Below are 57,671 nucleotides of genomic sequence, written 5' to 3'. Positions count from 1 at the left end.
CGGCGAGATGAATGAGTTTATGCGCGGTATGGACTTAATTTTAAGGCGCAGCCCAGTCCCCGTTATCCCAATGGCATTGAAAGGCTTATGGGGAAGTTACTTCAGCCGCTACAAAGGCCGCGCTTGTAAAGGGCTACCAACTCGATTTTGGTCAAAGCTTGAAATTGAAGCAGGTACACCGGTTGAGCCAGAGAACGCAACAACACTTGTCATGCACAAGCAGGTCTCTGAGCTTCGTGGTGATTGGCAATAGCAACCTGAGCGTTCAGAATAGCTGAACGCTTGTTCAAAACATTCAACTCTATTTATCGCCTATAATTCGATAAACTAGGCGCCGATTATTATCTCTTTGTTTCTATAATGAATAACCTAACTAAACAGTTTCTTTTCTGGCCTGCTTTAGCTCTTTGCGTGATGCCATTCATTACGTCACCAACTGCATTGGTGATCGGTTTTTTACTCGCTTCTTTTGGCTTCGTACCAAGCCAGTTTAATTTGGCAAAAGTCACCAAAAAGTTGCTTGCTTACTCTATCGTCGGTTTAGGGTTCGGAATTCATTTTGACCAAGCTTTAGCCGTCACTTCAGACGGTATAGGTCTGATCATTGCAACAATTGTAGGAACACTCACCGTGGGTTGGTGGGTTACAAAAGTGATTGATCTAAACAAAGAGACCGGTTACTTAATTTCTGCAGGCACCGCGATATGTGGAGGCAGTGCTATTGCTGCTGTCTCCCCAGCAATTAAAGCGGATGACGAGCAAATTGGGTTAGCTCTCGCAACCATATTCGTACTCAATTCAGTGGCGCTATTTGTCTTTCCGGTTATTGGCCATGCCCTCAACTTAGATCAACAAACCTTCGGCACCTGGGCAGCAATCGCCATTCATGATACTTCATCTGTTGTAGGTGCGGCTTCAGCCTATGGTGAAGATGCCCTCACTACAGCAACGACCCTCAAGCTTGCTCGAGCTCTCTGGATCATTCCTGTCGCCTTATTCAGCGCGTTTTTGTTTCGTAGTGATTCAAAAAAAATCAGCATCCCCTACTTCATTTTCTTCTACTGCGTGGCAATCGCTGTTAGCGATTTAATCCCACAATTTGAACCACTCTATCAGGGGGTGTTTGAAGTTTCTAAACGTGCTTTGGTGGTGTGCTTATTTTTGATTGGATGTGGTATTTCTATGGAAAAACTAAAATCAGCTGGGCCTAAACCACTATTGTTTGGCGTGTCCCTTTGGGTATTGATCTCAACCACTTCTCTGGCATGGTTGACCTTGGCTTAATATTCTTCTGCCTTTATATTCACTTTCGCGTGTTTTTGCTGTTTGTGACTAAGCGCTATCGCAACCACCAGCAAAAACGCGCTCAGCTCGGCTAAAGACCGTATCAACCCTTCACTCTGTATCGCGACAACTATCTGCAACAATACTGCAGACACTAGCACTGCTTTCATAGCCCTTATATCCATATCTTTATTTGACTCAAACTATTATGAGTTAACGTTATAAGATTGATAAATTCACATTTGGACTATGAAATTGCTAAATTAACTAAGTTGAGTATCTAACCATTTAATGAATGTGTGAACTTTCGGCCGCTTCTCGGAACCTAAGGGGCAAAGTACGTCATAACTCATCTCGGTTTCCATACTGGGATAAGGCGTAACAAGCTCTCCGGTATCAATGTATTGCTTAACAAATTGGTAGCGCCCCATTGCAACACCCACATCAAAAAGTGCGCTTTGTACTCCCATATCACGATGGCTCACGCAGTAAAATTGCTTAAACAAGTTCACCTCAATGCCATGGTGCTTAATCCAACGTTGCCAAACATCTGACTCTAGCGCATGAATAAAGTTGACGCGATGCAGCGATTCTAAACCATCATCAAAGATGCCCATTTCCTTGGCATAACGGGGAGTGCATACAGGAATGTACTTCTCTCCAAATAGGCGTTTGCGGAACATATCTTTCAGCTCCCCATCACCATAATAGATGGCAACATCTAGATGATTTTTATGAAAGTCTTGCGACTCTTGAGCAAAAATATTGAGATTAAATCTAGGGTAACGGCGTTTAAAGTCAGCAATTCTCGGGAGCAGCCAACTATTTGCAAACGCCGGACTCGTACCAATGTTGATCTTACCAAACAGCTCCGTGCTATTGATATCTTCTATTTCCCCGAAAATTGCACTCAACGATTTTGATAGTGTTTTTTGAAATCGCTCTCCTTCAGCAGTCAGCTCTAACGTTCTTGTTCCCCTAACAAATAGATTAAAACCCAGCTCGGATTCCAACACCTTGATCCTATGGCTAACAGCACCTTGAGTCAGGTGCAGCTCTTTCGCTGCCACGGTAAAACTTAACCTTTGAGCGGCAACATTAAAGGTATGCAAATTTCTTAACAGTGTTTGTTGGTTTGCCATTATCGTCATACATTAAAATTTTTAATCCATCGTACTATCCAATTCGTTTGTTTGCACCCCAAATTAAGATTCTAATAGCTTCAGACATTGATTTTACGAGCCTAATCAATAGCTGACTTACTATTGGTGCTCAATCTAATCAAAATTTTTAATAGATAAACTTAGGGGCATACATGAATATACTTGGATATATGCAGAAAGTAGGTAAAGCACTGATGGTTCCAGTAGCAACGTTACCTGCAGCTGCGATTCTAATGGGGGTTGGCTACTGGCTTGATCCTGTGGGCTGGGGTTCAGAAAGCATCTTAGCCGCTTTTTTGATTAAGTCGGGTAGCGCAATCATTGACAACATGGCCGTATTGTTTGCGGTTGGTGTGGCATTTGGACTAAGTCGCGATAAAAATGGTTCTGCAGCTTTATCGGGCTTTGTTATGTTTTTGGTGGTAACGACTCTGCTTGCACCAGGGTCAGTTGCCCAATTAATTGGCGTTGAAGCAAATGAAGTCCCGGATGCATTTGGCAAAATCAGCAACCAATTTATTGGTATTATCATTGGTATAATATCAGCAGAGATCTACAACCGCTACTCAACGGTCGAATTGCCACAAGCATTAGCTTTCTTTAGTGGTAAACGTTTGGTACCGATCTTAACCTCCCTTGCAGGTATGATCCTCTCGTTCGTACTACTGTATGTATGGCCAGCGGTTTATGACGCACTGATCCAGTTTGGCATTAAGCTTGAAAGTATGGGGGCAGTTGGCGCTGGTCTATTTGGCTTCTTCAACCGTCTGTTCTTATCGGTTGGTATGCACCACGCGCTTTACCCAGTATTTTGGTTTGATGTAGTCGGTATTAATGATATCCCTAACTTCCTTGGCGGTGCTCAATCTATCGCGAACGGTACGGGTATCCCGGGTAAAACAGGCATGTACCAAGCTGGCTTCTTCCCAATTATGATGTTTGGCCTACCAGCTGCTGCTCTTGCGATGTACCACTGCTCTGATGCAAAGAACAAGAATCAAGTATTTGCAATTATGCTAGCAGCAGCAATGGCGTCTTTCTTTACTGGTATCACAGAGCCGCTCGAGTTTAGCTTTATGTTCCTTGCTCCTGTGTTGTTCCTAATTCATGCGGTGTTAACAGGTCTTTCGCTCTACATTGCAGCGAGTATGGAATGGATGGCTGGCTTTGGTTTCTCTGCAGGCTTCGTTGATATGGTGCTTTCTAGCCAAAACCCACTTGCAACTCAGTGGTACATGCTGCTGCTTCAAGGCGCTGCGTTCTTTGCAATTTACTACTCGGTTTTCCGTTTCGCTATTATCAAGTTCAACTTAAAAACACCTGGCCGTGGTGAAGACATGGAAAAAGAAGCGGCAGAAGATATCTCTGAACTTGCAAATGATTACATTCAAGCAATTGGTGGCGCAGAAAATATTCTTGAGGTTGACAACTGTATCACTCGCTTAAGACTGAGTGTTAAGGATTCCTCGGCCGCAGACAGTGACAAACTTAAACAGCTCGGTGCTGCAGGTGTGGTCCCGATTGGCAAAGGTGGTCTTCAGGTTATCGTCGGACTTGGCAAAGTCGATAAAGTGGCGGAGCAAATGAAGAAAGCATTAGCCAGCTAAGGTGTAAAAAAGGTGGTGACTCACCATCACCACGCCCCCTGAAGTGCACTTTCGCTTAGTCACCGAATGTGCACTTCTTCTTTATTTGTCGATTTCCTTTTCCAGCCATTGTCGAATATTCTGGCGAGATACTTTTATTCCCCCGGTCACTAATTCAGTTGGCATCCGAAAATAGGCAATCGGCCACTTAAACTTGGTTAGCTGGGATTCAAGAATTGTTTCAATATCCGATTGGTTCGGTAGCGAATCGCATTGAAGTACTGCGACTGGGCGATAGCCAAAATCGACGTCTTTGACCGGCACAACAATACTTTGCTGTACGGCTTCTAGCTGATTGAGCACCACTTCAATCTCTTCACAGTGAATATTCTCGCCGCCAGAAATAAATTGATTATCTGCACGGCCAATGATCTTTAACTCACCATCTTGCCACTCGCCGAGATCTTTACTATCAAACCAACCATCGACAGCGATAGGCGAAAGAGTGCCTTGATAGTAATAGCCTGAAGCAAGGGTTTCACCACCAATAAAAATGCGCGAACCTTCCAATTTCACCTCACGCTTTGATAAGACAAAACCAGCACTATATTTCCCGTCAACGGGTTTCGCTGTCACCGTAGAAGCGGCTTCCGTCATTCCGTAACCTAGCCAAGTCTCAATGCCCTTTGCCGCAGCTTGCAAACTCAAGCTTTGCGGTACGTGGCTACCGCCGAGCAAAACATGTGAGAGGTTAAGCTTTGAATCGCAGTCAAGTAAACGCTTCAGTTGCGTAGCGACCAAAGAAGCATGTGTAACGCCTTGGATATCAGTACGTAGATCACCACTTCCCACTTTCATCGTTGCGCCGCTGTACAACCATCGATACACAATCGCCAACCCTGAAACATGGTACATAGGTAAACTGAGTAACCAAGTATTGGTCTGCCTGAAATGAAATCGCTCGAGCAAACCCATGGCCGACGCTAGATGCTGACGAGACGTATGAGCAACCGCTTTAGGGACTCCCGTTGACCCAGAGGTGAAAACGATCGATGCAAGAGAGTCTAAATGGTATGCCCTGACCAGTTTTTTAGGGTTATAGCCTTGGTATTGGATAGTCTGAAGTGAGGTTAGGCTCTCATCAGAGCCTGAAAGCCAAATCCGTTTTGTCTGATTTGGAAGATAAATCGTATCAAGCTTCACTTCCAGTTCAGCCAGTGTTTGCGGCATGGTCAATGCGCACGTTGCCCCTACTTCTAGACAGGCAAGAAATAGGACCACAGATTCAGGGCTGTTTTTGCCAACACATGTCACAACATCGCCCGACTGAACGCCTTGTTGTTGCAGACCTGACGCAATGGTAAGCACCTCTTGTTCTAACTCAAGCCAAGTGTAGTCTTTCGCGGGTGTATTTAACGCTAACAAAGATGGGCTCGATTGAGCCCATTGATTAAGTAGTGATAAGTGGTTTTGCATCAGGACTGCCAAATCAAACTTTGATCTGCCAATTTCACAATCGGCAATTCACACCCAGGCCAAGCAACTTCAAGCTGCTCTGCAAATAGACCTACTGTATCCAAACCTGGAACCTCTTCCGGTAGCTGCCACTCAGCAAAGCGAGCAAGTTGAGTCAAACCTAAGCTTGATTCAATACTTGAACTGATCACCGTTTTGATACCAAGCTCCTTAGCTCGTTCAATCAATTCGATGCAGCGCTGGACACTACCTATGAGGGTTGGCTTGATGACAATCGCTTTCGCGCCATTGAGATCTTCGAGCTTAAAATCATCTTTACGGATGGCGTGCTGCAGCGTTTCGTCCCAAGCGATAGCAATACCAGTATCAATCGCAAATGAGAAACTATCTCCGGGTGCTTGGCATGGCTCTTCAATAAAAGCGATTCTGCCACGTAGCGAAGGGGCAATTTTTTTCGCAAACTGCTGCGCTTTTTCCGCACTCCATGCTCGGTTTGCATCCAAACGTAATGTTAGGTCAGGAATAGATTCGAGAAATAAACTAACTAGCATACCATCGCGAATTGGCTCATAGAGACCAACTTTAATCTTAGCGACTTTCTCACCCGTCATCGCGTTTAGTTTCGGCAATAATTCATCAGGATCGCCGGAACAAAGCGGTGCAGCTTGGTAACGCCCTGATTGCGGCAACTGTTCAGCCAGCTCCAACTGGGCCATCGACAAACCAAACGCCACAGATGGATAAAGAGCTTCACAATCTATCGATGTACCTTGCTGCCATAGTGCCAATTGCTCAACCAATTGAGAGTAGACTTCATCCATTGATTCAGTACTAAAGCCTGGTAGTGGCGCCACTTCACCAAAACCGACTTTGCCGTCAAGACCAAGCTCAACCACAAAACCCTCGCGTTGTTTCAACCGTTCCTCACGCAGTATCACCCCACTGTCCATCGGCAATTCGTAGCGATACAGTTTGGCTGATCTCATAGCAATATCCCTTTTGTAATTTTTAAATAATAGACAAGTTGTAGAAAGGTTTCTAAACCAGAAGGTCGATAGCTAGAAGAAGGCGCAACGTTTACGAACATAAACAAGCACCTTCTGTCACGCTAGCGGTATTCTGGCGAGGAAACCAGTTACGACTTAAGGGTTGCGTGGAAACTTATTAAAGTCCGGACGACGCTTCTCATTGAACGCGTTACGACCTTCCTGACCTTCTTCAGTCATGTAGAACATCATCGTTGCGTTACCAGCAAGCTCTTGGAGGCCAGCTTGACCATCACAGTCTGCGTTAAGGGCTGCTTTCAGGCAACGCAATGCCATTGGGCTATGCTGTAGTGTTTCTCGACACCAACGTACGGTTTCTCTCTCTAGCTCTTCAATTGGCACAACCGTGTTAACCAGCCCCATATCCAACGCTTCTTGTGCATCATAGAAACGGCATAGGAACCAGATTTCACGCGCTTTCTTCTGGCCAACAATACGAGCCATGTACGACGCGCCCCAACCGCCATCGAAAGAGCCAACTTTAGGACCAGTTTGACCAAACTGAGCGTTTTCTGCGGCAATAGTAAGATCACACATCATGTGCAGAACATGGCCACCACCAACCGCCCAGCCTGCTACTGACGCAATCACTGGTTTAGGACAAGTACGAATCTGGCGTTGGAAATCAAGAACATTTAAGTGGTGAGTACCAGAGTCATCTTGGTAACCGCCGTAGTCGCCACGGATCTTTTGATCGCCTCCAGAACAGAACGCTTTCTCACCAAGACCCGTAAGAATAATTACGCCTACACCTTCGTCGTAGCGTGCATCTGCCAGTGCATTAATCATCTCTTTGACTGTTTGAGGACGGAACGCATTACGAACTTGAGGGCGAGCAATTGTAATCTTTGCAATGCCATCTTCAGACTTGTGGTATTGAATATCTTCATATTCACCGGTGCAGTCATTCCAGTTTACTGGTGCGTATAGTTCTTCTTCTGAGATACCGACTGTTTTTGCCATGGTGATTCCTGTTTCTTCTCTAATTGATTCAATGCGATGAATTTAAGTATGCATTGACTTGAGTTTTAACAATTGCTGCAAACGCGTCAGGCTGTTCAACATGAACGTTGTGCCCAGCATCGACAACTTGGCTGAAAGACAGACCGCTTTGTTCGGCCAACTGACTAAACTTCTTGTCTTTCTCGCCACAAATATAGTGAGTCACTACACTCGATGACTTCAACGCATCGAGCAAATAATCTTGTTTGCCTAGTGAGGTCGCCATTAACATATGCGCCACTTGCGAGCCTAGGTTAGCACTGCGTTTAGCAATCAGTTTTTGTCTTTGCTCATGATTTAGTGAACTAAATACTGCTTGCTGATACCAATCGCCTAACACCTGTTCAACTGGCTCTAGTGAGAATCGCTCAGCCCAATTTGCATCGTGGTTTAGCCTTGCAACTTTCTCCACCTCTGATTGCAAACCAAAGTTGCCCCCTTCAACGATAAGCTGCTGAATGTTTAGGCTAGAAAAGTAGTTATGCGCAACACCGCTCATTGCGATGCGACCTCCAAGCGAATAACCAATCAGTACTATAGGGCGATGAGGAGCCACTTGGGTAAGAAGAGTGTCAGATATTTGATCACAACACTCTTTAAAATTGTTGCAGGAAGAAAATGCGCTTAAGCCATGTCCTGGGAGATCGATGGCGATACTCGGGTAATCAAGCAACCTTTCTCGAGTTAGAAACCAATCGTCACCGGAACCAAGTAAACCATGAAGAAACACCAGCACAGGTTGGTGGTGTTTCTCTACCAAGGAACAACTCGCGTGACTATAAAGCATGGATTTGTTGAATAAACTCTTTTAGTTGGCGTGATGCCTGTTCTGGTGGCGTTTGTACTTCTACGACTAACGCCCCCTGACCTTGTTCTATATGTGAATCAACCACTTGCTGATACTCTTTTAGCGTATCGGGCTTAGCGTACCGTAACTGAAACTGTTTGGCCGCAAACTCAAAACTGTAGCCATGGGGCATTTGATAAAGAGATTGCTTCTGCTGCTCTGGTACGGGCAGTAGGTCAAAGATCGCACCGCCATCATTATTCGTCACCACAACGACAACAGGAGTACGGCTATGTGTGAGAAGCGCCAACGAATTCAAATCGTAAAGTAGTGAAGTATCACCAATAAAGACCACGGTTGGTTTTTCTGTAGAACGAATCACGCCGCTAGCGGTCGCGATTAAGCCATCAATACCCGAAGCTCCGCGATTGGTATACACCTCTCTCTGTTCCAAGTTGCTGAACATATCGACAAGGCGTACAAAGAGGCTATTGCCAATGAATAGCTGAGCCTGTTCTGGCAATTGATTTAGAGTCAGTGCTAAACCAATTTCTGACAGCGATGAGCCAGTATTTAAATGCAAACCAGCCAGTGACGATACTTGCTGTGAGAGACTCATTAAAGAACTAGCCCAATTCCGCTCAGCAGCAATTACTGACGGCAATCGCTCAAGGAATGCATTAACCCATTCTTCAATGCCAGATACGTGATGTTGCTGCATTAAATGCGCTTGATTGTCACGATCAAACCTTGGGGAAACGTAATGATACTCAGCTTCTTGGCTCTCTACTTGTTTCTCCAGCCAATGATTGAGACGTTTAGAAATGATGCGAGAACCAAACTGAAGAATGAGGTCACATGCCTCAAGGGGTTGTGATATCGCGCGATTTTGCAACCATAAGTCATAATATCCCCACTCCGAACCTGTTCCTGATTGGGGATCGCTTAAAAGTGGCCAACCTAGTTTATTGGCAAGTTGAGCAACTTTCTTAGCTTCTCGCAACGTCACGCTACCAAGAACAATCACCCCTTTTCGCACGCTCAAGTTAGCCACATCTATGTTCGGTATAGTCACACCAACACTCTTAGTGCTAAACGCTCGATTGCTATTCCACCAAGCCCCTAGCTGGGAGATATAGCCTTGATATAGCCCCTCAGACTCCTCACTATAAAGTGGCTCAGGAAACGGACAGTTGATATGAACTGCGCTCCCTCGCTCGGACTGCTCTGCCATAGCTTGATCGACGGTGGTCAATAGCCACTTCAAAGGCACTTGCAGCGAAGGGCTTGGCAACTCGATAGAAGCCGAAACATGATTGGAGAAAATACCCGACTGATGAATCGCTTGATTCGCGCCGCAGCCTACCAGCTCTGTTGGTCTATCAGCCGTCAATACAACGAGTTTTTCGCCGGTTAATTTGGCTTCAGCAATCGCAGGTAGTAAGTTTGCCACCGCCGTACCCGACGTCACCACAATAGCCACTGGATTTTGGCTTGCTTTGGCTAGCCCAAGAGCTAAAAAACCTAATCCTCTCTCATCAAAGTGAGTATGAATGGATAACTTAGGGTTTTTGTCCGCTTCTAAAGTCAATGGTGTCGAGCGTGAGCCTGGTGCAATACAAACATTACTCACGCCAAGACGAGCTAACTCTTCAAGCAAAGTTTTGCACCAGATTCGGTTTACAACAGCTTGATTAACAAGAGGTAAGACAGCGCTCATTTATGATGCAACTCCCAATGGCGGGTTATCTGATATTAGTGAGAGTAATGTCGACATTTTTTTATCAAGCTCTTGCCACTCATGCTCTGCGATAGAACCAGGAACAATGCCTGCCCCAGCAAATAACTGAACTTGGTCATTCAGCACTAATGCACTGCGAATTGCGACACAAAACTCGGCGCGCTGATGGCTAATAAACCCCATAGATCCTGCGTACCAACCTCGAGCAAACGGCTCATTCTCGCGAATAAACTCCATTGACTCTTTTCTTGGAAGGCCTGCAACAGCCGCAGTTGGTTGCAGCGCACTAAGCAGTTGGACTCCATTAACCCCTTTATGTAGATGAGCGTGGATACTGCGTTTTAAATGCTGAACCTTACGCAAGCGCACCAATCGAGCTTCTTGCTCAACTTCAACGCTTTCTGAATGAGGAGATAGACGCTCGATGATGTCATCCACCACATACTGGTTCTCATTGAGATTTTTGCTGTCATTGGCCAGCCAGTTTGCCAGCTCCATATCCTGACTCGCGTTAACACCACGACCTATAGTGCCAGCGAGCGCTTCGGTATAGAGTTCTTGACCTTGACGCAAATACAAACGCTCAGGAGTTGAGCCAATGAAGCTATGCTTTTTATCCAAAGAGAGCATGAAATGAAAGCTATGATGATTGTGCAAATAACTCGACTTGAGAAACTGGGCTGCGCATAGCGGTGCATCCAACGTCACTGCGGTTTTACGAGCCAAAACGACTTTTTTGAAATCATCATTCTTGATACCAGCCAGTACTTTTTCAACCAACTCAGACCATTGTGGCTTTTCCGGCGTATGCTGAATACGCTCCACATGAGCTGAAACAGGAAGTAATGGTGTTACTTCAAGCTGGAGTTTGTACAAACTGGCTAATGTTCTATGCTTTTCCGCACTCAAGTTCGCCGCTAAAGACCATGTGTCATCGAAGCGAGTCAATTCAATTTGCGGCAAAAAGAAAAAAGAAGACATACAGCGGCGGTTTTTGTTCGTCTGACCATCAAACGATCGTCCACCCCAAATACGCTGATCGCCAGCCAAAATCGTATAAGCAGGCGCTGGTTCCATAAAGGTATGCAACTGACCTAATGCGACGACTTCTTCACGCGTATCACGAGATTGCCAATAAAACTTGGGAAAAAGCGGTTGCGCTTCTAACCAATCAATAAATGCAAAGTCAGGTTTTTCCTCAAGAACTTGAACCAGACGGTGCACACCGTCTCCTGCATCCTTTACGCGTTCAATCAGTTCAGTAACGGCTTGATGAAAATATGACAAATCAGCCTCGTATGCATGGGGATTATTATTCATTCTAGCTCGTTACTCTATTTATAGACCCTACTCAAATCAAGGTTGCAACCAATGTTTTGCAAAATCCTGTGATAATGGGCGTGCTACAAGGTGTTAAATTCACGTATTCATCCAGATTTTTATTCTAAAGAATCTCTTTTTGATGTAGTTTAATAAAGAAATTCAATTATTTTTAGGTTTTAATCAATGCAAAATATCGGGATGTCGTCAAAACTCGATAATGTCTGCTACGACATTAGGGGTCCTGTACTAAAACATGCTAAACGCATGGAGGAAGAGGGGCATAAAATACTGAAGCTAAACATCGGTAACCCCGCCCCATTTGGCTTTGACGCCCCTGACGAGATCCTGGTTGATGTGATTCGTAACCTACCAACATCTCAAGGTTACTGTGATTCAAAAGGCATCTACTCTGCTCGTAAAGCAGTGGTTCAACATTACCAACGTAAAGGTATTCGCTCTCTTGATGTCGAAGACGTCTATGTAGGTAATGGCGCTTCAGAACTTATCGTAATGGCGATGCAGGCCTTGCTGAATAACGGCGATGAAATGCTGGTTCCTGCGCCAGACTACCCGCTTTGGACTGCTTCTGTGGCTCTATCTGGTGGTAAAGCGGTTCACTACATGTGTGATGAAGAAGCGGACTGGTACCCAGACCTTGATGACATTAAAAGTAAGATAACGCCAAAGACACGCGGTATCGTGCTGATCAACCCGAACAACCCGACTGGTGCGGTGTACAGTCGTGACTTCCTACTTGAAGTGATAGAGATTGCTCGCCAACATAAATTGATCATCTTCGCTGACGAGATCTATGACAAAGTGCTTTACGACGGTGCAACGCACACCTCGGTAGCGACGTTGACCGAAGATGTATTGGTTGTGACTTTTAACGGTTTATCAAAAGCCTACCGCGTATGTGGTTTCCGTGGAGGCTGGATGTTCTTAACTGGTCCGAAACACCAAGCTCAAGGTTATATCAACGGCTTAGACATGCTCTCTTCCATGCGTTTGTGTGCCAACGTACCCATGCAGCACGCAATCCAAACGGCACTTGGCGGATATCAAAGTATCAACGAGCTGATCTTACCAGGTGGCCGCCTACTCGAGCAGCGTGACAGAGCATGGGAGCTTGTCAATCAGATCCCTGGCGTCTCGTGCGTTAAACCAAAAGGGGCTATGTATTTGTTCCCTAAAATCGATACGAAGATGTACAACATCAAAGATGACCAGAAAATGGTGCTCGATTTCCTGATTCAAGAGAAAGTACTGCTTGTTCAAGGTACTGGCTTCAACTGGCCGAAACCAGACCACTTCCGCATTGTTACCTTGCCGCATGTTGAAGATTTAGAAATGGCTATCGGTCGATTTGAACGCTTCTTATCTACGTATAGTCAGTAGTATTTAGCGTCGAACTTTCATATGCTTAAAGAGCACTCATTGAGTGCTCTTTTCTATTTTATGGAGTTGAGAGATGTCAGACGATTCAAACCTTCCTTATAAAGAAAGCCACTTTTTTGCTCACCTAGCTCGGATGAAACTTATCCAACGCTGGCCTTTAATGCGTTCAGTCTCTAGTGAAAACATCTCCGAACATAGCCTCCAAGTCGCCTTCGTAGCCCATGCCCTAGCGCTTATCAAAAATAAAAAGTTTGGCGGTAATCTCAACCCTGAACGTATCGCCATACTTGGCATGTATCACGATACTAGTGAGGTGTTAACAGGGGATCTTCCAACACCAGTTAAGTACTACAACCCAGAGATCGCGAAAGAGTACAAAAAAATAGAAGCCGCAGCGGAGAAGAAACTCTTGTCAATGCTGCCCGAAGAGTTCCAACAAGACTTTGCCCCCTACTTGGTTTCCCATGAAGCTCATCCAGAAGATGCAGCAATCGTCAAACAGGCAGACACCATCTGCGCATATTTAAAATGCCTAGAGGAATTGAGTGCGGGAAATCACGAGTACGCTTTAGCGAAAAAACGCCTCGACATCACACTAAAAGAGCGTCACACCCCAGAAATGGATTACTTCCTCAATACCTTTGCGCCTAGCTTTGAGCTATCACTGGATGAGATTAGCTAGGTTTTATCCGTTGCGGTGCTGAAATGAGTCAAGTAAATAATCAATAAATACCTTCTTTCGTTTTGGCATCAATTGACGATCTGCGTATATCAAACTCACCTCAACTTCAGGCATTTTGTAGCCAGGTAGTAAACGCACCAATTTCCCGCTTTCAAAGTGCTCTAGACAGATAAACTCGGGTAATACAGCTATGCCTAAACCATCGATACAAGCCTTTAGGCACGCAGTGATGGTGTTAACCCTTAAACGATGTGGAAGATCGATCAAAAATGAGTTTCCGTTTTCTGGTTGAAGATGCCATTTTGGTAATCGTGCAGCTTTGTTAATCACTTCAACCATTTGATGCGGCGCTTTCAGATCTAAGTGACAATTGACCTCACCAAATTGCTTTAAATAATTAGGGCTTGCGACCAGAGCTCGTTTAGAGGCAGTCAGATACCTTGAAACTAGATTTGAATCTTCTAATTTACCTATCTGAGCATATAAATCGATACCCTCTGCAATGACATCAACTTCTCGATTACTCAACTCTAAATTCATTGTTACGTGTGGGTACTCTTGCAAGAATGCATAAATGTAAGAGCCTAAAACTTGATGGCCTAGTTCAACGGGTAACACGACGTTAAGAGGACCGCGAATCAAGTCTTGATTGGCTGATACTTCCAGCTCCGCTTGATTCATTATCTCTAGCATTTGCAAGCCAGATTGATAAAACTTCTCTCCCTCCGGCGTTAGCACTAAACTTCGCGTGGATCGCGTGATCAATCTCACACCTAAGTCTTTTTCAAGTTCTGCTAGCTTTCGGCTGACTGTCGATTTAGTCATGTTTAGGTTTTCTGCGGCGTGTGTAAAGCTCCCACAATCAACAACTTGGGTAAATACGCTCACGGCATTTAAATCCATCTTGCTCTCCTACACCCTTAATTAGGGCAATTTTTGCAACAGTGTTTCCTGCTTTTCCTATCTTATCAACCAATTCAATTCATTTACAATTCGTTACATTCATCAGTACACAATTGAGAAACAGAATGGTTGAAAATACTTCTGCCTCTAACGCCACCAAAATTAAGCGCAAAAAAGCACCTCTGATTGCAACTGTGATTATGTTGTCACTTGGTCTTGTCGGCGCTAGTTATTGGTTTGGCTACGGTCAATACTTCGAATCTACAGATAATGCTTACCTGCAGGGAGATATCACTAGCATCAGCTCAAAGGTATCCGGCTACATTACTCGCTCCTATGTGACCGATAATCAGCACGTTAGCCAAGGAGATTTACTCGTTCAGATTGATGATAGGGACTATCAAGCATCACTCGACCAAGCCAAAGCTCATCTAGCGGTTACTCAATCGAGCATTACTAATCTCGAAGCAAAACAAACCTTGCAGCAAAGTCAGATTCAGCAGGCACAAAGCCGCGTCGAGTCAGCGCAAGCTGAATATGATCGAGCAGTACAACAGGTTGCGCGCTCACGTAGCCTCCTCAAACGTAACTATGCTTCGCAAGATGAAGTAGACAGCATGCTGGCCCAGCAAAAAGTGACACTTGCCGAACTTAAAGAGGCAAAAGCAAACCTAGTCGCGAGCAATGATCAATTAGTTGTGATTGCCAGTGAAATTGAACAAGCCAACGCATCCGTAACCGAAGCGAAAGCTCAATTGGATCAAGCTCAGCTAAACCTTGATTACACCAAAGTTTATGCACCCACGGATGGCATTGTGGGTAAGCGCAGTGTCCGTGAGGGCTTACTTGTACAAGCAGGAATGCCTCTGATGAGCTTGGTACCTGATCAAGGCGTCTGGGTTGAAGCTAATTTCAAAGAAACTCAACTCAGTGGAATCCATAAAGGCCAGAAAGTGGAAATGGAACTGGATGCTTTTCCAGGAGAAACACTTGAAGGCGTTGTTGATAGTTTTTCTCCAGCAACTGGCGCAAAGTTCGCTCTACTCCCTCCCGAAAACGCAACGGGCAACTTCACCAAGATTGTTCAACGGGTACCTGTAAAAATAACTATTCAAGATCCAAAAACGCTAAATGGACGTCTACTACCCGGTTTGTCAGTCATCGCAACCATAGATACACGAGGTTAATTCATGACTGCGGCACTTAGCCATGTGGCTTCCCAAGAAGAACAAGTTCCAGCTCGTCATTGGATCGCTTTGTTCGGTGGTTTGATTGGCGCTTTTATGGCCATCCTCGACATCCAAATTACCAACTCTTCACTAAAGGATATTCAAGGTGCGCTTTCCGCAACACTCGATGAAAGCTCATGGATCTCGACCTCTTATCTCGTGGCAGAGATGATCGCGATCCCGCTTAGCGGTTGGCTTTCTAAAGCCCTTGGTAAACGCCGCTATCTGACTTGGACCACCACCATATTTACGATTTCTTCTCTGCTCTGTTCATTATCTTGGAACATGACCTCGATGATCGTCTTTCGTGCTATGCAAGGTTTTAGTGGCGGAGCATTAATTCCGTTGGCATTCTCGCTCGTCATTCAACTTCTGCCACTAAACAAGCGTGCGGTAGGTATGGCTTTATTTGGTGTAACTGCCACTTTTGCTCCTTCTATCGGGCCTACCTTTGGTGGCTGGCTGACAGAAAACTTATCTTGGCACTACATCTTTTACATCAACATCCCACCAGCACTGCTCGTGATTTCGATGATCCGCTACGGATTAGACGATGAAAAATTAGAGCTAGCTTTACTGAAAAAAGCCGATTGGTTTGGTATTACCACAATGGCACTTGGCCTAGGTTGCCTGGAGGTAGTACTTGAAGAAGGAAACCGCGAAGAGTGGTTTAGCTCTCGCTTTATCGTTACCTTAAGTATCATATCCGCAGTCAGCTTGGTTTACTTTGTGATCAATGAACTGCAACACAAGAAGCCACTGGTCAATTTAAGACTCTTACGTGATAGTCAATTTGCAATGTCTTGCCTCGCGTATCTTATCTTGGGTATGGCTCTGCTTGGCTCTATCTATGTGTTGCCTATGTACCTCACTCAAATCCAGCAATATAACGCAATGGAAATTGGTGAAGTACTGATGTGGATGGGTTTTCCACAACTGCTGATTTTCCCGTTAGTGCCTAAAATGACTCAGGTCATTAAGCCTAAGTATTTAGTGACATTCGGATTCACCATGTTCGGCTTGAGCTGCTATGTAAATACGCACATGAGCGTTGATTTTGGTGGCCAACAATTGATTCTCTCTATGGTCCTGCGTGCCATTGGTAGTCCATTCATTATGGTTCCACTCTCTTTAGTCGCAATGAAAAATATCAGTAAGCCGGACACCCCCGATGCCTCTACTCTAACTAATGTTATGCGCAATCTAGGCGGTGCATTTAGCATCGCCATAATTGCAACGCTATTGGATAACAAAACACGTGAGCATCTTGCGCATATCAAAGAATCCTTGCCTTCGGTTAGCCAACTGGGTTGGCACACCTTGCATCAACAGCAAACGTTTTTTGTTCAATCCGGCAGTGATGCCGCCACAGCGTTACAACAAGCAGAGGCGAGCTTACTCGCTACGATGCAAAGAGATGCCACAATTATGGCTTACAATGATGTGTTCCTGATGATGACGGCTTTTCTTGGGTTTGCCGCGGTGTTGATTTTGAGTATGAAAGATTAGTCATCTCGGCCGATAATTGAAAAAAGCCTTTATAATTCTATAACTTGAAGTCTATACCTTATACGTGTACGGTAAGAAAAAACTCAGGGAGACTGCCTATGACGTTTAAAATCAGCGCTTTATGGCATGAACGTCATGACGATGAGCATAAAATTCGTCGTGATGACCACCGAAGCCCATATCAAAGAGACCGTGCGCGTATCTTGCACTCGGCAGCCTTTCGTCGCTTGCAGGCCAAAACTCAAGTTCATGGCAATAGTTTTGATGACTTCCACCGCACTCGCCTCACCCACTCACTGGAGGCCGCTCAGCTCGGAACGGGTATTGTGGCTCAGTTAAAGAAAAAGCAACCTGAGTTTCGAGATTTACTGCCAAGCGACAGTCTGATTGATTCGCTGTGCCTCGCACATGATATTGGCCACCCTCCTTATGGTCATGGTGGTGAGGTTGCATTGAATTATATGATGCGTGACCATGGCGGCTTTGAGGGCAACGCACAAACATTTCGCATTGTCACCAAGCTCGAACCTTACACTGAGCATTTTGGTATGAACCTCGCGCGTAGAACCTTATTGGGCTTAATAAAGTACCCCGCAATGATCAGCCAAACACGCGCGGCCGTTATCCCCGAAAGCGTGCCTCACCAACGTAAACTACGCGCAAAAGATTGGATGCCTGCAAAAGGTCTTTACGACTGTGATCGTGCATTATTTGACTGGCTGCTAGAACCACTTAGTGATGACGACAAACAACGCTTTAGTACCATGCGAGATGAAGATGTAACGGAAAGCCAGCACAAGAAAACCCGTTATAAATCGATCGATTGCTCCATCATGGAGCTCGCTGACGACATCGCCTACGGTGTTCATGATCTTGAAGATGCCTTAGTGTTAGGAATGGTTAATCGACATCAGTGGATAGAAGGAGCAGCAAGCCAACTCGCCGATTGTGGAGACGCATGGTTTGAGCAGCACATCGAGTCAATAACTGAAATGTTGTTTGCTGGCACTCACTTCCAGCGTAAAGATGCAATAGGTGGAATGGTCAACGCGCTTCTCACTAGCATTTCCGTTAAACCTGTCGATGCTCCATTTGAGTGTGAATTGTTGTCTTTTAATGCTTATCTTGAACCAACCATGGCCAAAGCACTCGATATCTTAAAACGTTTCGTCAGTGACTATGTTATCCAAGTACCGCACGTTCAAGTCGTTGAGTACAAGGGCCAGCAGATCATTATGGATATCTTTGAAGCATTAAGTGCCGATCCAGAACGACTGTTACCGACTCAAGTGCGCCACCAATGGGCGTCTCAAGAATCTGAAAGTGCGGGCTACCGCGTCATTGCCGATTACATCTCCTCGATGACAGACGGACATGCTCAGCGACTCCATCAACAGTTATTCTCTTCACATTAACTTTTGTCTGACTTAAATAATCAGGAGCCTTCGTGGCTCCTGATTTGGGTTTAGTCGGCCATAAAGGCATCCAGCTTAGCTGTCAGACCCAATTTCTCCGCCTTGCTCAAAAAGCTCGCTTCTATCGCGTTCAAAGTAAACTGCGCTAACTCCTCCCAGGTTAATGCGTGGCTTTTGTCCACGGCGAGGAAGTTATCGGTCATATAACCGCCAAAATATGCCGGATCATCAGAATTAATCGTGACACATAGTCCTTCTCTTAATAGTTGGACGATATTATGGTCAGACATCTGTTCAAAGACTTTAAGCTTAGTGTTCGACAGCGGACATACCGTTAACGGCATTCGGGTTTTCGCTAGCTGTGCGACTAAATTAGTATCATCAACGCAGCGTACACCATGGTCGATACGGCTCACTTTGAGTAGTTCTAAACTATCGTAAATATTGCTAACTGGCCCCTCCTCCCCTGCATGGGCTACGGTTAGAAAACCCTCTTCTCGCGCTTTCGCGAATACTCGCGCAAACTTCTCCGGCGGATGGCCTAACTCCGAGGAATCTAGACCCACGGCAACAATTTTGTCTTTGTGAGGTAAAGCCTGTTGTAATGACGTAAATGCACTGGTCTCGTCGAGGTGGCGCAAAAAACACATGATGATACGACTGCTGATGCCATATTCCTCTTGGCCATCTTCGAGCGCTCTGTAAATACCATTGATTACCGTATCAAATGCAATCCCTCTATCAGTATGGGTTTGAGGGTCGAAAAAGATCTCAGTGTGAATCACATTATCTTTGTGACAACGGGTTAGGTAAGCAAAAGTGAGGTCGTAAAAGTCTTGTTCTTCAATCAAGACATTTGCACCTTGATAATAGATATCGAGAAAAGATTGTAGGTTAGTGAATTCGTATGCCGCTTGGACTTCTTCAGGATTCGCAAATGGCAAAGTAATCCGATTGCGTTTAGCAAGTTCAAACATCATTTCAGGCTCTAATGTCCCTTCAATGTGCAAGTGCAACTCAACTTTAGGAAGTTGTTGAATAAAATTGGATCGATGCACGCTTGTCTCCTCATAATATTATGAATGATGTAAACAAACGCTTTTCTCTTGGAGAATTTCTGCCATACAAAGAGAAAAGCGCTAAGCACTTTCTCTTCGTAATCTGGAATTTACGGCTCCAGGTAGAGACTCCCACACCGTATCAGTGGGATTATACGAAGTGCCGTGAAATCACGGCACGACTTAACAGTCTGCATTCGCATCATGTCAGCCGCTTTGAGATCAATTGTAGTTACTGATCTCGAGTTGTGTCATTAACTCAGGTAATTTTTCTCAAATACCCCAGGTGGCATCTGCTCTATCTGAAACTCTATCATCTGATTAAAGGCTGTAATCAACGGTGAAAAGTCCGCCTTAGGCTCAAGTAATTGCAAAATATGATAGCCCGCCTCAACGGTTGATAAGCTATTGTCACTAGGCGCTTTGCGGATACGGTAGTTACCTTGCAAATTCTCGGGCAGCCGAATTAAAGGAAGCGTCTGCAAGTTACTCGACAACTGCCACATCTTATAAGCTTTTTTCCACGTACCATCGAGCAAGATAACTCGCACTTTTTCTTGATTTTCCACTTTGCTTGCGACTTGTTGGTGGCTATGCGCCCCTTCACCAGGATAGAGAACAAAGTGGTAAACCTCTTCTTCCGCTAACAGTTGATTGAGCTTGGTATGTTCTGAAAAATTCTCATCCACAAAGCAGTAACTGTTGTTCAAAGACAAGCTTAATATACGCGCCGTGCCCATGGGCCTGTTCGTTTCACTCGGATGCTGTAAAATGATCAACTCTACCTTAGATGGTAAGCTTTGAATCCACTCACAAATACACGCTTTGAGTGATTTTCCACATTGAGAACAGTATCGAGACATAGAGTGCGCTTATTTTTTCCGTTAATTGCTGTCAGTTTAGTCTGCTTAGGACTGCAGTTTGAACCTCTTGCTTCACTCACAGAGTGGCATCGACAATGGATTTCTGAGGGTCAATGGTGGCGCATCGTATCAGGAAACTTCACCCACACCAACTTTGCTCATCTAGCAATGAATTTAGCAGGCCTTTGGGTGATCCACTTCATCTTCAAGCCCAGCCACCGTGCCTTTGCTTGGGCTTTGCTCCTTATTAGTTTAGCGGTTGGTTTGCTCAATATGTTAAGTGATATGACTAGCTATGTTGGCCTATCTGGCGTCCTGCACGGTTTGTTTGCTTGTTTTGCTCTCCAAGAAGCGCTAAAGGGCCGAAAAAGCAGTTGGTTACTGGTAATAGGTGTCGTTGCTAAGGTTGCTTGGGAGATGAGCATGGGTGCTTCACAATCCACTTCTGAACTCATTCAAGCTCGAGTAGCGGTAGAGTCACATATGTTTGGTACACTGAGTGGTCTCGTCTTCGCTTTATTCGTCGTAAAACTGCCTTTTCTTGGCCGTTTATCAAACAATGAGCAATAATTTCTGTTGATGTTATTACCTAAAGGGCTCAGAATGGCGCCCTTTTTCTCGCCCAACAAAACGAGTCGAGAGTCACTTCATACAGAGAACAACATATGGGTTTTACCTCTTTAGGCCTTTCTGCCCCAATTCTTAAAGCGATTGAAGAACAGGGATACGACAAACCATCTCCTATTCAAGAGCAAGCCATTCCAGCCATATTGCAAGGCAAAGACGTAATGGCAGCAGCGCAGACAGGTACAGGTAAAACAGCAGGTTTCACTCTGCCAATTCTTGAACGCTTAGATAATGGCCAGCGTGTAAAAGGTAACCATATCCGTGCATTGGTTCTGACTCCAACTCGCGAGCTAGCCGCTCAGGTTCAAGAAAACGTTTTCAAATACAGCCGTTACCAACGTCTTACGTCTCAAGTTATTTTTGGTGGCGTAAAAGCGAACCCACAAATGATGAAGCTACGTAAAGGCTGTGATGTGCTTGTCGCAACACCTGGTCGTCTATTGGATCTGTACCAGCAAAACGCAATCAAGTTTGACCAGCTAGAAGTACTCGTGCTTGATGAAGCTGATCGCATGCTGGATATGGGCTTCATTCGTGACATTCGCAAGATCCTTGCTCTGTTACCTGCTAAACGCCAAAACCTGCTTTTCTCTGCAACCTTCTCACCTGAAATTCGTGAGCTAGCCAAAGGTCTGGTAAACGACCCAGTAGAAGTATCGGTAAGCAAAGAGAACTCAACTGCGGTTACCATCGAGCAAAGCATCTACCCAGCAGACAAGCGTAAAAAAGCGCCAATGCTGGTGAAAATGATCAAAGACGGTGATTGGAAGCAAACTCTAGTGTTCTGTCGAACCAAGCACGGCGCTAACCGCTTAGCCTTTTTCCTAAACAAAGAAGGGATTACCGCAGCACCAATTCACGGTAACAAAAGTCAAGGTGCTCGTACTCGCGCTCTCGCTGATTTCAAATCAGGCGATGTAAAGGTATTAGTTGCAACAGACATCGCAGCACGCGGCATCGACATTCCTCAGCTACCACAAGTGGTTAACTTTGAACTGCCAAATGTGTCGGAAGACTATGTACACCGCATAGGTCGTACGGGCCGTGCGGGGGAAGTCGGCAAAGCTTACTCCCTAGTTGAAGCTGCTGAGGCTGCAGAACTGTTTGGTATTGAGCGCTTAATTCAGCAAGTTCTCCCTCGCCTAGAATTGGAAGGCTTTAAACCGGTAAACGAACTGCCTGAGTCTAAATTGGATACTCGTCCAATTAAGCCTAAAAAACCGAAAAAACCAAAGCAGCCTAAAGCTGAGCACCAAGACGGTCAGCGCTCCGGTGACAATGCTCGTGGTAATAAACCAGCAAGCAAAAACAAGCGTCACTTTGGTCACAACAAGCCAAATGGTGAAAATAAAGGAAACGGTGGTCAATCAAGACGTAAACCATCAAACACCAAGCCAAAGAACAATAATGGTGGCAATAGTGGAAACGGTCAGCAACGCCGTAAACCAGCCAATCGCAAACCAAGCGGCCAAGCGAAAGCTCAATAAGATTTAAATCAAAACGCTCCTCACTCAGGAGCGTTTTTTATTCGCCTCATAACGAAAAAAGTCCTCGTGACTAGCGAGGACTTGATACTTTTCAGTAAGGGGGGACTATTTCATCAGTACTTCTTCAGAATCTCAGCGATAGCCGATTCGTTTTCTGCACTAATGATCGCGTCAATGTCGTCATCGTTTTGGAACAACTCAGACAACGCAACAATCGTTTGAATGTGGCTGTCTGAATCTAGCGCTGCCAAAGTGACGGCGAAAAACACATCACCGTTATCTTCTGACTCTAAATCCACACCATTCTTAAACACTGTGATTTGTAGAGCAGCTTCATTCACACCATCTTCCGGACGAGCATGAGGCATTGCGATTTTCGGAGCCAGTACATAGTATGCGCCGATTTCTTCGTGTTTCTTCTTAATTGCTTCTAGGTAAGTTGCATCCACTTTTCCCTGCTCAACCAACTTAGAACAAGTGATATCAAGTGCGTTGTCTACCGTTAGGTTTTGTTCGTTTGAGATAACAATGCTATCGCCAATCAGATTCATAATGCTCATGATACTAACCACCCTAGAATCAGACCAACCACACCGAAGTCGAAGTCAGCGAATGTTGTTGCTTCAAGACCCAGGCCACCAAGAACCGGAAGAAGTAGCATTGGTAGGAACGATATACACAAACCTTGTGTAAACGAACCTAGAATCGCACCGCGTAGACCACCTGTTGCGTTACCGTAAACGCCTGCCGCACCGCCCACGAAGAAGTGAGGCACAACACCCGCAACGATAATCGTCCAGTCAAACATGCCTTGGATACCCATCGCGACTAGACCTGCGGCAAACGATGATAGGAAACCGATGAGTACCGCATTTGGTGCAACTGGGAATACCATTGGACAGTCTAGTGCTGGTTTTGCACCTGGTACGAGCTTGTCAGAGATACCTTTAAACGCTGGAACAATTTCTGCAATTAGCATCTTCACACCTTGCAGTACGATGTAGACACCACCTGCGAATGTTAAAGATTGCATAAAGGTGAATACTACCCAGTTTTGACCACCTGATACGCTTTCAACAAACTCACCACCAGCGATGATAGAAGCAAACATGAAGAAGATTGCCATGGTTGTCGCGACCGCTACTGGCGTATCACGTAGGAACATTAAGCTCTTAGGTACATTAATGTCTTCTGTTGTTTTCGACGTATCACCAAACTTGCTACCAATGTAACCAGATACTAGGTAAGAGAACGTAGAGAAGTGACCCATTGCGAGTTGGTCAGTACCCATTACTTTCTCAGTGTATTTCTGAGCTAGTGCAGGCATGATCACCATCAGTGAGCCTACTATCACAGAGCCCATAGCCACTAATACAGTGCCTTTAATGCCCGCTGTAGATAGGATTACAGCAGCAAGCATAGACATGAACATAGTGTGGTGGCCCGTTAAGAAAATATATTTTAACGGAGTAAAACGAGCCAATAGAATATTTACTACGAAAGCAAAGAACATAATTAATGCCATTTCGTAGCCAAATGCTTCTTGAGCTAATGCTACGATTGCTTCGTTATTTGGAATAACACCACTTACACCAAATGCTTCGGTAAATACCGTTGAAAAATGATTTAGCGCACCTACAAGTGCACCTGCACCAAAACCTAAAATTAGGAAACCCATTACGGTTTTAATAGTGCCTTTTAAAACTGTTGATATATCTGACTTCTGTGCAATTAACCCCACAAAAGCAATTAAACCAACCATGATTGCTGGCTCTTTTAATAAGCCAAGCATGAATTCAAAGAAATTAGCCATAGTTTACTTCCTTACATGAAAGTTTTTAATTGTTCTTCAATAGACGCTTTATCAAAAATATTTGCTAGGCTAACAATATTTGTTTTACCCGCTTCAGCTAATTGGTTTGCGACATCAGTTGCGGCAACCCAAATATCAGCACTACTTGATGCTGCTGAAGATAGATCTTCATGATCAACCTCTGCATCTAGACCAATTTTTCCAGCAACTTCTTTAACTGCCATCTCCATCATCAATGAAGTACCAAGGCCATTACCGCATACAACCATAATCTTTTTCATAATATTTTTCTCGTAGGGTTTTAATCAGAAAGCTGTGTGCTTTCGTTTATTTGTTGAGATGAATAATATCCAAATCGCCCTAAAACAGAATAGATCACCATCACAAAACCAAAATGACCTCGTGACCAAGATCACGCAAAATGAAGTTTCAAACACACAATTTATCACTAACACCGCGAAAGGAGCTGTAAACAAAAAGCATGTTTGAAATAAAAGATATCGAGAGGAAACTAAAGTGTGATCTGACGTTATGAACGGTGTTAAATAATAGCTTTGATTATTTTCCGTAATCGGTAAGCATTTTCTTTAAAAGACTATTAACATCTTTGGTCTTTTTATTTCTTTTAGTTAGAGCACTTAAAGATGTGGGCATTTCAGGCTTGGAGCATTCCGTTTCTTCCTCAACTCTATCTCGTAATTTTTGCACGGCAGGAAGTAACATACGAATTTCTTCGCCATATTCATTTTCAAGAACAACAATGTTCTCAGACTCAACTTGAATAATAGTTAATATACCGTGCTTAACTGACTCGACTCTTTCACCGACCATCGACGACTGAGGAGGAACAGAACGATCAGAAACTTGTCCACTACGCAGTTTCGCGGCAGTAATAGAACGAATATTTCCGGTATTTTCAAACGCTACAATAACGGTATGCGTATTGTAGTATTCAATTACCGTAACGTAGCCATGTTTTTTTGTTTCAAATCGAGCGCCTATTTGCATATCGTGTGGCGCTTCTTGTTTTTTAATTAACATCCAGTGTACCTAGGACTTCTTGGAAAATCCGACATAATGTAAGTATATACTCTACATACAACATTATAAACGATTACCCTACAGGGTAAGGTCATTTCTATTTGGTTCATTATAGAGTATCTGTCCCTGCCAATGACTAGGTGTAATAGTCTGATACAAAAAAAGCGCCATCGTTTGATAGGCGCTTTGACTGTTAAGATGCTCATTTACACTTAAACGATAGGACGCTGGCCACGGTCAATCAACTTCATCAGTACGCTGTCTGCGGCCTCGCCTGCCATACCAGCAAGTTTTGAAGTTAGCTTCTTCTTCTCAACGTAATGAATCGCCAGTACCGTTTTATCTTTACATGCTTCAACCACGAGGTCATCTGATGTTTTGATTTCATCAACCAAACCTAGCGCATGAGCTTGCGTACCAAACCAGTGCTCTCCCGTAGCGACTTTATCCAACTCAAGGTCAGGGCGACGTTCACGGATAAAGTCTTTAAATAGACCGTGTGTCTCTTCTAACTCTTGTTTGAACTTGTCACGCGCTTTATCGGTGTTTTCGCCAAACATAGTCAAAGTACGTTTGTATTCACCTGCTGTTAGCTGCTCATACTCAATATCATATTTTTTCAGTACTTTATTGAAGTTCGGCAATTGGGCAATCACACCAATTGAACCCACAATCGCAAACGGTGCAGAGACAATCTTATCTGCAATACAGGCCATCATGTAACCGCCACTGGCTGCCACTTTATCCACTGAAATAGTGAGCGGAAGATTCGCAGCTTTAATACGATCAAGCTGTGATGACGCCAAGCCATAGCCATGAACCATACCACCACCTGACTCGAGACGCAGTAGTACTTCATCGCCTTCTCGCGCAACAGCTAGAATCGCGGTCACTTCTTCACGTAGAGAAGCCACTTCTTTTGCATCAATGCTGCCTTTAAAGTCCAAAACAAATAAGTGAGGTTCGCGCTTACTATCAAGGTTCCCCTCTTTAGACGCTTGCTTTATTTCTTTCTCACGTGCTTTGTTTTTCTCTTTCTCTTGTTTTTTCTCCGCCTTGTCACGCGCCTTGATAAACGAGTCGTCGTGCAAGTGGTGCTCTAACTGCTCAACCGTATTTTTATGCTGTTCAGTAAGATTGGTGATTTCAAGCTCACCCTTTGCGCCGCCGCTTTTTCCGCCGACTGCTTTAGCAATAACCAATATCGCAACTACTGCAACCACGACAGTCACAATCTTGGCCAAAAACAGGCCGTAGTCCAACAAAAATTCCAATGTGATATCCCCAATTGTGCGAATTAGTGTATTGTAACCACCATCTTACGGATTCATAAAGTAAATCATTACAATAAGGATACAGATCGTGGATTATGCTGTTTCTTCAGATGCCCTGAAAGGCAAAGTCATCTTGGTTACTGGCGCGGGAGCAGGTATCGGTAAACAAGCAGCACTCTCTTATGCTGAGCGTGGTGCAACCGTGATTTTGCTTGGTCGTACAGTGAAAAAGCTGGAGCAGACCTACGACGAAATTGAAGCGGCAGGTTACCCTCAGCCAGCCATTATTCCTCTCGATATGAAAGGCGCAACCAAGCAAAATTACCTTGATATGGCAGATACTATTGAAGGTCAGTTTGGTCGCTTAGATGGTGTACTCCATAATGCGAGCCTTTTAGGTGTCATCAGCCCGTTTGATCAGATCGGAGAAGATACCTACGACGATATTATGCAAGTCAATGTGAAAGCGCAGTTCTTGATGACTCAAGCAATTTTGCCCCTGCTTCACAAATCAGATGACGCACGTATTGTTTTCACTTCTTCAACGGTTGGCCACAGCGGCCGTGCCTTCTGGGGCACTTACGCGATGTCAAAGTTTGCTACCGAAGGTATGATGCAAATTTTAGCTGATGAGTTAAGCGACACACACATCCGCGTTAACGCAATTAATCCAGGTGGCACTCGCACTGCCATGCGCGCAAAAGCTTATCCGGCTGAAGATACGGATCTGCTGAAAACACCACTGGATATTATGCCGCTTTACCTCTACCTAATGAGTCCTGACAGTAAAGACGTGAATGGCCAGTGTATCGACGCACAACCAAAAAAATAATTCTCACTGCTGATTTATTTTCCAAATAATAATCAACGCCTTGTGTTATCACCCGAGAAACACAGGGCGTTTTTTTATTCACTTGCTGCATCTTACTATTGCCGATAGTGCACAATAAATTATACTGTATGTATATACAGGTACTTTGTTATGTATGAACTAATCGAACATCTTAAGCAGAAACAATGGCTTTGGCAGGCAAATCAAACTCCAGAGTCACAAGACTACTACTCTACGGGCTACTCACTACTCGACCAAAAACTTGAAGGCGGTTTCCCGAAACATGGCGTTGTCGAACTGCAATCCTCGCAAGGGATTGGAGAGCTACGCCTTTTACTGCCGCACCTACAACAAACCAGCCAAGAGCGTTTAGTGGTATTTATTCAACCACCTGGTTATTTGTGCGCACAGCACCTTTCTGCTCAAGGTATGGACTGCAATAAGGTACTGCTCATTAATCCCAACACCCCAAAAGAGGCACTGTGGGCGGCAGAGCAATGTTTAAAAAGCGGCGCCTGTAGCAATGTCTTACTCTGGGCTACGGATCTTGAAGTTCACCAGGCTCGCCGTTTACAAGTCGCCAGTGAAACCGGTAACTGCCTCTCTTTTCTCTTTAAAACAGAGCAAAGAAGTCTATTTTCACTTCCGGTCAGCTTAAGCATGACACTACACCCTCATAGCCTAGGCCTTGAAATCACTATCACCAAACGTAAAGGGGGCTGGCCACATGGCAGCTTTGTGCTGGATATGCATCACTACTGGCCATCTTTAACTGTACAGGCTAGTGACCCTGTCGTTCTGCCGTTTTCTCTGCGCAAACAAGGTTAACCTATGCAGCTTTGGATTTACCTTCACTTTCCATCCTTGCAGCTAGATGCCCTCTATGCAGAGCAATCCGAGCAACCTTTAATTATTGTCGAGAGTAAGCGCTTTAAAGTGGTTCAGTGTAACAATGTGGCCAAAGAGCAAGGTATTCAGACAGGTATGGGACTTGGCAGTGCTAGCGCTTTGTGCCAACAACTGCAAGTTCACCCCTATGATGAAAAGATCGAGCAGAAAACTCTGCTGGATATTGCTCAATGGCTCTATATGGTGACATCTGACATCGTGCTGTTTGCTCCTCAAGGTATTTTGCTCAAAGTGACCGATATGCTGTCACTTTACGGCGGGTTAGATACCTACTGGCAACATGTATCACATCATCTAGACAAGCTTCAGCTAAGCTTCCACTTTGCTACGGGGCTCTCCCCCTTCTCTGCTATGTTACTCGCCAAATCCGGTACTAATTTTATTAGTCATGATAAGGACGCAATTACTGAGCTAGTTCAACGCTACCCTCTTACTGCTACAGAGCTAGAGACTAAACAGGTAGATGCATTATCTCGTGTGGGGGTCACTCACTTACACCAACTACTTGAATTGCCGATGCAAGATATTGCGCGTCGTTTCGATATTGATTTGGTGAACTACGTAGGAAGGCTTATGGGGCGATTCAAACACCCCATGAATTTCTACCATCCGCCAGAACATTTCAAAAGCTATATGGAGCTGCTGTTTGATATTGAAAACATTCAATGGCTAGAAAAGCCACTTTGTAAGTTACTTGATAAGTTAGAGTTATTCCTTACCCTACGTAACCAAGTCGCTTACGAGCTCACATTGACTCTCCACCAGCGCGATCATCAAGATAGCTCGATCTCTTTTACTTCAGCCAGCGGTGACTACTTCGCCAAACGCTGGATGACCTTATGCCAGCTCACGCTCGAATCCATAAAACTGGAAGCGCCTGTACAAGGGCTCACTCTCAACTTGGCACGCAGTGGCGAGCTTGAGTCAACAAGCCAAGATATTTTCGCCGGTCATAAAGGTAAACAAAGCGAGCTAGAACTAATTAGCATGTTACAAGCAAAACTCGGCCAAGAGCGGATACATAAAGTTGCCATGAGCGATGACCCAAGGCCCGAACATGCCACGCTGCTCTGCTCTGCGGAACTCCCTGTACCTTTGAAACCTCAAATTCAGCGATTACGACCCTCTTTTATGCTGAAAAAGCCAGAGCTCTTAACCGAAAAGGTCAACATCATTCAAGGTCCCGAACGCTTTGTTACAGGCTGGTGGGACGGTGATGAGATGACTCGAGATTACTTTATCGCCCGTAGTGATGCTGGACGTTGGCTATGGGTATTTCGCAATCAACAGATGCAGTGGTTCCTGCATGGTTTATTCTGCTAGAGGTCGGCATGAAATACGCTGAACTTTTCTGCCAAACCAACTTTTCTTTTCTCACTGGCGCATCCCACGCTGAAGAGCTGGTCTTGCAAGCCGATTTTTTACGCTATCACTCTTTGGCGATCACCGATGAGTGCTCTGTTGCGGGCGTGGTACGCGCTTACAAAGCGATCGAGACTCATAAACTCAATACTCGACTCATTATTGGCAGCATGTTTTGGCTTAATCAGGAATGCCAAGTCGTGCTCATTTGCCCAAGCCATAATGCCTATGCTGAACTGTGTCGTATCATCACCAATGCGAGAAGGCGCTCCGAGAAAGGCCAATATCAACTGTCAGAGTGGGATCTAATGACTGTAAGGCACTGCTTGGTGATTTGGCTGCCTTCTCATCAAGAGGTAGATCACAAGTGGGGGTTGTGGCTCACTCAACACCATAAACATCGCTTATGGATTGGCGTACAGCGTCATTTAAACTCAGATGAGAAGAAGTACTTACAGCACTGTGAGCGGCTCGCTCAAGAGTTGGCTCTTCCTATTACGGCATGCGGTGGCGTCCTCATGCATACCGCGACTCGCTTGCCACTGCAACACACCCTGACAGCCATTCAACAGGGAAAAAGTGTCGATAAAATTGGCAGCCACTTGTTAACCAACACGGAGCGAACATTACGTAGCAAGGAAAAGCTGAGCAAGCTGTTCAAAAAAGAATGGCGTGAAGAAAGTATACGAATTGCAGAGCAATGCGCGTTTTCTTTGGGCGATTTAAAATATACCTACCCAAGTGAATTAGTGCCTGATGGTGAGTCACCCAACAGCTATCTGCGCAAGCTGGTAGAACATGGCAAAAAGTTACGTTTTCCTGAGGGCGTTCCAGCCCATATCGAAGAGACGATCAGCAAAGAGCTCTCGCTTATTGAAGAACTCAACTATCCATTCTACTTTCTTACCATTCATGACATCGTCATGTTTGCCAAACGCAATCGTATTCTCTACCAAGGGCGAGGCTCTGCGGCGAATTCTGTCGTCTGTTACTGCTTAGAAATCACCTCTGTGGATCCGCGCCAGATCTCAGTTCTATTTGAGCGCTTCATTAGTAAAGAGCGCGATGAGCCACCTGATATTGATGTCGACTTCGAGCATGAACGCCGTGAAGAAGTGATCCAATATATCTATCAAAAGTATGGTCGTGAGCGTGCAGCACTCGCAGCGACCGTTATTACGTATCGCTTTAAAAGTGCAGTGCGTGATGTGGGAAAAGCATTAGGGATTGAAGAGAGCCAACTCGACTACTTCATTAAAAACGTAAATCGTCGTGATCGCTCTCAGGGCTGGCAAGCGCAAATTGTCGAATTAGGGTTACAGCCTGATTCACTCAAAGGAGAGCAGTTTATCTCTTTAGTAAATGAGGTGATTGGCTTCCCTCGCCACCTCTCCCAGCATGTTGGAGGTTTTGTGATTGCAGCCGGACCTCTTCATCAATTGGTGCCCGTCGAGAATGCATCAATGCCTGACAGAACCGTTATTCAATGGGATAAGGATGATTTGGAGAGCTTAAAACTGCTCAAAGTCGATGTCCTATCACTTGGAATGCTCAGTGCTATCCGCAAGTGCTTTGATTGGGTCAAAAAGCTGTACAATCAAGAGCTCAGCATTGCGGAGATCACGCGAAGACAAGACGACCCCAACGTTTATCGTATGATCCAGCAAGCTGATACCGTGGGTGTATTCCAAATTGAATCGCGCGCCCAAATGAGCATGTTGCCTCGCCTTAAACCGGCTTGTTACTACGATTTGGTGATTCAAATCGCCATCGTTCGTCCCGGACCCATTCAAGGGGATATGGTTCACCCATTTCTCAAGCGCCGTGATGGGATCGAACCGATAACCTACCCTTCTAAAGAGGTGGAGGAAGTGCTGTTACGTACGATGGGAGTACCCATTTTTCAAGAGCAAGTAATCAAGCTCGCAATGGTGGCCGCCGGATTCAGTGGCGGTGAAGCAGATTCCCTACGCCGTGCGATGGCCGCTTGGAAGAAAAATGGTGACCTAATCAAATTCAAAACAAAACTGATTGAAGGGATGCTCAGTCGCGGCTATGAGCTGGAATTTGCCGAACGTATCTTTGATCAAATTTTAGGCTTTGGTGAATACGGTTTTCCTGAAAGCCACTCCGCTTCTTTTGCGGTACTGGCTTATTGCTCGGCTTGGTTAAAACACCATTACCCTGAAGCGTTTTATACCTCGATTCTCAATAGCTTGCCTATGGGCTTTTATAGCGCCTCACAGCTCGTTCAAGACGCAAAACGTCATAATGTGATGATATTACCGGTATGCATAAATCAATCATTGTATGACCATCAAGTGATCAAATGTGGTGATAAATTTGCGATTAGACTTGGTCTAAGACAGATTAAAGGATTCAGCAGTGAGAGTAGCCACCAGCTGATCAAGGCTCGTGGTCAACAAGGATTTAGTCACCCTCATCAGCTCAAACATATTGGATTAAACCAGCGTGATATTGAATTACTCGCATCAGCAAACGCAATGCAATCCATCGCTAATAATCGCTACCAAACTCGTTGGTCAATGATGGACTCTTTATCTGATTTACCACTTTTTCAGGGCATTCAAGAGACAGATTCGATGCCTGTCTCTTCCCCCTCCGACGTTCAGAGCTTATTGGAAGACTATGCTGCAACCGGGCTTTCTCTCCAGCAACATCCAATTAGCCTGTTAGACAGTGCCGGCATGTTAGACCACTTTACCCGCATGAATGAACTCAAGACTAAATCGCATCAATCTTTAGTTACTGTGGTTGGCGTGGTAACAGGGAAACAAGCCCCAGGAACAGCCGCTGGAGTGACGTTTTTTACCCTCGAAGATGATACTGGCAATATCAATGTGGTGGTATGGCAAGCAACAGCAAGAGCACAAAAGCAAGCTTACCTAACAGCTAAAATACTCATGGTAAAAGGCATTTTAGAGAGAGAAGGTGACGTCACCCACGTAATTGCCGGACGATTGATAGACATGACAGATAAGCTCGAAGGACTGCAAAGTAAGTCACGCGATTTTCATTGATTCGATATATAAAAGAAAAAGGAGCCGAAGCTCCTTTTCATTTACTGTTCAAACAAGTTAATACTTGTTCTCAGCATCCATACTTCTTTTCTTGTATTCCCTATACAGTAACATGCTTAAAGTCATTACAACTTTAGACGTTAGCCATATCATGAATAAAAACTACCTTTAGGTTTCTGAGAAAAGTTGTATATGTTGTATTTTACGTAACAAAACAACCTAATAACCATAACAGCTCAAAAACAAAAGATCATGGACTAAATCGTTGCAAATTCTTACTTAGTCAGGATATCGCGTAATCGGTCTTGAGCGACCTCAACCAATAAGTCAGGTTGGAACTTAGAAATAAAGCGATCACAACCGACTTTTTTCACCATGGCTTCATTGAAACTACCACTTAGTGACGTGTTCAAAGTAACGTAGAGATCCTTCATTCTAGGATCGCTTCTCACTTCATGGGTTAGTTTATAGCCGTCCATTTCTGGCATTTCTGCATCGGTAATCATCAATAGCAGTTCTTCAACAACGTTTTTTCCGTCATCAGCCCAAGACTTAAGTAAGCCTAAAGCTTCTAGGCCATCACGACATTCAATAATGTTCAGCCCCAGCTGAGATAGCGTCCCTTTGACTTGAGCTCTAGCAGTCGATGAATCATCTACGATGAGTACGTTACGGCCAACCATCTCTGCCGCAAGATCTTCATCGAGTACCCCTTCCGAGATAGAGACATCGTAATCGATGATCTCAGCCAATACCTTTTCAACATCGATAATTTCCACGATTTCTTGATTATCGCCATCTTTAATACGCGTAATCGCTGTTAGGTAGTTTGAACGCCCCGCAGTCTTAGGTGGCGGCTGTATCTCTGTCCATGCAGTATTAACAATGTTACGGACTTGACCAACTAAAAATCCCTGCACGGTACGGTTGTACTCGGTAATAATTAAGTTTTGTTCTTGCTCTTCTTGACGTGAAGGCGGGAAACCTATCGCACTACGCAAGTCTATGACAGGGACAGAAACGCCACGTAACGATGCCACGCCAGTAATGTGATGATGAGATCCTGGCATCTTTGTGAGCTGAGGAACTTTAATAACCTCACGTACCTTGAACACGTTAATGGCAAAGATCTGTCTACTGTTTAGACTAAATAACAACAACTCTAAACGGTTTTCACCAACTAGATTCGTACGCTGATCGACCGTATTTAAAACTCCAGACATACCACTTCTCTACCAATAGGTTATATAAACAAAATAGTCTAAAGAAAGACTAAGGCAAAAACTAATACTGAGACCACTAATTTTATACTTATATAGATTGAAGATGCGGAAATAGAGACCGTGGTCAACAGAATCTTGTCATGAGCACAGAGCAAAAACGCTCTGTTACCAACAACAGTATAGCTTGCTGAGAACGCGAAGATTATATGGGTTTTACAAAAAGATAAATAGGCAGTGTAACCAAGGGCGTTAGCCCTCGATCACTTTCATTAATAAAAGGCCATCAAACAAGGCTTGCTTAATCAATGCAGCACCAGGCATGGTTGCCTGTTTATAAAAGCGTGACTCGACTAATTCCAAATCTTGGTGATATACCGGCAGGCTCTGTTCTTCAATACACTGCTGAATAGCTGGATAGAGAACCTCTTTCGCCTGGTTAATTGCACCGCCAATTAGAATCTTCTCAGGATTGAAAAGGTTAATCACAATAGAGATAGCCGACCCTAAATAACGGCCAAGCTTCTCAACGACATCAACTGCAAGAGGATCGCCCTTCTCCGCAGCTTCACAAATATCTTCAACCGAAATTTCTTCAATGTCGGCCAATATAGATGCTTCACCATTCGCAATGCGCTCAGACACTTCGTTACGAATCGCCTGAGAGCTCGCCACTGTTTCTAAACATCCACGATTACCACAATGACATTGCTTACCATTAGGATCGATTTGGATATGTCCTAGCTCACCAATATTACCATGACGACCTTGTAGCACTCGACCATCGAGAATAATACCAGCGCCCAAGCCATGGTGGATCGATATCAAAACAGAGTTATCATTTTCTTGAGAGTGACCAAACAGCTTTTCAGCTAAAGCCCATGCGCGCGTGTCATTGGCAATGAATACGGGGAGCCCTGTTGCCTTATAAATTTCTGGACCTAATGCCAAATTCTCTACGTTATAGTGCGGCATCTGTAAAACGACACCTTGCTCAGAGTTCACCAAACCAGGCAAAGTAATCGCAATACTGGTAACGCGGTCAAGCTGGTCTGAGTAGGTTTGAAAGAATTCATCGATTTCATGTAATAGACGTGCGAGTACATCTTCTTGATCAATTTCATGAATATCAATTTTTGTGTCGATCAGCACGTCACCGCCTAGCTCATGCAAAGCGATCGTTAAGTAACCTCGTCCTAGACGCATCGATAGAAACTGCCAGCCTTCATTGTTCACTTGTAAACCAACGGCCGGACGACCTCGGCTGGTAGCCTCTTGAACCGTGGTTTCATGGATAAGGTGTGCTTCAATCAATTCACGAGTGATCTTAGTGATACTAGCAGGTGCCAGTTCACTCTCTTTCGACAAATCGATGCGAGAAATAGGCCCTTTTTGATCAATGAGTTTATATACCCGTCCAGCATTGACCTGCTTAATATGATCAATATGGCCAGGTTGAGCCATGTACATAGAGTGCTCCGAATATCAACAACAGGGTAATTTTTTTACTTTGCGAAGTAATTGTGAAGAGCTTTGATGGATCGCCGTGACAAGTGTCACGTATAAACATAATTCTTTGTGTACCTAATCAAATAGCGAAGGCTTTATCACATTTCATGCTCTATTTTTTTGCATAAATAATTATGTATTTTTTCTATCCGTCTAAACTGTTTAGTAACTACGCAGAGTCAGATCAAGGAGATCATAATGACCTCACCGCAAAGAAGAACAAAAATAGTCTCTACTCTTGGGCCTTCTACCGACAAACCGGGCATCTTGGAAGCCATACTCGAAGCGGGTGTGAATGTCGTCCGTATGAACTTTTCTCATGGTAGTGCTGAAGACCATCGCCAACGAGCGACAAAAGTACGTAACATCGCAGCAAAACTGGGCACTCATGTTGCGATTTTAGGTGACTTACAAGGGCCCAAAATACGAGTCTCCACTTTTGCTGAGGGAAAAATACGCCTCAATGTAGGTGACAACTTCACACTTGATAGCACGTTAAAACCCGGACAAGGCAATCAGGATTCTGTCGGTCTGGATTACAAAGCATTACCACAAGACGTATCCGCTGGAGACATCCTTCTTCTTGATGACGGGCGAGTTCAACTTAAAGTCATTGGTGTAACGGATACAGAAGTTAGAACAAAAGTCATTATTGGTGGGCCACTTTCGAACAATAAAGGAATCAATAAAAAAGGTGGTGGCCTTTCAGCCGACGCGCTGACAGAAAAAGATAAGAACGACATAAAACTTGCTGCAGAGATCAGGGTCGACTATCTCGCAGTTTCTTTCCCTCGCAATGGTGAGGATATGAAATACGCTCGACGATTAGCTCGCGATGCCGGCCTGCAAGCGAGGCTAGTCGCTAAGGTGGAACGGGCTGAAACGGTCGAAAGTGAAGAGAACATTGACGATATTATTCGAGCTTCGGACGCTGTAATGGTTGCGCGTGGCGATCTTGGGGTAGAAATTGGCGACCCTGAGTTAATCGGTGTACAAAAACAACTCATTCGACGAGCTCGAGCTTTGAACCGAACCGTCATTACCGCGACACAAATGATGGAATCGATGATGGAAAATCCAATGCCAACGCGGGCCGAAGTCATGGACGTTGCTAACGCAGTTCTTGATGGCACTGACGCGGTAATGCTTTCAGGCGAAACTGCAGCAGGTAAATACCCGTTGGAAACAGTACGCTCAATGGCCGAAGTATGTTTAGGGGCTGAGAAAATGGCTGACATCAACCGTTCCAGTTACCGAATGGAAGAAGTATTTGAAAGCAGTGAAGAAACCATTTCTATGTCCACGATGTTTGCGGCAAACCACATGCGTGGCATTAAAGGGATCGTGACTCTCACAGAATCAGGCCGCACAGCGCTCATGACATCGCGTTTAAGTTCAGGACTCCCTATCTTTGCCCTATCACGTAATGAGTCAACTCTGAACCTATCAGCCCTGTACAGAGGGGTTTTCCCGGTTTACTTCGACTCTAAGGGAGATACAGGACTTGAAACAGCCCAAGCCGCAGTAGATACACTAAAACAAAGAGGTTTACTCGACGACGGAGACCTAGTGATTATCACCCAGGGTGACGTCATGGATGTGGTGGGCTCAACTAACTGTATGAGAATACTGTCCGCTTAGGTTTGATGACCTCGTTTTTGGGGAGCACTATGCTCCCCAATTTCGTTTGTTCACATGCTGACTATACGTTTCCACAAATCGAAAACCAGCATCGAGGCCAAGTTGATAATCATGAAGTAGATCTTCTCTCTCACTCATCAGTGAATTAGAACGCAAAGGCTCTTCCGGTTTGATTTGAATAATAAAGCAATCATCAGGAGGAGAGTGGAGAAAATCCTGTGTGAGTGAGTATGTTTGATAGTGAACCATCAACATGTCCGCTAAACCGGAATCAAATTTATCACCCAATAAATGACTCAACCGATAAATATCGTCAGCACCAAATAGCCAACGTCCGCCATTGAGCGATTCTAAATGTCGATACTCAGGTTTATGTTGATGCGCTTTAGTCACTTGTTCATTGAGAAAGGCATTCCAATCGGACTTCCATTGCGACAGCTTGTTTTGCCAGTGCCCTTGAATCGAGTTAAATGAGTCGCGAAACCACTCAATGGACTCTTGCTCTAAGATATCTTGCGTGTCCGTCACCAAATCTTCGCCCTCAGTACGTATCACCACGATACATCGAGCCTCCTTCCGCCATGCCTCTTGTACCGGTATTGACGCAGAGACACCACCATCCACATAAATACCATGAGCAAATTCAACACGTTTGTTATAGAGACGAGGAATCGCGCAAGTTGCAATGAGTACTTTTTTCCAGTCACCATGCAACATCGGCAAATAGTGGTCCATTAATTGATGGGTATCGGTAACCGCGGCGTACGCTTCACGCCCTGCCAAGACTTGTTTACCCATATCGATATCGAGCCGATAAGGGTAATCGCAGATCTTATCAAGAGCCCAATCGAGGCCTAAAAACTGTCGACGTCGTATATAACTAAACAAGTGGAAAAACTGAGGGTCAGTCGTAAGGTCTAATATAAAGGACTTACCTATACCCCTTTGACGACATAGGAATGCACAGAGATTGAGCGCCCCCGCGGACGTTCCATAGAAAGAGTGAAAAGGGTCGAAGTTAGAGAGAAGGAAAGCATCCAATACACCAGAGGTAAATATCCCTCTCTGGCCACCACCTTGAGCAACCAAAGCATTTTTACCGCCAGTGTACTTTTTGAAATTTTGAATATCTAACTGTACAGCAGCGCTTGTAACTACACCGCTATTGCGCATTCGATATTCTCTACATTGTAGAAATCGCGACTACGCCAAAACCGATGATGACAGTAAAGACTACAGCCGTGACTAATAGGGCAAATTTTAGATCGTGTTCCATAGACACCTCCTTTATTGTGTAACAAAGTAATAACATCACTGTGAGGCATCTTCAAATAATGCGCTTTTTTTGTGCTTAATTATGGCGTTAGCATCACAATTAGTAGGTGATTGACCGATTAGGACGCCCTGATGAATTTACTCTCTCGCCACACATTACTCATAAGTTTGACTCTCTTTAGTAGCTATAGTTTCGCAGATGTATATGTGACCCCCTGGCTGGGTTACACCATCGGTGGCAACGTAGAAAATCAAGATGGTGAAGACTTTGAGCTCCAAGGTTCACACAACCTAGCGCTAAGCCTTGAAACAGACTTTGATAATGGTCGTTTAGGTCTTTTTTATACGGACCAATCTACTCAAGTCGATGAAGTCAAATTAGACGCCAATACCCATTACCTGCACTTTCAAAGCAGCATCCACTACCCATTGGAAGAAAAACTATCGTCTTATCTTGGTTTAGGGTTAGGGGGATCTTATATTGACGCCGAATGGGTCGATGACAACCTTGGTTTCTCCGCCTCAATTTTTGGCGGGTTTGAGTATGAAATATCTGATTCACTGGCGATCAATGGACAAGCTCGCTGGCTAGGAACAGTGGTAGATAATGACACTACTGGTGTATGTAACCTCCCCAGTAGTGGTTCTGACTCTTGTGTTATCCAATTTAAGACATCTTGGATGAACCAATTTTCAACCAATCTAGGCATAACCTGGCGCTTCTAAGATCTGACAGGGGTAGATCATCTACCCCAACACAAACTTAAAAACTGTATTTGATTCCTAGTGCACCGCCAATCTTTAACTCTGCACCAGAATACAAGTCCAGCTCAGGTTGAATTTGACCATACATATTCCACCCTTTAGTCAGATCCCATTTCAAGCCAAGAGGTACGCGAGCACCAAACTCTTTGCCTTCCCACTCACTCCATCCACCGACACCAACATACCAAGAGACAGGCATACTCTCATCAAACTGGCCACTAGTGACAATGTAGTCGAAAGCTGCACCGTCGTTGCCGAGAGTAAAGCGATATTGGTCATCTAACTCCGCCACAACACTTAAACCTTGGTCTAATGCCATACCAACCGATAGGTCTGTTTTTTGCAGCTCGTTCGCACTGGCAGAGAAAGAACTCGCTAAAAGTAGTGAGCCAAGTACAACTGAGAAAGCCGTTTTGTTCATTCTAACCCCATGAAACCAAAAATATAAAACAGCGTACAATTATGACCAATTGTAGGAAAGGGATGTCAAAAAGAGGTTAGAGTACGGCCAAGATCTGCTCAGCTTTTTTTTTAACACACATCTTAGTGTTAAACGATCAAAAAAGGAGGCCGAAGCCTCCTTTTACTATTCTAGATGAGTTGGTGGGAATTAACCGTTGTTACGGATCCACTCATCCATTTCAGTTTTCAGGTTGTCAGACTTAGTACCGAAGATAGCCTGAACACCACCTGCTACAACTACTACGCCAGCTGCGCCTAGTTGTTTTAGTTTGTCTTGGTCAACAGCAGCAGTATCTGCAACAGCAACACGTAGACGAGTGATACATGCATCTAGACCAGTGATGTTTGCTTTACCGCCGAATGCAGCAACCAACTCACCTGCTAGATCAGAACCTGTTGCTACAGAAGCTTCTTCAGATTCATCTTCACGACCAGGAGTCTTAAGATCCATTGCTTTGATTACAGCGCGGAACACTACGTAGTAGATTGCTGCGTAAACTAGACCTACCGCAATCATCAGACCCATCTTCTGTGCGTTACCAGAAAGAACTAGGAAGTCGATTAGACCGTGTGAGAATGAAGTACCGTGTACGAAGCCTAGAGTGTTAGCAACAACGTACGCAGAACCCGCTAGTAGAGCGTGGATACCGTATAGTACAGGAGCTACGAATAGGAATGAGAACTCGATTGGCTCAGTGATACCAGTTAGGAACGAAGTCAGTGCAGCAGACGCCATGATACCCATTACTTTCGCACGGTTTTCTGGCTTAGCAGAGTGAGCGATAGCGATAGCAGCAGCTGGTAGACCGAACATCTTGAACATGTAACCACCCGCTAGCTGACCGAAGCCATTACCAGCAGCACGAGATGCTTCATCAGCAACTAGGTAACAAGTTAGTACGCCGTTTTGAGTTTCGCCTGCAGCGTTAACACAAGTACCCGCTTCGAAGAAGAATGGTACGTTCCACACGTGGTGCAGACCAAACGGGATTAGAGAACGCTCAACGATACCGTAGATACCGAATGCAACTTGTGGATTTTGGTGAGCAGCCCAATCAGAGAAAGATGCAATCGCGCCGCCAATTGGTGGCCAAACGATAGAAAGAACGATACCAAGACCAATAGCAGTGAAACCAGTGATGATTGGCACAGCACGCTTACCAGCAAAGAAGCCAAGGTACTCTGGTAGTTGAATTTTGAAGAAACGGTTGAATGCCCAAGCAGCCACACCACCGACAAGGATACCACCTAGTACACCTGTATCGATTTTTTCAACACCCATAACACCAGCCATTACGCCTAGTGTTGCAGTCATGATGCCGTAGCCAACGATTGCTGCAAGACCAGCTACACCGTCGTTGTTAGTGAAGCCAAGTGCTACACCTACAGCAAATAGAAGAGCCATTTGGCCGAATACTGAGCCACCCGCTTGTTCCATTAGGTTAGAAACGATATCTGGAATGAAGCTTAGGTCGGCAGCACCCACACCTAGTAAAATACCTGCAACTGGTAAAACCGATACTGGTAGCATCAGAGCTTTACCAACTTTTTGCAGGTTAGCAAAAAGGTTCTTAAACATGTTTATGCTCCTGAAAAGTTTATAAGATTTATTGGGCTCTAACGGCACACCCCCGTAGCCTTAAATGTTAGCACCCAGAAAAAATGTAACCACTTATGTCACTATATTTTCTGGCTCTAAATATATATTGGGGGTTAACAGTCTTACTAGCTAGTTACGAAATTAAGTTTCAAACTAATAGATAGATCACAATAAAAACCGCGTTCTGAAATGCTTTACAAACAACCTAAGTCATTATTTTTAAATGACTAATTTGTAATTACGATTAATTTTAGTGGGTAAATAAAATAGGCATCATTGTTATTTTATGTAACAAATTTACAAAAGTGATATTTTTAGCTCTCAAGTTCAACAAAATTAGTAAACAAGGCCATATAAACGCTTGCGTGTGATCTCCACGACAAAAAAAAGGAGCCTAAGCTCCTTTTTTAATCAAATTCCATTTTCTATCTCAAAAAAAGATTTCTAAAGTTTTCGCTGGTTTTTTCACCTACTTCACCCAAAGATGTTCCTTTGAGCTGGGCAATGTACGCCGCAACTTCTACAACATAAGCAGGTTGATTCTGTTTACCTCGGTGCGGAACTGGCGCTAAGTAAGGCGAGTCGGTTTCAATTAGAAGCCTCTCAAGTGGAATCGCCTTCACCACTTCTTTTAATTCCGTGGCCTGGCGAAACGTTACTATCCCAGAGATTGAAATATAGAAGCCGAGATCCATTGCCGCTTCAGCAAAACAGAGATCTTCGGTAAAGCAGTGGATGACTCCGCCGCACTTCTCCGCCCCACCATTACGTAAAATATCTAACGTATCCTGTCTAGCATTACGAGTGTGGATGATGAGTGGCTTGTTTAACTTTACCCCTAGCTCCACCTGCTGCTCAAAGCGCAATTTTTGCAAATCTGCCGTTTCTGGCTGATAGTGGTAATCTAGTCCTGTTTCACCAATAGCGACAACACGAGAGTGAGCAGCATATTCATGTAGGCGATCCAGAGCAAAATCACTTTCTACATCCAGCGGATGCACACCACATGAAGCGTAAACGTTGTCAAAAGGCTCTATCATTTCCAACATATTAGGAAACGAATCTAGCGTTACTCCGACAGAAAGCAACTCAGTTACATTGGCGGCTTTGGCTTTCGCAACCACATCTTCGATACCTGTGTGTAGTTCTTGATAATCTAGTTTGTCTAAATGACAGTGCGAATCTACAAACATGTTTCCCCGTTAAATTTAAATAACCAATCCAAAATAAGCAGCTCGCTATTTAAGCCAGGATGCTCACGTAACTGCTCAATCAAAAGACTCAATGCCGACGCTTGTTGGTAAAGAAGATCGTATTCTACGGAATCAGCGAGCGGCTTAGCTCCTGGAACAAAGTGCGCTTCTTCGACACCGAAATGCACTTTCTGTGCATCTGTTAATAGATACCAGATCCAATACAGCGTTTCACTTGCTTCACTTGATAGCGCTTTAGCCAAAGCTAGGCAATCACCTCGACGCTCTGCTACGCGCTGAAATTGCTGCTCTAACTTGAGATACTCTTTTTCTTTACCCTGCTCAATAAATTTTAGTGTGCTTAAAGGAGCATTGCTATTTAAGTGTGCAGCAAAAAGCGGGACAGTACCCTGAACGTGTTCTTTAATCCAATTTGCCACCGATTCTGAGCCAGGAAGCGTTAAGTGCCACTGCTGACAACGGCTAGTAATAGTAGGCAATAGACCGTTCGAGCGATGAGCCACAAGTAGAAACATACAGTTCCCCGATGGTTCTTCGAGCGTTTTGAGTAGCGCGTTCGCAGCCGATTCATTCATGGCCTCAGCAGGCTCGATAACAAACAAGCGAATGCCACCTAGTTGAGACGACTCCTGCGCTTGACGATTACACTGCCTTATTTGCTCTACCGATATCGCTTTGCCCTCTTTTTCAGGCTTGATGAAATGAAAATCAGGGTGACTGTTCGATTGCATCAATTGACAACTATGACAAAAGCCACACGCTTCATGCTCATAATTGCTGCACATTACAGCTCGGCTGAAGTGGTCAACCAACTGTTCAGCCCCTAGACCAGGTTGAGTCACTAACATAGACGCGTTAGAAAAACGTCCAGATTTCAAACTGGACTGCCATTCTTGCCACAAGTCAGAAAGCCAAGGGTAAAGCTTTTCCATTACTTCGCTTCCATCCACGAGCAAAGTGCGGACTTAATATCTGCTGCAACGTTATCGATTGTTTGCTCTGCATTAACGACCAACACACTTTCATCAGAATTCGCTAACTCTAGATAGCGCGCTCTTGTGCGGTCAAAAAAGCTCATGTCCATTTTTTCAATGCGATCGAGCTCTCCACGTCCGCGCGCGCGTTCTAGTCCAACACGAGGATCAAGGTCGAGATAGATTGTTAAGTCTGGCTTAAATTCACCTAATGTGGTTTGCTTAAGTGATAGCATTGTTTCTTTCGAGATCTGACGCCCGCCACCTTGGTAAGCCTGAGAGGACATATCGTGGCGATCGCCAACAACCCAAGCACCAGACTCTAACGCAGGCTTGATGACATTTTCTACCAATTGAACACGCGCTGCATACATTAAAAGCAGCTCAGTCATATCTTGTAGTGTTTCACCTTCGTGCTCTTGCTTGACCAAAGTACGCAATTTCTCTGCCAGCACCGTACCGCCTGGCTCACGTGTATTTTTAATATTCTCAATACCCGCTTGCTTTAGCGTTTCCAGTACAGCGTTAATCGCAGTACTCTTACCTGCGCCTTCTAGGCCTTCGATGACGATAAATTTAGCTTGGCTCATTTGTTACTTCTTAACTGTTTTAAATAGGCGCGCACAGCACGATTGTGTTCTGCCAGTGATTTAGAGAATACATGTCCTCCTTTACCACTCGCGACAAAGTATAGGTAATTGCTATTTTCTGGATTTAGAGCGGCTGCAATAGACGCCTCCCCGGGCATCGCTATCGGTGTAGGGGGTAAGCCAGAAATAGTATAAGTGTTATAAGGTGTGGGTGTTCGGAGATCTTTCTTACGAATATTGCCGTCATACTTATCCCCCATCCCATAAATAACCGTTGGGTCAGTTTGCAAACGCATGCGTTTATTCAGGCGATTCACAAACACAGACGCCACGCGCTCACGCTCTTCCTCGACTGCGGTCTCTTTCTCAATAATGGAAGCTAAGATCAAAGCCTCATATGGCGTTTTCAACGGCAACTTATCTTGTCGCTGCTGCCATTGCTCCTGCAGAATTTGTTCAAGCTTGGATGAGGCTCGTTTTAGGATATCTAAATCTGAAGTGCCGTACGTATAGTGGTAAGTTTCTGCGAGTAGCAGACCTTCAAGCTTCTTATGGCTAAGGCCCAACGATTGAGCGATCTCCGCTTCACTAAGTCCAGCCATTTCATGCTCTAGATACTGAGCTGATTCAAGAGCAATGCGCCACTCCTTAAACGTCGACCCTTCAACAAACGTAATAGCGAATTGATGTTCTCTACCCGATTTTAGTAATTCTAGAGCCTGAGATAGAGTAATTCCTGGCTCAAATAGGTAAGTACCTGCTTTAAGTTGCGTTAACTCAGGATGAAAGCGACGGACAAGTTTTGCAAAATCACTACCTTCGATCATTCCCTGAGCGTTCAGTTGAGAAAGTACGCGATTGAAACTGGTCCCAGACTTAAGCGTAAAAATCTGTTCTTGTTCGATATTGAGGGGCTGAGAGACATACTGCTCTACTTGTTTAGTGACATAGCCATAACCTGCAGCTGCCATAAGAGCAACAAACAGTACAAAAATAGTGATCTTTTTAATCACGAGAGGGCCTTCTCCTGAATAGTTCTAGTTATATTTCCAATTAAAAACGTCTGCTCTCCAATAGCAGAGACTGGAGCGATACCCAAAATAGAGTTGGTGATAAATATTTCCTCTGCACCCAACAGCTCTTCAAGAGAGTACTCCGACTGTTGAATCGAAATATCGAGGTCAGACGCCACTTCTAATACTACCTTTCTCATCACACCAGCTACGCCAGCACTCACAAGCAATGGAGTGTGAAGTGTATCTCCTTTCCACCAAAACAGATTCGCCATCGTGGTTTCAACAACCTTACCGTTCCAATCTAATGCAACACCGTCAACAAAGCCTTGCTGCTCTATGTCCGCTTTTAATAGTATTTGTTCAAGACGGTTGTTATGTTTGTGGCCAGCCAGCAACGGGTTAATCCCTAGCCTCTTGCGACAAACCCCTAACTCAATTCCGCCTTGGCACCATTGTTCATAATGAGACGGAAATGGAAAGGCGCTAATGGTAACATTTGATGAGGTCACTTGAGTAGGGCTATATCCTCGACCACCCTCCCCTCGACTAATATGTAACTTTAAGCCTGCCTTTGCTTCAGGTCTAACCATCCTATTCAGCCATTGCTCGATTAAGTTCCAGTCAGGTAATTCGATGCCTAGAGCTTCTAAACATGCATTCATTCGCTCAATATGCTTAGGCCAATGCTGTATCTGTCCATCAACCGTCAACATTGTAGTAAAACAGCCATCGCCATATTGAAAAGATCGATCCGATAGAGGGACAGAATCGCTCAACTCTCCATTCAGCAAATACATACCTTTCCTTGTTCAACTTGAGTGAAGGGTTATTAAATAACAAAACGGCTTAATGCCAAAGCACTAAGCCGTTTTATTTAAGAGGATTAAAACAGTTCTTTAAATTTTTTTGAAAACTAGAGAGCCGTTTGTACCGCCGAAGCCGAATGAGTTACAGATTGCGTACTCCATTGAAACTTCTTTCGCTGTGTGTGGAACTAGATCGATATCGTCTAGGCCTTCAGCACGGTTATCTAGGTTGATTGTTGGTGGAACAATCTGGTCAACTAGAGACATAACTGTGATGATTGCTTCAACTGAACCTGCTGCACCTAGAAGGTGACCAGTCATAGATTTTGTTGAAGACACTTTCACTTGCTTCACGCCTTCTTCACCTAGAGCACGACGAACGCCTTTAATCTCAGCGACGTCACCTGCAGGTGTTGATGTACCGTGTGCGTTCACATACCCCACTTGCGTACCCACAATGCCGGCATCACGCATAGCCGCTTCCATCGCTAGTGCACCACCTGAACCATCTTCAGATGGAGAAGTCATGTGGTAAGCATCACCAGACATACCGAAGCCAACTAGCTCCGCGTAGATTTTAGCACCACGAGCTTTAGCATGTTCGTACTCTTCAAGAACCATCATGCCTGCACCGTCACCTAGAACGAAACCGTCACGGTCTTGATCCCAAGGACGAGAAGCTTTTTGCGGCTCATCGTTACGTGTAGACAGCGCTTTAGCTGCCCCAAAACCAGCCATGCCAAGTGGCGTAGAAGCTTTCTCAGAACCACCTGCAACCATTGCGTCTGCATCGCCGTATGCAATCATACGAGCAGCGTGACCAATGTTATGAAGACCTGTAGTACACGCCGTCGAGATCGCGATGTTAGGACCGCGAAGACCACGCATAATAGATAAGTTACCTGCAACCATGTTTACAATGGTTGATGGAACGAAGAATGGGCTAACTTTACGTGGGCCTTTTTCAACTAGTGCTGTGTGACCAGTTTCAATTAAATCAAGACCACCAATGCCTGAACCGATAGCGACACCAACTCGTGGTGCGTTTTCTTCGTTTATTTGTAAACCAGAGTCATCTAAAGCTTGGATACCCGCTGCAATGCCGTACTGGATAAATAGATCCATTTTACGTGCATCTTTCTTTGACATGTATTCAGTACAATCAAAGTCTTTAACTAGACCCGCAAAACGAGTAGAGAAGTTTTCAGCGTCAAAATGCTCGATATTTACGATACCACTTTGACCAGCAAGCAGGGCTTTCCAAGATGATTCTACGGTGTTGCCTACCGGTGACAACATACCCATGCCAGTGACAACTACACGACGCTTGGACACGATATAATTCTCCGGGAATTGAATGTTTCTATGAGAGGATAGAAGAAGTTAGAAAGAACACAGGCGGTCTAGGAGACCGCCTGGGAGAGATAATTACTGAGCGCTGTTTACGTAGTCGATTGCAGCTTGAACAGTAGTGATTTTCTCAGCTTCTTCGTCAGGAATCTCAGTGTCGAATTCCTCTTCTAGAGCCATTACTAGCTCTACAGTGTCTAGAGAATCAGCACCTAGATCGTCAACGAATGAAGCTTCGTTTTTAACTTCAGCTTCGTCTACACCTAGCTGTTCAACAATGATTTTCTTTACGCGTTCTTCGATGTTGCTCATTTTTCTTTTCCTTTACAGATTTCGCCTAATGCGATGATTCCGTAGTTTATTCGAACTACTGAAAGTTGCAAGAGGGACCTTGCTGGTCAAACCACAATTTTAGCGAATTTAACCGAAATTCAATACATTTTTGACTTAAATCATGCACAAATGTTGCGCACGTTCATGTCAATTATCACCAAATATAGGCTATTTTGGTGACAATCCCTAACCGGAATGATGACATTTTGGATAAATTGACAAACTATGCAAAGTTTTGAGTGTTCTTTCGCTAAAAAGTTCACTTTCTCTGCGTAATGTGTCAATTACACCATGTACATGCCGCCATTTACATGCAAAGTTTCACCTGTGATGTAAGCCGCTTCTGGAGACGCTAGGAATACAACTGCAGATGCAATTTCACGTGGGTCACCTAAACGACCAGCAGGAACGTTTGCAAGTGTTGCTGCGCGTTGGTCATCATTCAGTGCTTTAGTCATATCTGTTTCGATAAAACCAGGAGCTACTGTGTTCACTGTTACGCCACGAGAAGCAACTTCACGAGCCATAGATTTAGTGAAGCCAATTACGCCAGCTTTCGCAGCTGCATAGTTAGCCTGACCTGCATTACCCATAGTACCAACAACAGAGCCTACGTTGATGATACGGCCAGCACGCTTCTTCATCATGCCACGCAGAACCGCTTTAGACATACGGAAGATTGGCGTTAGGTTAGTATCGATGATGTCATCCCACTCAGAATCTTTCATACGCATTAGTAGGTTGTCGCGTGTGATACCTGCGTTGTTCACTAAGATATCAATCGCACCAAACTCATCGTTGATAGTTTTAAGTGTTGCTTCGATAGATTCAACGTTAGTCACGTTAAGAGCTAGACCTTTACCGTTCTCGCCTAGGTACTCGCTGATTGCCGCCGCACCGCCTTCAGACGTTGCAGTACCGATAACCGTTGCGCCACGCTCAACAAGAAGTTCAGCGATTGCACGACCAATACCACGGCTTGCACCAGTAACTAGAGCAACTTTGCCTTCTAGGTTCATCATGTTCGTTATTCCTTTGTTCTTTAATTACTTAGCAGCGTCTAGAGATGCAGCATCATTAACTGCAGCGCCACTTAGTGTCTTAACAATTCGTTTTGTTAGGCCAGTTAGAACTTTACCTGGACCAAGCTCAAGTAGTTTCTCAACGCCTTGCTCGCTCATTAGCTGTACGCTCTCAGTCCAACGAACTGGGCTGTATAGCTGACGTACAAGTGCATCTTTAATTTTTGCAGGATCAGTTTCAGCAGTAACGTCAACGTTGTTGATTACTGGAAGCTGAGGAGCGTTGAATTCTAGTTCTTCTAGTGCCACCGCTAGCTTGTCAGCCGCTGGCTTCATTAGCGCACAGTGAGAAGGCACAGAAACAGGAAGAGGAAGTGCACGCTTAGCGCCCGCTTCTTTACATAATGCGCCAGCACGCTCTACTGCGTCTTTGCTACCTGCGATAACAACTTGACCAGGAGAGTTAAAGTTTACTGGTGAAACAACCTCGCCTTGTGCAGCTTCTTCACACGCTTTTGCAATTGACTCATCATCTAGGCCGATGATTGCGTACATTGCGCCAGTACCTGCCGGAACCGCTTCTTGCATCAGCTGACCGCGAAGCTGAACCAGTTTGATCGCTTCTTTAAAATCGATCACGCCTGCACATACTAGTGCTGAGTATTCACCCAGACTGTGACCCGCTAGGTTAGCTGGTTGATCAAGACCAAGCTCTTGCCATACACGCCAAATAGCAACAGAAGATGCTAGCAATGCTGGTTGAGTACGGTGCGTTTGATTTAGATCTTCTGCAGGTCCGTTTTGAACAAGAGCCCATAGGTCGTAACCTAGTGCATCTGATGCTTCAGCAAACGTCTGTTTCACTACGTCATACTGCTCGCCAAGCTCTGCAATCATGCCGACTGCTTGAGAGCCTTGACCTGGAAATACAATAGCAAACTTGCTCATTTTCTTTTCCTTAAAACCGTTTCTTTAAATAAAAGAAGAAAGAAAAGATGCCACTGAAGGCACCTTAATTTTGAATTCTATTTAGAACTTAACTAACGCTGAACCCCAAGTAAAACCACCACCAAACGCTTCAAGTAATAGTGTTTGGCCACGTTGGATACGACCGTCACGAACAGCTTCGTCGAGTGCTGTAGGAACTGTCGCCGCAGATGTATTACCGTGACGATCAAGCGTTACAACAACTTGTTCCATAGACATTGATAGCTTCTTAGCTGTCGCTGAAATAATGCGTAAGTTCGCTTGGTGAGGAACTAGCCAGTCAAGTTCCGTTTTATCCATACCATTCTCTTTCAGTGTCTCTTTTACTAAACGAGAAAGCTGGGTAACAGCAACTTTAAAGACTTCATTACCGGCCATATGCAACCAGCTATTGATATCATCGCTGTGTTCAAACTCACCTGGTAGCTCTTCACGGCGATTCGGATATTTAAGACTTAGCAAGTCACCAAAACGGCCATCAGCGTTGATCGTCGTAGACAGAATACCCGGCTCCTCACTAGCGCCAACCACAACAGCACCCGCTGCATCACCAAAAAGGATGATCGTAGAGCGATCGTTAGGATCACATGTCTTAGACAATGCGTCAGCACCAATTACCAAGATGTTTTTACAATGACCGGTTTTGATGTATTGGTCAGCAACAGAAAGCGCGTAGATGAACCCTGAACATGCCGCAGCCATATCAAAGGCAGGGCAATGCTTAATGCCAAGAAGCGCTTGTACCTGACATGCTGCTGATGGAAAAGCATGTGAACCACTGGTGGTCGCTACAAGAATCATATCGATATCGTCTTTGTCGATACCTGCCATCTCGATAGCATTCTTCGCCGCTTGGTAACCCATGTCTGCAACAGTTTCGTTTTCTGCAGCAATGCGACGTTCTTTAATACCAGTGCGAGTCACAATCCACTCATCACTTGTATCTACCATTTTCTCTAAATCTGCGTTTGAACGCACCTGAGATGGCAGGTAGCTGCCAGTACCTAAAATTTTGCTATACATGAAGACCTAATAATGCCTCTCGAGTAAAACCGCTTCCAAACGATCGCTAATACGGCTGGGTACTTGTCGTTTGACCTCGTGCAACGCCTCACCAATAGCATTGATGACGGCGTTTACGTCAGCGCTTCCGTGGCTTTTTATGACAATGCCGCGCAATCCTAGCAAACTTGCGCCGTTATACTGGTCGGGGTTCAATGTTTTTAGCTCATTAAATAGCCCAGAAAATAATTTTCTTGCAATCCAACCCTTTATAGATGAGGACATCATATTCGATTTCAACTTATCTATAAAAAGCTGGGCTGTGCCTTCACAAGCTTTTAAACACACATTACCCACGAAACCATCACAAACAACGACGTCTGCGGCATCGTGTAATAATTGATTACCTTCAATATAGCCAACAAAGTTAACCGATTTTGTTTCAGATAGCATCTCAGCACAACGCTTGACAAGATCATTGCCTTTTATTTCTTCAGCGCCAATATTGAGAATCGCGACACGAGGTGACTTTTGTAGATATTGCTCTGCCAAAGCACTACCCATGACCGCAAACTGGAATAAAGAGTCCGCATCACTAGAAACGTTGGCTCCCAAGTCGAGCATCCACGTTTTGCTTCCAGAAGCTGTGGGTAGGGCTGAGATCAACGCTGGTCTTTCAATACCTGGAAGTAACTTAAGACGAAAGCGCGATAGTGCCATTAAGGCCCCCGTGTTTCCTCCACTGACACAGGCGTCAGCGTCACCTTGAGCAACGGCATCAATCGCCATTCCCATAGAGGTTCCGTTACTGTTTCGTAAAGCAAGAGAAGGTTTTTCGGAGTTGGAGATCACTCGGTCACAGTGTTGAATGCTCAAACGAGTATCTGGCTGATAACCAAGAGAAGATAATTGAGTAGTGATCGAAGTTTGATCACCTAGTAGGATCACTTTTAGCTCTGGGAAATGCGACAGTGCCTGCACGGCGGCAGGCACTGTAACGCGAGGACCGAAATCCCCGCCCATTGCATCAAGTGCAACGGTTATATTAGGCAAAGGTTCAACCTTACTTGTTGATAACCTTTTTGCCACGGTAGTAACCTTCAGCAGTTACGTTGTGGCGTAGGTGAGTTTCACCTGAAGTTGCGTCTACAGAAAGTGCAGCTGTAGTTAGGGCATCGTGTGAACGACGCATGCCACGCATTGAACGTGATTTCTTGCTCTTTTGTACGGCCATTGACCCTACTCCTATGTAAATTCTTAAAGAAGCAGTTACTTCTTTAAGCTTTTTAAAACATCAAATGGATTCGGCTTCTTTTCTTCCTCAATTTCTTCAGGAAGTTCACCAAACACCAAGTTATTTGAGTTAACGCTACAGTCCGCTTCGTCGTGCATTGCTACTTGAGGCAATCCAAGGATGAACTCGTCTTCAACTAGTTGAATCAGGTCTAACTCACCGTACTCGTTCAGATCTACCAAATCGTACTCTTCCGGTGCTTCCTCTTCAGTCCTTTCACCGCGATACGGTGTGTAGGTGAATTGGACATCGCACTCATGTGCGAAAACCTCATTACAGCGCTGACACTCTAAGTCGACTACGATGTTAGCTTTACCAGAGATAACAACGAGTCGCTGCTCATCTAAGTCAAATGACAGTGACACTTGGGCGTCGCGTTTAACGCCTTCGACAGATTCCATTAAGCGCTTAAAGAGACTAACTTGAATAATACCTTCAACATCTAGTCGCTTCTGTGCAGCGCGCATTGGATCAATCGTACGCGGTATTTTTACCTTTTGCATAGGGCGCGAATTCTATCTTCCAAATCGTTTATAGTCAAAGAAAAAGGGCAAAAAAATAGACTTTTTTTCCTTTCCAGCGAGAGAGCTAGTATCACAACCATAATATCGATTAAGCTCACACTAACCCGCCGTTAGATTGTAAATTAAAATGCCAAATTACCAACTAGTTTTAGCTTCAACCTCACCGTATCGCGCGCAACTGCTCAATAAACTTGCAGTTCCGTTTATCACAGCAAGCCCAGAGTTTGACGAAACACCTTTAGACAACGAAACACCTCTTGAGCTTGTTAAACGTCTTGCCATTGGTAAAGCACGGTCTTGTAAAACGTCAACACCAAGCTTGGTAATTGGAAGTGACCAGGTCTGCGTGATTAATGGCGAAATCATCGGTAAACCACTTAATCGAGAAAAAGCCATCGAACAATTAAGCCAGCAAAGTGGTCAATCGATTCATTTTTACACTGGAGTCGCCATATACAACAGTAAGACTGACGAAGTTGATGTCAAAGTAGATACATTCACTGTACATTTTCGAAAACTCTCTCGACGCCAAATTGAAAACTACGTCGATAAAGAGGAACCATTTTACTGTGCAGGCAGTTTTAAAAGCGAAGGCCTTGGCATTGTTCTCTTTGAACGATTAGAAGGGAAAGATCCCAATACATTGGTTGGACTGCCATTGATTGACTTGATCGACATGCTTGCTAAGCATGGCGTTGAAGTTATTTAGACGAGCAAAGTAGAAGGGTTGATCCAATAGACCAACCCTTTAATGAAGACGTTAAAGCTTTCGAAGCCCTGCTAAGGCTTTTTCTAACCTTGGCTCCATTGGCGCATTAATCTCCATCCATTCATCGTTAGATGGATGTTGGAACTTAATGTTTGCGGCATGGAGGAACAAACGGTCTAAACCAACTTTCGCTGTGTAGGCATCAAAGCGACGATCACCATAGCGGTCATCCCAAGCAATTGGGTGGCCAGTGTACTGAGTGTGAACACGAATTTGGTGAGTTCGACCAGTAATTGGGCTGGCTTGGATTAAAGTGGCTTGAGCGAACTTCTCAATAATTTTAAATCGAGTTTCCGACGCCTTACCATTTGGGTTAACGCGGACAATGCTGTTTACTTCATTTTTGAGCAGCGGCGCATTCACCTTCTTGCAGCTTGCTTTCCACTCGCCCATAACCAGCGCAAAGTAATATTTTTGCACTGTCTTCTCGCGAAACTGAGCTTGAAGATGACGTAATGCCGAGCGCTTCTTAGCCACGAGTAAAATACCAGACGTATCGCGATCAATTCGATGAACTAACTCTAAGAACCTTGCCTGAGGACGCAACGCTCGAAGGGCTTCAATAGCACCAAACTTAAGACCACTACCACCATGAACAGCAGTACCTGATGGCTTATTCAAAACTAGCATATGGTCATCTTCGAAAATAATCATATTCTCTAGTTCAGCAACTTTATTTAGCTTGGTACTCGGTGCTACTTCGTCTGTTTTCTCTTCCATCGTTACCGGAGGAATACGGACTAAGTCTCCTGCTTGTAACTTATATTCTGCTTTAACGCGTTTTTTGTTTACACGTACTTCTCCCTTACGCAAGATTCGGTAAACCATGCTTTTAGGAATACTTTTCAATTGGTTGCGTAAGAAGTTATCAATACGCTGACCCGCCATATCGTCGTCAATATCGACAAACTGGACTTTTGTTCTAATTTCGCTCATGCGTTTATTCTATCACTCAAAGTTGCGCGATTTCACATTTTCTTCGCAACAAAATGGAAAATTACTCGATAAGAATGAACTCCAATTCGACTCCGAATAAAAATCCACCAATTTAATTACAATTTCCAAAAAACAAAGCGATTAAGCTTCCAAAACAGTAACTTAAGAAAAATAAAATCAGCTTTTTTAGCGTTTTATTATAAAGCAGATTGCTGAGTTTATTGGGTACTGCTATAGTTCACACCTGCAATAAAGGATTCGGTTGCATTTTAATCAAACCCTATCATTTTAAAGCAAGTCAAATGAGTAGCTCGCTAATCTACCAAAATGCAGCAAACGGCGTAAGACATTTTCGAGATCAGCAAATCTTGTTGCCCTACTCATAACTCAATCACGTTGAGTATTTACCGCCAAACATGCGGCTCACAAGCAAATATTGAGCTTGTGAGACTGAAGTGCCCCAGAGCATCCCTCCAGCCGGGAGGCTGCAACGAAATAAGCCATGGGATCTGGCACCGTGAAAGAGAAAAACGGCAACAAGAAAAACAAAAAAATGACAACGAGATTTATCAATGAAAAGAATGTTAATCAACGCAACTCAAAAAGAAGAGTTGCGTGTCGCTCTGGTTGATGGCCAGCGACTTTTCGATCTAGATATCGAAAGTCCAGGTCATGAATCTAAAAAAGCGAATATCTACAAAGGACGTATCACCCGCATCGAACCAAGTCTAGAAGCAGCCTTCGTCGACTATGGTGCAGAAAGACACGGTTTCCTCCCTCTTAAAGAAATTGCCCGCGAATACTTCCCTGAAGGTTACACCTACCAAGGCCGTCCAAGCATTAAAGAAGTGCTAACAGAAGGCCAAGAAGTGATCGTACAAGTCGAGAAAGAAGAACGAGGCAGCAAAGGCGCTGCATTAACCACGTTTATCTCTCTTGCTGGTAGTTATCTTGTTCTAATGCCAAATAACCCTCGTGCAGGCGGTATTTCTCGCCGTATCGAAGGTGATGAACGTACTCAACTAAAAGCTGCACTAAGTACTCTTGAACTACCGCAAGGTATGGGGCTAATCGTACGTACAGCTGGTGTTGGTAAAAGTGCTGAAGAACTTGAGTGGGATTTAAACGTACTTCTGAACCACTGGGGCGCAATCAAGCAAGCTTCTGACTCTAACGCTGCACCTTTCTTGATTCACCAAGAAAGTAATGTGATCGTTCGCGCTATTCGTGACTATCTACGTCGTGATATCGGTGAAATCCTTATCGATAGCAACACTATCTACGAACGCGCTCTTGAGCACATCCGTCTAGTTCGTCCTGACTTCGTTAGTCGAGTGAAGAAATACGAAGGCGAAGTGCCATTATTTAGTCACTATCAGATTGAAAGTCAGATCGAATCAGCGTTCCAACGCGAAGTTCGTTTGCCTTCAGGCGGCTCTATTGTTATCGATCCAACAGAAGCTTTGACTTCTATCGATATCAACTCAGCTCGCGCAACTAAAGGCGGTGATATTGAAGAAACTGCACTAAACACCAACTTAGAAGCAGCCGATGAGATTGCTCGTCAGCTACGTCTACGTGACCTTGGTGGCTTAGTCGTTATCGACTTTATCGATATGACACCAGTTCGCCATCAACGTGAAGTTGAAAACCGTCTGCGCGACGCTGTTCGCATGGACCGCGCACGTGTACAAATTGGCCGTATTTCTCGCTTTGGCTTGCTTGAAATGTCGCGTCAGCGTCTTAGCCCTTCTCTAGCAGAAGCGAGCCACCATATCTGTCCTCGCTGTACGGGTACGGGCGTAGTTCGTGATAACGAATCATTAGCGCTATCTGTACTTCGTTTAATCGAAGAAGAGGCATTAAAAGACAATACAGCACAAGTTTTAGCTGTAGTTCCTGTACCAATTGCATCTTACCTACTGAACGAAAAACGTCGCTCAGTAAACCATATCGAGCGTACGCAAGAAGTGAAAATCACTGTTGTACCTAATTCAGATATGGAAACACCTCACTTTGACGTTATTCGTGTTCGTGAAGGTGAAGAATTTGATCTTCTTTCTTACCTACTTCCTAAAAAGCTTGAAGCTATGAAGGAAGCTGAGGGTCGTGAAGCTCCAGAAACTGAAGCTAAACCAAAGAAAATTGAAGAGCCAGTTCTAAAAGGCTTTGCTTCTCCTGCTCAATCGGCACCCACTCCGCCGAAGCCAGCTCCAAAAGCAAAAGAGAAGAAACCAGCAGTTGCGGAAGAATCTCAACCAGGTTTAGTAAGTCGCTTCTTTAAAGCTCTAGGTAGCTTCCTATTCGGCTCAGGTGCTGAAGAAGAAAAAGCCAAAGAAGAGAAAGCTAAAGAAGAGAAGAAAGACGGCCAACGTAACAATCGTAACCGCCGTAATCGCAACGATAACCGTCGCCGTAACTCTCGCGATAACCGCAACGAGAATCGCAAAGACAACCGTGACGATAAACGTGATAACAAGCGTAAACCGCAACCACGCGATGAAGCTGCTTCTGATAACAAACAGACTAATGAGCGTAAGCAACAAAATCGTAAGCCAAAACAAGATCGCCGTAACAAGCGCGATGAAGTAAAGGCGAATGCTAAAGTTGCAGAAGAAGGTCTGAAGTTAGCATCTGAAGCACAACAGGCAGACAAGCCAAACCGTGCAGAAGAAAAAGCAGCGAAAGTTAAAGAGCGTCGTCAACGTCGTAAGCTGAATAAGCAAGTTCGCGTTAAGGACCAACAAAAGGCCCAAGCTGAAGCTGTAGAAGATGTGAAACAGGTGCAGGCTGAATCAGTAGCAGAAACTGTGGAGCAAGCAGTAGAAGCAGTGAATGCTGAAGAGGCAGAGCAACAGCCAAAACAACGTCGTAATCGTCGTTCTCCTCGCCACCTGCGAGCAAGCGGACAGCGTCGTCGTCGTGGTCGTGACCGTCGCCCTAACCCATTCCGCCTACGTAAAGGTGGTGTTGCCTCTCCTGAGATGGCAATGGGTAAAGTTATGCCTAGCTACGGCATCACCAAACCTAAGCAAAAGCCAAAGAAACAAGAGGCAACTGAAGCAGTTGAAACTCAAGTAACGCTGGGTGGATTCGCATGTCCTGAGATGGCAATGGGTAAAGTGATCGTTCGTCGCGAACAACCTATTGTTGAAACAGCGGTTGCACCTGTTGTTGAAGAACAAGCAGTTGTTGAACAGGTTGTTGAAACACCAGTAGTCGAAGCACCTGCTGTTAGCGAAGTTACTGAAGTCGTTGCTGAGCAGACAGTTGAAGTGCCACTTGAATCTAATTTAGTCGTAGAAGCGGCAGAAACAAAAGTTGAAGAGAAGCCAATCGAAACGGTAAGCTCTGAGATTATTGTTCCAACATTCAAAGGCCACGCTTCAGCCCCTATGGCAAAAGCACCGGGAACATCAGAAATGAAGGAAATTACTGTAAATGCAGCTCCTTTACGTACTGAACGTTACCAACTGAAAGGTGCAGGTAGCCAAGTAGCAAGCAACCAAGCGGGTGCTGCGATGGCGAAGC

At 44.6% G+C, this 57,671-nt stretch carries 54 protein-coding genes and 1 riboswitch (2 of these 55 cut by a window edge); of the genes, 18 read left to right on the top strand and 36 right to left on the bottom strand.

Annotation, left to right across the window (positions count from 1 at the left end; translation table 11 throughout):
• Together AC4MRV_RS08270 and AC4MRV_RS08265 are read left to right on the top strand one after the other, a co-directional pair.
• Positions 1-253, top strand: the end of a protein-coding gene (locus AC4MRV_RS08270; protein ID WP_491186953.1) for an MFS transporter. It extends 1,619 nt beyond the left edge of the window; the window shows 253 of its 1,872 coding nt (coding positions 1,620-1,872); the start codon falls outside the window, past its left edge; the stop codon is at positions 251-253.
• A 107-nt stretch (positions 254-360) separates the two neighbouring features.
• Entirely contained in the window at positions 361-1,284 is a 924-nt protein-coding gene (locus AC4MRV_RS08265) for a YeiH family protein (protein ID WP_491186952.1), read from the top strand.
• Here the strand turns inward: AC4MRV_RS08265 and AC4MRV_RS08260 are convergent.
• Together AC4MRV_RS08260 and AC4MRV_RS08255 are read right to left on the bottom strand one after the other, a co-directional pair.
• Positions 1,281-1,454 carry a hypothetical protein gene (locus AC4MRV_RS08260; protein ID WP_491186951.1) on the bottom strand — a complete coding sequence of 58 codons (174 nt, stop codon included), beginning with the start codon at positions 1,452-1,454 and terminating at the stop codon, positions 1,281-1,283. The genes AC4MRV_RS08265 and AC4MRV_RS08260 overlap by 4 nt on opposite strands.
• A gap of 93 nt (positions 1,455-1,547) precedes the next feature.
• Complete coding sequence (locus AC4MRV_RS08255) at positions 1,548-2,426, bottom strand: LysR substrate-binding domain-containing protein (protein ID WP_491186950.1); 879 nt, start codon at positions 2,424-2,426, stop codon at positions 1,548-1,550.
• Between the two features lie 173 nt (positions 2,427-2,599).
• On the opposite strand from AC4MRV_RS08255, the gene nagE reads away from it, so the two are divergent.
• Entirely contained in the window at positions 2,600-4,054 is a 1,455-nt protein-coding gene (gene nagE / locus AC4MRV_RS08250; RefSeq protein ID WP_491186949.1) for an N-acetylglucosamine-specific PTS transporter subunit IIBC, read from the top strand.
• 81 nt (positions 4,055-4,135) lie between these two features.
• On the opposite strand, the gene menE is transcribed toward nagE, so the two are convergent.
• The 6 genes from menE to AC4MRV_RS08220 form a co-directional block, all read right to left on the bottom strand.
• Positions 4,136-5,509, bottom strand: coding sequence for an o-succinylbenzoate--CoA ligase (gene menE / locus AC4MRV_RS08245; protein ID WP_491186948.1), 1,374 nt, complete (start codon positions 5,507-5,509; stop codon positions 4,136-4,138).
• Complete coding sequence (gene menC / locus AC4MRV_RS08240) at positions 5,509-6,495, bottom strand: o-succinylbenzoate synthase (RefSeq protein WP_491186947.1); 987 nt, start codon at positions 6,493-6,495, stop codon at positions 5,509-5,511. Before menC ends, menE begins: the two co-directional genes overlap by 1 nt.
• A gap of 156 nt (positions 6,496-6,651) precedes the next feature.
• Positions 6,652-7,518 carry a 1,4-dihydroxy-2-naphthoyl-CoA synthase gene (gene menB / locus AC4MRV_RS08235; protein ID WP_491186946.1) on the bottom strand — a complete coding sequence of 289 codons (867 nt, stop codon included), beginning with the start codon at positions 7,516-7,518 and terminating at the stop codon, positions 6,652-6,654.
• A 28-nt stretch (positions 7,519-7,546) separates the two neighbouring features.
• Positions 7,547-8,344 (bottom strand): 2-succinyl-6-hydroxy-2,4-cyclohexadiene-1-carboxylate synthase, encoded by a 798-nt coding sequence (gene menH, locus AC4MRV_RS08230; protein WP_491186945.1) that lies wholly within the window; start codon positions 8,342-8,344, stop codon positions 7,547-7,549.
• Positions 8,334-10,064: a 2-succinyl-5-enolpyruvyl-6-hydroxy-3-cyclohexene-1-carboxylic-acid synthase gene (gene menD, locus AC4MRV_RS08225; RefSeq protein WP_491186944.1), complete on the bottom strand. Its 1,731-nt coding sequence runs from the start codon at positions 10,062-10,064 to the stop codon at positions 8,334-8,336. The genes menH and menD overlap by 11 nt, the downstream gene beginning before the upstream one ends.
• On the bottom strand, positions 10,065-11,372 hold the full coding sequence (locus tag AC4MRV_RS08220) for an isochorismate synthase (protein ID WP_491186961.1): 1,308 nt from the start codon (positions 11,370-11,372) through the stop codon (positions 10,065-10,067).
• Positions 11,373-11,591: 219 nt separating this feature from the next.
• Here AC4MRV_RS08220 and AC4MRV_RS08215 point away from each other — a divergent pair, with 219 nt between their 5' ends.
• Both AC4MRV_RS08215 and yfbR read left to right on the top strand, forming a co-directional pair.
• Positions 11,592-12,806, top strand: a complete 1,215-nt coding sequence (locus tag AC4MRV_RS08215; protein ID WP_491186943.1) for a pyridoxal phosphate-dependent aminotransferase — start codon at positions 11,592-11,594, stop codon at positions 12,804-12,806.
• 73 nt (positions 12,807-12,879) lie between these two features.
• Positions 12,880-13,488, top strand: coding sequence for a 5'-deoxynucleotidase (yfbR, locus tag AC4MRV_RS08210; RefSeq protein ID WP_491186942.1), 609 nt, complete (start codon positions 12,880-12,882; stop codon positions 13,486-13,488).
• Between the two features lie 3 nt (positions 13,489-13,491).
• Here the strand turns inward: yfbR and AC4MRV_RS08205 are convergent, their stop codons facing one another.
• On the bottom strand, positions 13,492-14,391 hold the full coding sequence (locus AC4MRV_RS08205; RefSeq protein ID WP_491186941.1) for a LysR family transcriptional regulator: 900 nt from the start codon (positions 14,389-14,391) through the stop codon (positions 13,492-13,494).
• A 125-nt stretch (positions 14,392-14,516) separates the two neighbouring features.
• Between AC4MRV_RS08205 and AC4MRV_RS08200 the strand changes: the two genes are divergently transcribed.
• From AC4MRV_RS08200 to AC4MRV_RS08190, 3 genes are all read left to right on the top strand, one after another.
• Positions 14,517-15,578, top strand: coding sequence for an HlyD family secretion protein (locus AC4MRV_RS08200; protein WP_491186940.1), 1,062 nt, complete (start codon positions 14,517-14,519; stop codon positions 15,576-15,578).
• A gap of 3 nt (positions 15,579-15,581) precedes the next feature.
• The gene (locus tag AC4MRV_RS08195) at positions 15,582-17,129 is read left to right on the top strand and encodes a DHA2 family efflux MFS transporter permease subunit (protein WP_491186939.1); all 1,548 of its coding nucleotides are present in this window, start codon (positions 15,582-15,584) and stop codon (positions 17,127-17,129) included.
• 98 nt (positions 17,130-17,227) lie between these two features.
• A complete protein-coding gene (locus tag AC4MRV_RS08190; protein ID WP_491186938.1) occupies positions 17,228-18,544 on the top strand; it encodes an anti-phage deoxyguanosine triphosphatase in 1,317 nt (438 codons plus the stop codon).
• 50 nt (positions 18,545-18,594) lie between these two features.
• Here AC4MRV_RS08190 and AC4MRV_RS08185 read toward each other — a convergent pair whose 3' ends face one another.
• A complete protein-coding gene (locus AC4MRV_RS08185) occupies positions 18,595-19,602 on the bottom strand; it encodes an adenosine deaminase (protein ID WP_491186937.1) in 1,008 nt (335 codons plus the stop codon).
• A gap of 79 nt (positions 19,603-19,681) precedes the next feature.
• A riboswitch (purine riboswitch) is annotated at positions 19,682-19,781 on the bottom strand.
• Between the two features lie 75 nt (positions 19,782-19,856).
• Positions 19,857-20,465 carry a tRNA-uridine aminocarboxypropyltransferase gene (locus tag AC4MRV_RS08180; RefSeq protein ID WP_491186936.1) on the bottom strand — a complete coding sequence of 203 codons (609 nt, stop codon included), beginning with the start codon at positions 20,463-20,465 and terminating at the stop codon, positions 19,857-19,859.
• Between the two features lie 3 nt (positions 20,466-20,468).
• Between AC4MRV_RS08180 and rrtA the strand changes: the two genes are divergently transcribed.
• Together rrtA and AC4MRV_RS08170 are read left to right on the top strand one after the other, a co-directional pair.
• The gene (gene rrtA / locus AC4MRV_RS08175) at positions 20,469-21,035 is read left to right on the top strand and encodes a rhombosortase (protein ID WP_491186935.1); all 567 of its coding nucleotides are present in this window, start codon (positions 20,469-20,471) and stop codon (positions 21,033-21,035) included.
• A gap of 95 nt (positions 21,036-21,130) precedes the next feature.
• A complete protein-coding gene (locus AC4MRV_RS08170) occupies positions 21,131-22,579 on the top strand; it encodes a DEAD/DEAH box helicase (RefSeq protein ID WP_491186934.1) in 1,449 nt (482 codons plus the stop codon).
• Between the two features lie 113 nt (positions 22,580-22,692).
• On the opposite strand, the gene AC4MRV_RS08165 is transcribed toward AC4MRV_RS08170, so the two are convergent.
• The 5 genes from AC4MRV_RS08165 to sohB form a co-directional block, all read right to left on the bottom strand.
• On the bottom strand, positions 22,693-23,139 hold the full coding sequence (locus AC4MRV_RS08165; protein WP_491186933.1) for a PTS sugar transporter subunit IIA: 447 nt from the start codon (positions 23,137-23,139) through the stop codon (positions 22,693-22,695).
• Positions 23,136-24,392, bottom strand: a complete 1,257-nt coding sequence (gene ulaA, locus AC4MRV_RS08160; RefSeq protein WP_491186932.1) for a PTS ascorbate transporter subunit IIC — start codon at positions 24,390-24,392, stop codon at positions 23,136-23,138. The genes AC4MRV_RS08165 and ulaA overlap by 4 nt, the downstream gene beginning before the upstream one ends.
• Before the next feature lie 11 nt (positions 24,393-24,403).
• Entirely contained in the window at positions 24,404-24,673 is a 270-nt protein-coding gene (locus AC4MRV_RS08155; RefSeq protein WP_038134134.1) for a PTS sugar transporter subunit IIB, read from the bottom strand.
• Between the two features lie 277 nt (positions 24,674-24,950).
• Positions 24,951-25,433, bottom strand: a complete 483-nt coding sequence (locus AC4MRV_RS08150) for a hypothetical protein (RefSeq protein WP_491186931.1) — start codon at positions 25,431-25,433, stop codon at positions 24,951-24,953.
• A gap of 212 nt (positions 25,434-25,645) precedes the next feature.
• On the bottom strand, positions 25,646-26,707 hold the full coding sequence (sohB, locus tag AC4MRV_RS08145; protein ID WP_491186930.1) for a protease SohB: 1,062 nt from the start codon (positions 26,705-26,707) through the stop codon (positions 25,646-25,648).
• 88 nt (positions 26,708-26,795) lie between these two features.
• On the opposite strand from sohB, the gene AC4MRV_RS08140 reads away from it, so the two are divergent.
• From AC4MRV_RS08140 to AC4MRV_RS08125, 4 genes are all read left to right on the top strand, one after another.
• Positions 26,796-27,539, top strand: coding sequence for a YciK family oxidoreductase (locus AC4MRV_RS08140; protein ID WP_491186929.1), 744 nt, complete (start codon positions 26,796-26,798; stop codon positions 27,537-27,539).
• Positions 27,540-27,689: 150 nt separating this feature from the next.
• Entirely contained in the window at positions 27,690-28,367 is a 678-nt protein-coding gene (imuA, locus tag AC4MRV_RS08135; protein WP_491186928.1) for a translesion DNA synthesis-associated protein ImuA, read from the top strand.
• Between the two features lie 3 nt (positions 28,368-28,370).
• The gene (locus tag AC4MRV_RS08130; protein WP_491186927.1) at positions 28,371-29,771 is read left to right on the top strand and encodes a Y-family DNA polymerase; all 1,401 of its coding nucleotides are present in this window, start codon (positions 28,371-28,373) and stop codon (positions 29,769-29,771) included.
• 8 nt (positions 29,772-29,779) lie between these two features.
• Positions 29,780-32,851: an error-prone DNA polymerase gene (locus AC4MRV_RS08125; protein ID WP_491186960.1), complete on the top strand. Its 3,072-nt coding sequence runs from the start codon at positions 29,780-29,782 to the stop codon at positions 32,849-32,851.
• A 275-nt stretch (positions 32,852-33,126) separates the two neighbouring features.
• Here the strand turns inward: AC4MRV_RS08125 and AC4MRV_RS08120 are convergent, their stop codons facing one another.
• Both AC4MRV_RS08120 and mlc read right to left on the bottom strand, forming a co-directional pair.
• Entirely contained in the window at positions 33,127-34,074 is a 948-nt protein-coding gene (locus AC4MRV_RS08120) for a chemotaxis protein CheV (protein ID WP_491186926.1), read from the bottom strand.
• A 249-nt stretch (positions 34,075-34,323) separates the two neighbouring features.
• The gene (gene mlc / locus AC4MRV_RS08115) at positions 34,324-35,541 is read right to left on the bottom strand and encodes a sugar metabolism global transcriptional regulator Mlc (RefSeq protein WP_491186925.1); all 1,218 of its coding nucleotides are present in this window, start codon (positions 35,539-35,541) and stop codon (positions 34,324-34,326) included.
• A 237-nt stretch (positions 35,542-35,778) separates the two neighbouring features.
• Between mlc and pyk the strand changes: the two genes are divergently transcribed.
• Positions 35,779-37,221 (top strand): pyruvate kinase, encoded by a 1,443-nt coding sequence (pyk, locus tag AC4MRV_RS08110; RefSeq protein ID WP_491186924.1) that lies wholly within the window; start codon positions 35,779-35,781, stop codon positions 37,219-37,221.
• Positions 37,222-37,248: 27 nt separating this feature from the next.
• Here pyk and AC4MRV_RS08105 read toward each other — a convergent pair whose 3' ends face one another.
• Positions 37,249-38,394 (bottom strand): patatin-like phospholipase family protein, encoded by a 1,146-nt coding sequence (locus AC4MRV_RS08105; RefSeq protein WP_491186923.1) that lies wholly within the window; start codon positions 38,392-38,394, stop codon positions 37,249-37,251.
• A 10-nt stretch (positions 38,395-38,404) separates the two neighbouring features.
• Positions 38,405-38,497 (bottom strand): cytochrome bd-I oxidase subunit CydH, encoded by a 93-nt coding sequence (gene cydH / locus AC4MRV_RS08100; protein ID WP_491186922.1) that lies wholly within the window; start codon positions 38,495-38,497, stop codon positions 38,405-38,407.
• 128 nt (positions 38,498-38,625) lie between these two features.
• On the opposite strand from cydH, the gene AC4MRV_RS08095 reads away from it, so the two are divergent.
• On the top strand, positions 38,626-39,222 hold the full coding sequence (locus AC4MRV_RS08095; RefSeq protein ID WP_491186959.1) for an outer membrane beta-barrel protein: 597 nt from the start codon (positions 38,626-38,628) through the stop codon (positions 39,220-39,222).
• A gap of 37 nt (positions 39,223-39,259) precedes the next feature.
• Here AC4MRV_RS08095 and AC4MRV_RS08090 read toward each other — a convergent pair whose 3' ends face one another.
• From AC4MRV_RS08090 to yceD, 15 genes are all read right to left on the bottom strand, one after another.
• Positions 39,260-39,682: a hypothetical protein gene (locus AC4MRV_RS08090; RefSeq protein ID WP_491186921.1), complete on the bottom strand. Its 423-nt coding sequence runs from the start codon at positions 39,680-39,682 to the stop codon at positions 39,260-39,262.
• Between the two features lie 189 nt (positions 39,683-39,871).
• Entirely contained in the window at positions 39,872-41,302 is a 1,431-nt protein-coding gene (ptsG, locus tag AC4MRV_RS08085; protein ID WP_491186920.1) for a PTS glucose transporter subunit IIBC, read from the bottom strand.
• Between the two features lie 446 nt (positions 41,303-41,748).
• Positions 41,749-42,516, bottom strand: a complete 768-nt coding sequence (locus AC4MRV_RS08080; RefSeq protein ID WP_491186919.1) for a TatD family hydrolase — start codon at positions 42,514-42,516, stop codon at positions 41,749-41,751.
• Complete coding sequence (gene holB, locus AC4MRV_RS08075) at positions 42,507-43,469, bottom strand: DNA polymerase III subunit delta' (RefSeq protein ID WP_491186918.1); 963 nt, start codon at positions 43,467-43,469, stop codon at positions 42,507-42,509. The genes AC4MRV_RS08080 and holB overlap by 10 nt, the downstream gene beginning before the upstream one ends.
• A complete protein-coding gene (gene tmk, locus AC4MRV_RS08070; RefSeq protein WP_491186917.1) occupies positions 43,469-44,101 on the bottom strand; it encodes a dTMP kinase in 633 nt (210 codons plus the stop codon). Before tmk ends, holB begins: the two co-directional genes overlap by 1 nt.
• Positions 44,098-45,114, bottom strand: a complete 1,017-nt coding sequence (mltG, locus tag AC4MRV_RS08065; protein ID WP_491186916.1) for an endolytic transglycosylase MltG — start codon at positions 45,112-45,114, stop codon at positions 44,098-44,100. The genes tmk and mltG overlap by 4 nt, the downstream gene beginning before the upstream one ends.
• Entirely contained in the window at positions 45,111-45,914 is an 804-nt protein-coding gene (gene pabC, locus AC4MRV_RS08060; RefSeq protein ID WP_491186915.1) for an aminodeoxychorismate lyase, read from the bottom strand. Before pabC ends, mltG begins: the two co-directional genes overlap by 4 nt.
• 99 nt (positions 45,915-46,013) lie before the next feature.
• Positions 46,014-47,258: a beta-ketoacyl-ACP synthase II gene (gene fabF, locus AC4MRV_RS08055; protein WP_491186914.1), complete on the bottom strand. Its 1,245-nt coding sequence runs from the start codon at positions 47,256-47,258 to the stop codon at positions 46,014-46,016.
• A gap of 93 nt (positions 47,259-47,351) precedes the next feature.
• Positions 47,352-47,585 carry an acyl carrier protein gene (acpP, locus tag AC4MRV_RS08050; RefSeq protein ID WP_004406112.1) on the bottom strand — a complete coding sequence of 78 codons (234 nt, stop codon included), beginning with the start codon at positions 47,583-47,585 and terminating at the stop codon, positions 47,352-47,354.
• A 305-nt stretch (positions 47,586-47,890) separates the two neighbouring features.
• A complete protein-coding gene (gene fabG / locus AC4MRV_RS08045) occupies positions 47,891-48,625 on the bottom strand; it encodes a 3-oxoacyl-ACP reductase FabG (RefSeq protein WP_491186958.1) in 735 nt (244 codons plus the stop codon).
• Positions 48,626-48,652: 27 nt separating this feature from the next.
• Positions 48,653-49,576: an ACP S-malonyltransferase gene (gene fabD / locus AC4MRV_RS08040; RefSeq protein ID WP_491186913.1), complete on the bottom strand. Its 924-nt coding sequence runs from the start codon at positions 49,574-49,576 to the stop codon at positions 48,653-48,655.
• Between the two features lie 81 nt (positions 49,577-49,657).
• Positions 49,658-50,638, bottom strand: coding sequence for a beta-ketoacyl-ACP synthase III (locus AC4MRV_RS08035; protein WP_491186912.1), 981 nt, complete (start codon positions 50,636-50,638; stop codon positions 49,658-49,660).
• A 6-nt stretch (positions 50,639-50,644) separates the two neighbouring features.
• The gene (plsX, locus tag AC4MRV_RS08030; protein ID WP_491186911.1) at positions 50,645-51,670 is read right to left on the bottom strand and encodes a phosphate acyltransferase PlsX; all 1,026 of its coding nucleotides are present in this window, start codon (positions 51,668-51,670) and stop codon (positions 50,645-50,647) included.
• A gap of 10 nt (positions 51,671-51,680) precedes the next feature.
• Entirely contained in the window at positions 51,681-51,851 is a 171-nt protein-coding gene (rpmF, locus tag AC4MRV_RS08025) for a 50S ribosomal protein L32 (protein ID WP_004414666.1), read from the bottom strand.
• 35 nt (positions 51,852-51,886) lie between these two features.
• Positions 51,887-52,414 (bottom strand): 23S rRNA accumulation protein YceD, encoded by a 528-nt coding sequence (yceD, locus tag AC4MRV_RS08020; protein WP_491186910.1) that lies wholly within the window; start codon positions 52,412-52,414, stop codon positions 51,887-51,889.
• 148 nt (positions 52,415-52,562) lie between these two features.
• Between yceD and AC4MRV_RS08015 the strand changes: the two genes are divergently transcribed.
• Positions 52,563-53,144, top strand: coding sequence for a Maf family protein (locus AC4MRV_RS08015; protein ID WP_491186909.1), 582 nt, complete (start codon positions 52,563-52,565; stop codon positions 53,142-53,144).
• A 51-nt stretch (positions 53,145-53,195) separates the two neighbouring features.
• Here AC4MRV_RS08015 and rluC read toward each other — a convergent pair whose 3' ends face one another.
• The gene (gene rluC / locus AC4MRV_RS08010) at positions 53,196-54,140 is read right to left on the bottom strand and encodes a 23S rRNA pseudouridine(955/2504/2580) synthase RluC (protein WP_491186908.1); all 945 of its coding nucleotides are present in this window, start codon (positions 54,138-54,140) and stop codon (positions 53,196-53,198) included.
• A 572-nt stretch (positions 54,141-54,712) separates the two neighbouring features.
• Between rluC and rne the strand changes: the two genes are divergently transcribed.
• Positions 54,713-57,671 carry the 5' portion of a ribonuclease E gene (gene rne / locus AC4MRV_RS08005; RefSeq protein ID WP_491186907.1) on the top strand. 14 nt of this gene lie beyond the right edge of the window, so only the first 2,959 of its 2,973 coding nucleotides appear in the window; it begins with the start codon at positions 54,713-54,715; its stop codon lies off the right edge, out of view.

The organism is Vibrio sp., from assembly GCF_984391705.1.
Note: the sequence above shows the minus strand (reverse complement) of the source record. Positions and strands in the feature narration are given on the sequence as shown.

Coding starts and splice junctions, on each gene's coding strand:
- AC4MRV_RS08265 (WP_491186952.1), top strand. CDS start 361: ATGAATAACCTAACTAAACAGTTTCTTTTCTGGCCTGCTTTAGCTCTT.
- yceD (WP_491186910.1), bottom strand. CDS start 52,414: ATGCAAAAGGTAAAAATACCGCGTACGATTGATCCAATGCGCGCTGCA.
- AC4MRV_RS08260 (WP_491186951.1), bottom strand. CDS start 1,454: ATGAAAGCAGTGCTAGTGTCTGCAGTATTGTTGCAGATAGTTGTCGCG.
- menC (WP_491186947.1), bottom strand. CDS start 6,495: ATGAGATCAGCCAAACTGTATCGCTACGAATTGCCGATGGACAGTGGG.
- AC4MRV_RS08015 (WP_491186909.1), top strand. CDS start 52,563: ATGCCAAATTACCAACTAGTTTTAGCTTCAACCTCACCGTATCGCGCG.
- AC4MRV_RS08155 (WP_038134134.1), bottom strand. CDS start 24,673: ATGAAAAAGATTATGGTTGTATGCGGTAATGGCCTTGGTACTTCATTG.
- menB (WP_491186946.1), bottom strand. CDS start 7,518: ATGGCAAAAACAGTCGGTATCTCAGAAGAAGAACTATACGCACCAGTA.
- mlc (WP_491186925.1), bottom strand. CDS start 35,541: ATGTACATGGCTCAACCTGGCCATATTGATCATATTAAGCAGGTCAAT.
- AC4MRV_RS08180 (WP_491186936.1), bottom strand. CDS start 20,465: ATGTCTCGATACTGTTCTCAATGTGGAAAATCACTCAAAGCGTGTATT.
- yfbR (WP_491186942.1), top strand. CDS start 12,880: ATGTCAGACGATTCAAACCTTCCTTATAAAGAAAGCCACTTTTTTGCT.
- menH (WP_491186945.1), bottom strand. CDS start 8,344: ATGCTTTATAGTCACGCGAGTTGTTCCTTGGTAGAGAAACACCACCAA.
- ulaA (WP_491186932.1), bottom strand. CDS start 24,392: ATGGCTAATTTCTTTGAATTCATGCTTGGCTTATTAAAAGAGCCAGCA.
- rpmF (WP_004414666.1), bottom strand. CDS start 51,851: ATGGCCGTACAAAAGAGCAAGAAATCACGTTCAATGCGTGGCATGCGT.
- menD (WP_491186944.1), bottom strand. CDS start 10,064: ATGAGCGCTGTCTTACCTCTTGTTAATCAAGCTGTTGTAAACCGAATC.
- AC4MRV_RS08165 (WP_491186933.1), bottom strand. CDS start 23,139: ATGAGCATTATGAATCTGATTGGCGATAGCATTGTTATCTCAAACGAA.
- AC4MRV_RS08200 (WP_491186940.1), top strand. CDS start 14,517: ATGGTTGAAAATACTTCTGCCTCTAACGCCACCAAAATTAAGCGCAAA.
- imuA (WP_491186928.1), top strand. CDS start 27,690: ATGTATGAACTAATCGAACATCTTAAGCAGAAACAATGGCTTTGGCAG.
- AC4MRV_RS08215 (WP_491186943.1), top strand. CDS start 11,592: ATGCAAAATATCGGGATGTCGTCAAAACTCGATAATGTCTGCTACGAC.
- fabD (WP_491186913.1), bottom strand. CDS start 49,576: ATGAGCAAGTTTGCTATTGTATTTCCAGGTCAAGGCTCTCAAGCAGTC.
- AC4MRV_RS08255 (WP_491186950.1), bottom strand. CDS start 2,426: ATGGCAAACCAACAAACACTGTTAAGAAATTTGCATACCTTTAATGTT.
- AC4MRV_RS08090 (WP_491186921.1), bottom strand. CDS start 39,682: ATGAACAAAACGGCTTTCTCAGTTGTACTTGGCTCACTACTTTTAGCG.
- AC4MRV_RS08205 (WP_491186941.1), bottom strand. CDS start 14,391: ATGGATTTAAATGCCGTGAGCGTATTTACCCAAGTTGTTGATTGTGGG.
- menE (WP_491186948.1), bottom strand. CDS start 5,509: ATGCAAAACCACTTATCACTACTTAATCAATGGGCTCAATCGAGCCCA.
- AC4MRV_RS08035 (WP_491186912.1), bottom strand. CDS start 50,638: ATGTATAGCAAAATTTTAGGTACTGGCAGCTACCTGCCATCTCAGGTG.
- pyk (WP_491186924.1), top strand. CDS start 35,779: ATGACCTCACCGCAAAGAAGAACAAAAATAGTCTCTACTCTTGGGCCT.
- AC4MRV_RS08105 (WP_491186923.1), bottom strand. CDS start 38,394: ATGCGCAATAGCGGTGTAGTTACAAGCGCTGCTGTACAGTTAGATATT.
- acpP (WP_004406112.1), bottom strand. CDS start 47,585: ATGAGCAACATCGAAGAACGCGTAAAGAAAATCATTGTTGAACAGCTA.
- AC4MRV_RS08080 (WP_491186919.1), bottom strand. CDS start 42,516: ATGTTTGTAGATTCGCACTGTCATTTAGACAAACTAGATTATCAAGAA.
- tmk (WP_491186917.1), bottom strand. CDS start 44,101: ATGAGCCAAGCTAAATTTATCGTCATCGAAGGCCTAGAAGGCGCAGGT.
- holB (WP_491186918.1), bottom strand. CDS start 43,469: ATGGAAAAGCTTTACCCTTGGCTTTCTGACTTGTGGCAAGAATGGCAG.
- AC4MRV_RS08125 (WP_491186960.1), top strand. CDS start 29,780: ATGAAATACGCTGAACTTTTCTGCCAAACCAACTTTTCTTTTCTCACT.
- AC4MRV_RS08130 (WP_491186927.1), top strand. CDS start 28,371: ATGCAGCTTTGGATTTACCTTCACTTTCCATCCTTGCAGCTAGATGCC.
- AC4MRV_RS08170 (WP_491186934.1), top strand. CDS start 21,131: ATGGGTTTTACCTCTTTAGGCCTTTCTGCCCCAATTCTTAAAGCGATT.
- fabG (WP_491186958.1), bottom strand. CDS start 48,625: ATGAACCTAGAAGGCAAAGTTGCTCTAGTTACTGGTGCAAGCCGTGGT.
- rluC (WP_491186908.1), bottom strand. CDS start 54,140: ATGAGCGAAATTAGAACAAAAGTCCAGTTTGTCGATATTGACGACGAT.
- nagE (WP_491186949.1), top strand. CDS start 2,600: ATGAATATACTTGGATATATGCAGAAAGTAGGTAAAGCACTGATGGTT.
- AC4MRV_RS08195 (WP_491186939.1), top strand. CDS start 15,582: ATGACTGCGGCACTTAGCCATGTGGCTTCCCAAGAAGAACAAGTTCCA.
- pabC (WP_491186915.1), bottom strand. CDS start 45,914: ATGTATTTGCTGAATGGAGAGTTGAGCGATTCTGTCCCTCTATCGGAT.
- AC4MRV_RS08190 (WP_491186938.1), top strand. CDS start 17,228: ATGACGTTTAAAATCAGCGCTTTATGGCATGAACGTCATGACGATGAG.
- cydH (WP_491186922.1), bottom strand. CDS start 38,497: ATGGAACACGATCTAAAATTTGCCCTATTAGTCACGGCTGTAGTCTTT.
- AC4MRV_RS08150 (WP_491186931.1), bottom strand. CDS start 25,433: ATGTTAATTAAAAAACAAGAAGCGCCACACGATATGCAAATAGGCGCT.
- AC4MRV_RS08120 (WP_491186926.1), bottom strand. CDS start 34,074: ATGTCTGGAGTTTTAAATACGGTCGATCAGCGTACGAATCTAGTTGGT.
- ptsG (WP_491186920.1), bottom strand. CDS start 41,302: ATGTTTAAGAACCTTTTTGCTAACCTGCAAAAAGTTGGTAAAGCTCTG.